At 64.0% G+C, this 55,192-nt stretch carries 56 protein-coding genes and 1 tRNA gene (1 of these 57 cut by a window edge); 19 read left to right on the top strand and 38 right to left on the bottom strand.

All coding sequences use genetic code 11. The features are described from left to right. Both AB0305_RS09500 and AB0305_RS09495 read left to right on the top strand, forming a co-directional pair. Positions 1 to 756: the 3' portion of an alpha/beta hydrolase gene (locus AB0305_RS09500; RefSeq protein WP_366172562.1), read on the top strand. The gene continues 207 nt to the left of window position 1, outside the view; the window shows 756 of its 963 coding nt (coding positions 208-963); its start codon lies beyond the left edge, outside the window; its stop codon occupies positions 754 to 756. Between the two features lie 122 nt (positions 757 to 878). After that, a complete protein-coding gene (locus AB0305_RS09495) occupies positions 879 to 1,880 on the top strand; it encodes an NADP-dependent oxidoreductase (RefSeq protein ID WP_366172560.1) in 1,002 nt (333 codons plus the stop codon). A gap of 32 nt (positions 1,881 to 1,912) precedes the next feature. On the opposite strand, the gene AB0305_RS09490 is transcribed toward AB0305_RS09495, so the two are convergent. Beyond that, on the bottom strand, positions 1,913 to 2,434 hold the full coding sequence (locus AB0305_RS09490) for an Lrp/AsnC family transcriptional regulator (RefSeq protein ID WP_366172558.1): 522 nt from the start codon (positions 2,432 to 2,434) through the stop codon (positions 1,913 to 1,915). A 145-nt stretch (positions 2,435 to 2,579) separates the two neighbouring features. Between AB0305_RS09490 and AB0305_RS09485 the strand changes: the two genes are divergently transcribed. Next, positions 2,580 to 3,596 carry a 1-aminocyclopropane-1-carboxylate deaminase gene (locus AB0305_RS09485; RefSeq protein WP_366172556.1) on the top strand — a complete coding sequence of 339 codons (1,017 nt, stop codon included), beginning with the start codon at positions 2,580 to 2,582 and terminating at the stop codon, positions 3,594 to 3,596. 57 nt (positions 3,597 to 3,653) lie between these two features. Here the strand turns inward: AB0305_RS09485 and AB0305_RS09480 are convergent, their stop codons facing one another. From AB0305_RS09480 to AB0305_RS09460, 5 genes are all read right to left on the bottom strand, one after another. Further along, positions 3,654 to 4,256: a DUF2894 domain-containing protein gene (locus AB0305_RS09480; RefSeq protein WP_366172554.1), complete on the bottom strand. Its 603-nt coding sequence runs from the start codon at positions 4,254 to 4,256 to the stop codon at positions 3,654 to 3,656. Next, complete coding sequence (locus tag AB0305_RS09475) at positions 4,243 to 4,896, bottom strand: OmpA family protein (protein ID WP_366172552.1); 654 nt, start codon at positions 4,894 to 4,896, stop codon at positions 4,243 to 4,245. Before AB0305_RS09475 ends, AB0305_RS09480 begins: the two co-directional genes overlap by 14 nt. Beyond that, the gene (locus tag AB0305_RS09470) at positions 4,893 to 7,010 is read right to left on the bottom strand and encodes a DUF802 domain-containing protein (protein WP_366172550.1); all 2,118 of its coding nucleotides are present in this window, start codon (positions 7,008 to 7,010) and stop codon (positions 4,893 to 4,895) included. Before AB0305_RS09470 ends, AB0305_RS09475 begins: the two co-directional genes overlap by 4 nt. Positions 7,011 to 7,020: 10 nt before the next feature. Further along, positions 7,021 to 7,779, bottom strand: a complete 759-nt coding sequence (locus tag AB0305_RS09465; protein ID WP_366172548.1) for a DUF3348 domain-containing protein — start codon at positions 7,777 to 7,779, stop codon at positions 7,021 to 7,023. Between the two features lie 74 nt (positions 7,780 to 7,853). After that, complete coding sequence (locus tag AB0305_RS09460) at positions 7,854 to 8,972, bottom strand: 3-deoxy-7-phosphoheptulonate synthase (RefSeq protein WP_366172546.1); 1,119 nt, start codon at positions 8,970 to 8,972, stop codon at positions 7,854 to 7,856. Positions 8,973 to 9,372: 400 nt separating this feature from the next. Here AB0305_RS09460 and AB0305_RS09455 point away from each other — a divergent pair, with 400 nt between their 5' ends. Together AB0305_RS09455 and AB0305_RS09450 are read left to right on the top strand one after the other, a co-directional pair. Then, positions 9,373 to 9,507, top strand: coding sequence for a hypothetical protein (locus AB0305_RS09455; protein ID WP_366172544.1), 135 nt, complete (start codon positions 9,373 to 9,375; stop codon positions 9,505 to 9,507). Positions 9,508 to 9,576: 69 nt separating this feature from the next. Beyond that, positions 9,577 to 11,892 carry an EAL domain-containing protein gene (locus tag AB0305_RS09450; RefSeq protein ID WP_366172542.1) on the top strand — a complete coding sequence of 772 codons (2,316 nt, stop codon included), beginning with the start codon at positions 9,577 to 9,579 and terminating at the stop codon, positions 11,890 to 11,892. On the opposite strand, the gene AB0305_RS09445 is transcribed toward AB0305_RS09450, so the two are convergent. The 5 genes from AB0305_RS09445 to AB0305_RS09425 are packed head-to-tail and all read right to left on the bottom strand — an operon-like array spanning position 11,808 to position 16,557. Next, positions 11,808 to 13,406 (bottom strand): thymidine phosphorylase family protein, encoded by a 1,599-nt coding sequence (locus AB0305_RS09445; RefSeq protein ID WP_366172540.1) that lies wholly within the window; start codon positions 13,404 to 13,406, stop codon positions 11,808 to 11,810. The two genes, AB0305_RS09450 and AB0305_RS09445, sit on opposite strands and share 85 nt — an antisense overlap. A 40-nt stretch (positions 13,407 to 13,446) precedes the next feature. Beyond that, the gene (locus AB0305_RS09440) at positions 13,447 to 13,725 is read right to left on the bottom strand and encodes a DUF1488 domain-containing protein (protein ID WP_366172538.1); all 279 of its coding nucleotides are present in this window, start codon (positions 13,723 to 13,725) and stop codon (positions 13,447 to 13,449) included. Between the two features lie 53 nt (positions 13,726 to 13,778). Then, entirely contained in the window at positions 13,779 to 14,741 is a 963-nt protein-coding gene (locus AB0305_RS09435) for a ribose-phosphate diphosphokinase (RefSeq protein WP_366172536.1), read from the bottom strand. Between the two features lie 2 nt (positions 14,742 to 14,743). Then, complete coding sequence (locus tag AB0305_RS09430; protein ID WP_366172534.1) at positions 14,744 to 16,102, bottom strand: MBL fold metallo-hydrolase; 1,359 nt, start codon at positions 16,100 to 16,102, stop codon at positions 14,744 to 14,746. Positions 16,103 to 16,134: 32 nt separating this feature from the next. Next, positions 16,135 to 16,557: an Hsp20/alpha crystallin family protein gene (locus tag AB0305_RS09425; protein ID WP_366172532.1), complete on the bottom strand. Its 423-nt coding sequence runs from the start codon at positions 16,555 to 16,557 to the stop codon at positions 16,135 to 16,137. 302 nt (positions 16,558 to 16,859) lie between these two features. Between AB0305_RS09425 and AB0305_RS09420 the strand changes: the two genes are divergently transcribed. Next, a complete protein-coding gene (locus AB0305_RS09420) occupies positions 16,860 to 17,207 on the top strand; it encodes an HPF/RaiA family ribosome-associated protein (protein WP_366172530.1) in 348 nt (115 codons plus the stop codon). Between the two features lie 222 nt (positions 17,208 to 17,429). Here AB0305_RS09420 and AB0305_RS09415 read toward each other — a convergent pair whose 3' ends face one another. Next, positions 17,430 to 18,077: a response regulator transcription factor gene (locus tag AB0305_RS09415; protein WP_366172528.1), complete on the bottom strand. Its 648-nt coding sequence runs from the start codon at positions 18,075 to 18,077 to the stop codon at positions 17,430 to 17,432. Beyond that, the gene (locus AB0305_RS09410) at positions 18,074 to 19,441 is read right to left on the bottom strand and encodes a PAS domain-containing sensor histidine kinase (RefSeq protein WP_366172526.1); all 1,368 of its coding nucleotides are present in this window, start codon (positions 19,439 to 19,441) and stop codon (positions 18,074 to 18,076) included. Before AB0305_RS09410 ends, AB0305_RS09415 begins: the two co-directional genes overlap by 4 nt. Before the next feature lie 274 nt (positions 19,442 to 19,715). Here AB0305_RS09410 and AB0305_RS09405 point away from each other — a divergent pair, with 274 nt between their 5' ends. Further along, positions 19,716 to 20,513: a helix-turn-helix domain-containing protein gene (locus AB0305_RS09405; RefSeq protein ID WP_366172524.1), complete on the top strand. Its 798-nt coding sequence runs from the start codon at positions 19,716 to 19,718 to the stop codon at positions 20,511 to 20,513. Positions 20,514 to 20,554: 41 nt separating this feature from the next. On the opposite strand, the gene AB0305_RS09400 is transcribed toward AB0305_RS09405, so the two are convergent. From AB0305_RS09400 to AB0305_RS09375, 6 genes are read right to left on the bottom strand one after another with little or no spacing between them, the layout of a single operon-like run. Next, on the bottom strand, positions 20,555 to 21,202 hold the full coding sequence (locus tag AB0305_RS09400) for a BON domain-containing protein (RefSeq protein ID WP_366172522.1): 648 nt from the start codon (positions 21,200 to 21,202) through the stop codon (positions 20,555 to 20,557). 46 nt (positions 21,203 to 21,248) lie between these two features. Next, positions 21,249 to 21,611: a TraR/DksA family transcriptional regulator gene (locus tag AB0305_RS09395; RefSeq protein WP_366172520.1), complete on the bottom strand. Its 363-nt coding sequence runs from the start codon at positions 21,609 to 21,611 to the stop codon at positions 21,249 to 21,251. Positions 21,612 to 21,652: 41 nt separating this feature from the next. Further along, positions 21,653 to 22,183, bottom strand: a complete 531-nt coding sequence (locus tag AB0305_RS09390) for a flavodoxin family protein (RefSeq protein ID WP_366172518.1) — start codon at positions 22,181 to 22,183, stop codon at positions 21,653 to 21,655. Positions 22,184 to 22,240: 57 nt separating this feature from the next. After that, positions 22,241 to 22,894 (bottom strand): BON domain-containing protein, encoded by a 654-nt coding sequence (locus AB0305_RS09385; protein ID WP_366172516.1) that lies wholly within the window; start codon positions 22,892 to 22,894, stop codon positions 22,241 to 22,243. Between the two features lie 49 nt (positions 22,895 to 22,943). Then, positions 22,944 to 23,783, bottom strand: coding sequence for a universal stress protein (locus AB0305_RS09380; RefSeq protein WP_366172514.1), 840 nt, complete (start codon positions 23,781 to 23,783; stop codon positions 22,944 to 22,946). A 10-nt stretch (positions 23,784 to 23,793) separates the two neighbouring features. Further along, entirely contained in the window at positions 23,794 to 24,294 is a 501-nt protein-coding gene (locus AB0305_RS09375; RefSeq protein WP_366172512.1) for a universal stress protein, read from the bottom strand. Positions 24,295 to 24,604: 310 nt separating this feature from the next. Here AB0305_RS09375 and AB0305_RS09370 point away from each other — a divergent pair, with 310 nt between their 5' ends. Beyond that, a complete protein-coding gene (locus AB0305_RS09370; protein ID WP_366172510.1) occupies positions 24,605 to 25,072 on the top strand; it encodes a CBS domain-containing protein in 468 nt (155 codons plus the stop codon). A 32-nt stretch (positions 25,073 to 25,104) separates the two neighbouring features. After that, positions 25,105 to 25,287: a DUF2892 domain-containing protein gene (locus AB0305_RS09365; RefSeq protein ID WP_366172508.1), complete on the top strand. Its 183-nt coding sequence runs from the start codon at positions 25,105 to 25,107 to the stop codon at positions 25,285 to 25,287. Here AB0305_RS09365 and AB0305_RS09360 read toward each other — a convergent pair whose 3' ends face one another. Continuing rightward, the gene (locus AB0305_RS09360; protein WP_366172506.1) at positions 25,288 to 26,535 is read right to left on the bottom strand and encodes an MgtC/SapB family protein; all 1,248 of its coding nucleotides are present in this window, start codon (positions 26,533 to 26,535) and stop codon (positions 25,288 to 25,290) included. Positions 26,536 to 26,661: 126 nt separating this feature from the next. Between AB0305_RS09360 and AB0305_RS09355 the strand changes: the two genes are divergently transcribed. Together AB0305_RS09355 and AB0305_RS09350 are read left to right on the top strand one after the other, a co-directional pair. Continuing rightward, positions 26,662 to 27,672, top strand: coding sequence for a zinc-dependent alcohol dehydrogenase family protein (locus AB0305_RS09355; protein ID WP_366172504.1), 1,011 nt, complete (start codon positions 26,662 to 26,664; stop codon positions 27,670 to 27,672). A 79-nt stretch (positions 27,673 to 27,751) separates the two neighbouring features. Continuing rightward, positions 27,752 to 28,207, top strand: coding sequence for a universal stress protein (locus AB0305_RS09350; RefSeq protein ID WP_366172502.1), 456 nt, complete (start codon positions 27,752 to 27,754; stop codon positions 28,205 to 28,207). Positions 28,208 to 28,235: 28 nt separating this feature from the next. Here AB0305_RS09350 and AB0305_RS09345 read toward each other — a convergent pair whose 3' ends face one another. Further along, positions 28,236 to 28,553, bottom strand: coding sequence for a hypothetical protein (locus AB0305_RS09345; RefSeq protein ID WP_366172500.1), 318 nt, complete (start codon positions 28,551 to 28,553; stop codon positions 28,236 to 28,238). Positions 28,554 to 28,610: 57 nt separating this feature from the next. Then, entirely contained in the window at positions 28,611 to 29,261 is a 651-nt protein-coding gene (locus AB0305_RS09340) for a LysE/ArgO family amino acid transporter (protein ID WP_366172498.1), read from the bottom strand. A 73-nt stretch (positions 29,262 to 29,334) separates the two neighbouring features. On the opposite strand from AB0305_RS09340, the gene AB0305_RS09335 reads away from it, so the two are divergent. Beyond that, positions 29,335 to 30,231 (top strand): LysR family transcriptional regulator ArgP, encoded by an 897-nt coding sequence (locus tag AB0305_RS09335; RefSeq protein WP_366172496.1) that lies wholly within the window; start codon positions 29,335 to 29,337, stop codon positions 30,229 to 30,231. Positions 30,232 to 30,246: 15 nt separating this feature from the next. On the opposite strand, the gene AB0305_RS09330 is transcribed toward AB0305_RS09335, so the two are convergent. Beyond that, on the bottom strand, positions 30,247 to 31,107 hold the full coding sequence (locus AB0305_RS09330; protein WP_366172494.1) for an MBL fold metallo-hydrolase: 861 nt from the start codon (positions 31,105 to 31,107) through the stop codon (positions 30,247 to 30,249). A gap of 88 nt (positions 31,108 to 31,195) precedes the next feature. On the opposite strand from AB0305_RS09330, the gene AB0305_RS09325 reads away from it, so the two are divergent. The 5 genes from AB0305_RS09325 (at position 31,196) to AB0305_RS09305 (ending at position 34,101) form a co-directional block, all read left to right on the top strand. Next, positions 31,196 to 31,558: a metalloregulator ArsR/SmtB family transcription factor gene (locus AB0305_RS09325; RefSeq protein WP_366172492.1), complete on the top strand. Its 363-nt coding sequence runs from the start codon at positions 31,196 to 31,198 to the stop codon at positions 31,556 to 31,558. Between the two features lie 14 nt (positions 31,559 to 31,572). Beyond that, positions 31,573 to 32,394 (top strand): sulfite exporter TauE/SafE family protein, encoded by an 822-nt coding sequence (locus AB0305_RS09320; protein WP_366172490.1) that lies wholly within the window; start codon positions 31,573 to 31,575, stop codon positions 32,392 to 32,394. Positions 32,395 to 32,429: 35 nt separating this feature from the next. After that, positions 32,430 to 32,506 (top strand) — tRNA-Pro (locus AB0305_RS09315). A gap of 141 nt (positions 32,507 to 32,647) precedes the next feature. Then, positions 32,648 to 33,121, top strand: coding sequence for a phosphohistidine phosphatase SixA (gene sixA / locus AB0305_RS09310; RefSeq protein ID WP_366172489.1), 474 nt, complete (start codon positions 32,648 to 32,650; stop codon positions 33,119 to 33,121). 140 nt (positions 33,122 to 33,261) lie between these two features. Next, a complete protein-coding gene (locus tag AB0305_RS09305) occupies positions 33,262 to 34,101 on the top strand; it encodes a GNAT family N-acetyltransferase (protein ID WP_366172488.1) in 840 nt (279 codons plus the stop codon). A gap of 91 nt (positions 34,102 to 34,192) precedes the next feature. On the opposite strand, the gene ppx is transcribed toward AB0305_RS09305, so the two are convergent. Next, positions 34,193 to 35,734: an exopolyphosphatase gene (gene ppx, locus AB0305_RS09300; protein ID WP_366172486.1), complete on the bottom strand. Its 1,542-nt coding sequence runs from the start codon at positions 35,732 to 35,734 to the stop codon at positions 34,193 to 34,195. Between the two features lie 173 nt (positions 35,735 to 35,907). Here ppx and ppk1 point away from each other — a divergent pair, with 173 nt between their 5' ends. Beyond that, entirely contained in the window at positions 35,908 to 38,079 is a 2,172-nt protein-coding gene (gene ppk1, locus AB0305_RS09295; protein ID WP_366172484.1) for a polyphosphate kinase 1, read from the top strand. A gap of 68 nt (positions 38,080 to 38,147) precedes the next feature. Here the strand turns inward: ppk1 and phoR are convergent, their stop codons facing one another. The 11 genes from phoR to AB0305_RS09240 all read right to left on the bottom strand — a co-directional run bounded on the left by phoR (position 38,148) and on the right by AB0305_RS09240 (position 50,234). Beyond that, positions 38,148 to 39,476: a phosphate regulon sensor histidine kinase PhoR gene (phoR, locus tag AB0305_RS09290; RefSeq protein WP_366172482.1), complete on the bottom strand. Its 1,329-nt coding sequence runs from the start codon at positions 39,474 to 39,476 to the stop codon at positions 38,148 to 38,150. A 107-nt stretch (positions 39,477 to 39,583) separates the two neighbouring features. Beyond that, positions 39,584 to 40,297 (bottom strand): phosphate regulon transcriptional regulator PhoB, encoded by a 714-nt coding sequence (gene phoB / locus AB0305_RS09285; protein ID WP_252684284.1) that lies wholly within the window; start codon positions 40,295 to 40,297, stop codon positions 39,584 to 39,586. 24 nt (positions 40,298 to 40,321) lie between these two features. Then, complete coding sequence (gene phoU / locus AB0305_RS09280; protein ID WP_366172479.1) at positions 40,322 to 41,029, bottom strand: phosphate signaling complex protein PhoU; 708 nt, start codon at positions 41,027 to 41,029, stop codon at positions 40,322 to 40,324. Between the two features lie 42 nt (positions 41,030 to 41,071). Beyond that, the gene (gene pstB, locus AB0305_RS09275) at positions 41,072 to 41,857 is read right to left on the bottom strand and encodes a phosphate ABC transporter ATP-binding protein PstB (protein WP_366172477.1); all 786 of its coding nucleotides are present in this window, start codon (positions 41,855 to 41,857) and stop codon (positions 41,072 to 41,074) included. A 2-nt stretch (positions 41,858 to 41,859) separates the two neighbouring features. Beyond that, positions 41,860 to 42,738, bottom strand: coding sequence for a phosphate ABC transporter permease PstA (pstA, locus tag AB0305_RS09270; protein ID WP_366172475.1), 879 nt, complete (start codon positions 42,736 to 42,738; stop codon positions 41,860 to 41,862). A gap of 44 nt (positions 42,739 to 42,782) precedes the next feature. Then, a complete protein-coding gene (gene pstC, locus AB0305_RS09265) occupies positions 42,783 to 43,757 on the bottom strand; it encodes a phosphate ABC transporter permease PstC (protein WP_366172473.1) in 975 nt (324 codons plus the stop codon). Between the two features lie 115 nt (positions 43,758 to 43,872). Further along, entirely contained in the window at positions 43,873 to 44,907 is a 1,035-nt protein-coding gene (gene pstS, locus AB0305_RS09260; RefSeq protein WP_366172470.1) for a phosphate ABC transporter substrate-binding protein PstS, read from the bottom strand. Between the two features lie 188 nt (positions 44,908 to 45,095). After that, entirely contained in the window at positions 45,096 to 46,439 is a 1,344-nt protein-coding gene (gene glmM, locus AB0305_RS09255; protein ID WP_366172468.1) for a phosphoglucosamine mutase, read from the bottom strand. A 105-nt stretch (positions 46,440 to 46,544) separates the two neighbouring features. Further along, positions 46,545 to 47,420, bottom strand: a complete 876-nt coding sequence (gene folP / locus AB0305_RS09250) for a dihydropteroate synthase (RefSeq protein ID WP_366172466.1) — start codon at positions 47,418 to 47,420, stop codon at positions 46,545 to 46,547. A gap of 132 nt (positions 47,421 to 47,552) precedes the next feature. Next, on the bottom strand, positions 47,553 to 49,436 hold the full coding sequence (gene ftsH / locus AB0305_RS09245; protein ID WP_366172464.1) for an ATP-dependent zinc metalloprotease FtsH: 1,884 nt from the start codon (positions 49,434 to 49,436) through the stop codon (positions 47,553 to 47,555). A 132-nt stretch (positions 49,437 to 49,568) separates the two neighbouring features. Continuing rightward, entirely contained in the window at positions 49,569 to 50,234 is a 666-nt protein-coding gene (locus AB0305_RS09240; RefSeq protein ID WP_366172462.1) for an RlmE family RNA methyltransferase, read from the bottom strand. A gap of 96 nt (positions 50,235 to 50,330) precedes the next feature. On the opposite strand from AB0305_RS09240, the gene AB0305_RS09235 reads away from it, so the two are divergent. Then, positions 50,331 to 50,831 carry a YhbY family RNA-binding protein gene (locus AB0305_RS09235; protein ID WP_366172460.1) on the top strand — a complete coding sequence of 167 codons (501 nt, stop codon included), beginning with the start codon at positions 50,331 to 50,333 and terminating at the stop codon, positions 50,829 to 50,831. A gap of 50 nt (positions 50,832 to 50,881) precedes the next feature. Here AB0305_RS09235 and AB0305_RS09230 read toward each other — a convergent pair whose 3' ends face one another. The 3 genes from AB0305_RS09230 to carB all read right to left on the bottom strand — a co-directional run. Further along, positions 50,882 to 51,349 carry a DUF4149 domain-containing protein gene (locus tag AB0305_RS09230; protein WP_366172458.1) on the bottom strand — a complete coding sequence of 156 codons (468 nt, stop codon included), beginning with the start codon at positions 51,347 to 51,349 and terminating at the stop codon, positions 50,882 to 50,884. 22 nt (positions 51,350 to 51,371) lie between these two features. Beyond that, on the bottom strand, positions 51,372 to 51,848 hold the full coding sequence (gene greA / locus AB0305_RS09225; RefSeq protein WP_366172456.1) for a transcription elongation factor GreA: 477 nt from the start codon (positions 51,846 to 51,848) through the stop codon (positions 51,372 to 51,374). A gap of 196 nt (positions 51,849 to 52,044) precedes the next feature. Further along, positions 52,045 to 55,192 (bottom strand): carbamoyl-phosphate synthase large subunit (carB, locus tag AB0305_RS09220; RefSeq protein WP_366172454.1); only part of this gene is annotated, 3,148 nt, incomplete at its 5' end.

Raw genomic sequence — 55,192 nt, 5'->3', positions numbered from 1 at the left:
AACGGCGGCACGCCAGTGGTCTTTCTCGTTCACCTGGCTGGCGTCATGGACAACTGGGACCCACGCGTCGTCGATGGGCTTGCCGCAAAGCACCATGTGGTTGCGTTCGACAACCGCGGCATTGGTGCCTCCACGGGCAAGCCCGCAGATACGATCGAACAGATGGCCGACGATGCCATCACGTTCATCAAGGCCAAGGGGTTCAAGCAAGTGGATCTCTTCGGCTTCTCGATGGGCGGCATGATTGCGCAGGAGATTGTGCTGAAAGAACCCAGCCTGGTGCGCAAGCTGATCCTGGCGGGCACGGGGCCCGCAGGCGGGCCGGGAATCAGCTCGGTCGCGGGCGTGGCCAACTATGACCTGCTGCGCGCGACCTTCACCGGCCAGGATCCCAAGCAATATCTCTTCTTCACCCGCACACCCGGCGGCATCGAAGCCGGCAAGGCCTACTTGAAGCGCTTGCAAGAGCGCACCGACAACCGCGACAAAGCCATCACCCTCCGCGCCTACGTGGCGCAACTGCAGGCGCTCCGTGCGTGGGGGCGCAAGCCCGCGGCCGATCTCTCGGTGATCAAGCAACCGGTGCTCGTGGCCAATGGCGACGACGACCGCATGGTCCCGACCAGCAATTCGTATGACCTGGCCAAGCGCCTACCGAACAGCAACCTCATCATCTACCCCGATGCGGGCCACGGGGGCGTGTTCCAGTACTACGAAGACTTCGTACCCAAAGCGCTGGCGTTCCTGGCGCAGTGACGTTCCGCACCCGCTCCTTGACAGGTCACACCATGACCGACACCCACATCGCCACGCCCACGCCCACGCACTTCGTGGCAGTCGACGGTACGCAGGCCACTCAACATTCCAAGTAGAACAACATGAAAGCACTCACGTTCAAACGCTACGGCAAATCGCCCGAGATCGGCCTGACCGATGTGCCTCGCCCCACCCTCAAACCTGATGAGCTGCTGGTGCAGGTCTACGCGGCTGCGGTGAACCCGATCGACAACATGATCCCGGCCGGAACGTTCAAACCCGTGCTGAAGTTCGAACTGCCGGCCACACTGGGCAGCGACGTTGCCGGCGTGGTGGTTGAGGTCGGCAGCAGCGTGACGCGCTTCAAGCCAGGCGATGCCGTCTTCGCGAGCCTGTTCGATCTCGGCCGAGGCTCGATCGCCGAATTCGCAGCCGTGCCGGAGAGCGTGGCCGCGCTCAAGCCAGATAACCTCGATTTTGTGCAGGCGGCCTCCGTCCCGATGGTAGGGCTGACCTCGTGGCAAGCATTGAGGGAGCGGGCCAATGTGCGGGCGGGCCAGAAAGTGTTCGTCCCGGCTGGGTCCGGCGGGATTGGCACATTTGCGATTCAGTTGGCCAAGTACTTTGGCGCCAAGGTGGGAACGACCACCAGCACGGCGAATGTCCAACTGGTCAGCAGCCTGGGCGCAGACGAGGTCGTCGACTACAAAAAGCAGGCATTCGAAAACGTGCTGCGCGGCTATGACGTGGTGCTGGGCACGCTCAGGGGCGACGCGCTCGAAAAGTCCGTTGGCATCCTCAAACCGGGCAGCAAGATCGTCTCGCTCATCGGCCCGCTGGACGCCGCATTTGCCCGCGCACGACGACTGAACTTCCTGCTGGCATTCGTGTTCGGCTTGATGAGCCGCAAGATCACGCGCCTTGCGGGCAAGAAGAACGTCTCTTATGCGTTCCTCTTCATGCGCCCCGACGGCGAGCAGCTCGCCAACATTGCAGAACTCCTCAAGTCGGAACGCATTCGTCCGGTGATCGACAAGGTCTTTCCGTTCGAGCGGGCGAAGGAGGCGCTTGAATACCTGGCCCAGGGCCGCGCCAAGGGCAAGGTGGTCGTCCAGATCAAGTGAGTGTCGTATCACAGGCGCTGGGCGCTTGCGCCCTACACCACCGGCAACTCCGTCGTCGACAACACCTCCTTGAGCACCATGAACGTCCGAATCTGCCGCACGCCGGGCAGGTACAGCAGCTGTTCCGCATGCAGCCGGTTATAGCTCTCGCTGTCCTTGGTGCGAACGAGCATGAAGTAATCAAACTCGCCGGTGACGACGTGGCACTCCAGGCAGCCTGAGACCTTCTGCACGGCCTTCTCGAATGCCGCGAAGGATTCTGGCGTGGAGCGGTCCAGCACGACGCCGATCATCACGAGCGAGCCCAAGTCCATCGCACGCGGATTGAGCAACGCCACAATCCCCTTGATCAAGCCCAGCTCCTTGAGCCGTTCCACGCGCCGCAGGCAGGCTGGCGGGCTGAGGTTCACCTTGGCGGCGAGCGCGACATTGGAAATCGAAGCGTCACGCTGGAGCGCCTTCAGGATGGCCCGATCGGTGCGATCCAAGGCGTGGCGTGCGGAAGCCGCCGCACCGGTGGGTTCAGCCTGCAACTTCGTTTCGTTCTTTTTCATTTTCAAGAAATAAATGCGTCGCCTGTTGATGTACTGAACGGCCATATTGCGTGTACCAGCCTATCTTTGCAACCGCATTTCGTCGCGTTCTGCGTACCATTGGCTTCCGACATCCCGCTATTTGCGGCACCGAAGGAGCCATCTCATGAACCTGCAGAAATTCCCTCGCTATCCCCTCACGTTCGGCCCGTCGCCGATCCAGCCGTTGAAACGGCTGAGCGCGCACCTGGGCGGCAAAGTCGAGCTGTATGCCAAGCGGGAGGACTGCAATAGCGGTCTGGCCTTCGGCGGCAACAAGACGCGCAAGCTGGAATACCTGATTCCGGAAGCGCTCGAAGGCGGGTATGACACGTTGGTGTCGATTGGCGGCATCCAGTCAAACCAGACGCGCCAGGTGGCTGCCGTGGCAGCCCACCTGGGGCTCAAGTGCGTGCTGGTGCAGGAGAACTGGGTGAACTACTCCGATGCCGTGTACGACCGCGTCGGCAACATCGAGATGTCGCGCATCCTAGGCGCCGATGTACGGCTCGATGCGGCGGGCTTTGACATCGGCATCCGCCCGAGCTGGGAACAGGCCATGGAGGATGTGCGCAAGCGCGGCGGCAAGCCGTTCCCGATTCCAGCCGGTTGCTCGGAACACCCGCTTGGCGGGCTGGGCTTTGTGGGCTTTGCCGAAGAGGTGCGTCAGCAGGAAGCGGCGCTCGGCTTCAAGTTCGACTACATCGTGGTGTGCTCGGTCACGGGCAGCACGCAGGCAGGCATGGTCGTGGGCTTCGCGGCCGATGGCCGGGCCGACAGGGTGATCGGCATTGATGCCTCGGCCAAGCCCGAGCAGACACGCGCGCAGATCCTGCGCATTGCGCGACACACCGCCGAGCTAGTCGACCTCGGCCGCAACATCACCGAACAGGACGTGGTGCTCGACACGCGCTACGGTGGCCCCGAATACGGCTTGCCCAACGAGGGCACACTGGAAGCCATCCGCCTATGCGCACGTCAGGAAGGCATGCTGACCGACCCCGTGTACGAGGGGAAATCCATGCACGGCATGATCGACATGGTGCGCAACGGTGAATTTCCCGAAGGCTCGCGCGTGCTGTACGCGCACTTGGGCGGCGTGCCGGCCTTGAACGCCTACAGCTTCATCTTCCGCAATGGGTGAAGCGTCAAGCCGATCTGCACTGCGCGCTGCAGTCTCTGAGCGCGCCGGCTGAGCCCGCTAGCGTGCCTTGCCCCGCCCGCTCTTGCGGGCACTGGCGCCACGCGTCGTCTCTCGGCTTGCCGGCGCGCTGTTCGCGTTCATCTGCTCGAGCCACGATAGCGCGTCGACATACGACAGGAACTGCCGCAGATACGCCGGCGACAGCTCACGCATCGACAACAACGCTCGATGCACGAGGCTGCTTGAATTGAGTGGCCCGGCATTCGACGGCACCTCGTGGTCCAGCGACTGACGCAACTGCGTTTCAGCGCTGAGCTTCGCCCAGATGTTCCGGAAGTCATCGAGCACGCTCACTTCCGGATACGTGCTAGCCGCACGGGTCTGCTTGATGTCGCTCAGCAACACAGCCAACGGGCTGGGAGCGGGCTGGCATGCAGGCGCGGTGCGCTCACCCGAACTGGCGGTGGAAGTACGGCTAGCGTAGTCGGCGAGCAGTTGGTTCACCCGCGCATTCAGAATGTCTTGCGCTTCGCCGGTTTGGGCGGCCGCCCGCTGGTGCAATGCCTCGATCACGCGAAAGCGGATCGGGTCTGCGCGATCGGCACCGCTGGCGCGCAGGGCGCCAATCGCGGTGGCGAGCGTCGCCTCAGTGGGCTTCACGGCGCCCGCCATTGGAAGCCGACGAGCGCGGCACGGGCGCGATTTCCACCCGCCGGTTCTTGGCGCGGCCCGCGTCGTCCGCGTTGGAACTCACCGGCTGCTCCGAGCCAAACGCCGCGGCAAACACGCTCGATGCGGGGATGCCCTCGTCGATGAACGCGCGCGTCACCGTCAAAGCACGCTTGGCCGACAGCTCCCAGTTATCCGCAAACTGGCGGTTGCCGGATTGCACTTGCTGGTCATCGGTAAAGCCGCTCACCATCAGGATCTCATCGCGCGACTTCAGGTATGCAGACAGCGGGCCGGCCAGGCTCTTCAGCAGCGCACGCCCTTCCGGTTGCAACTGGTCTGAATTGAGTGCAAACAGCACGCTGCCGTTGATACCGATGCGTCCGTTGACGAGCGTCACCCGCCCCGCCGCCAGCGGGCCCGCCAGCGCCTGCTCCAACGTCTTGCGGCGCTGCGCTTCCGCCTCGCGCTGCTTGACCTCGTTCTCCAGCTTGGACGACAGCTCCAGCTGCACGCCGATCACGCCCACCAGAATCAGCACAAAGGCGCCGAGCAGCACCGACATCAGATCGCCAAAAGCCGCCCAGACAGGCGCCGTGGCTTCGACGCCGGCGTCAATGTCGTCGTTCATGCCGCCTCGGCTCCGGCAAAGGTCTGCGTGCTATGCGTACCCTGCGTGCCACCAAGGCGCTGCAGGTCTTCGATGATCTGCTTTTGCGACAGCATGCTCAGGTCGATCACCTCGCGCGCCTGTGCCACGTAGTAGGCAAGCTGCTCGTCACTGCGTGTGAGGGACTTGTCCAGCGCGGATTCGATGCGCTCCAGCTGCGCCATCAGCTTGGCGTTCGATTCGCCAAACAGTTGCACGGCCGCGCCGAACGCCTCGCCCAAGCTCGCGACTTCGGCAGCGCTGCCCGTCACCTGGGCGGCCACGGCGCCGAGCTTGCCGGTTTCGGCTTCGACATGGTCCGTGAATCGCGTGCCGACGCGCTCGAGCAAGCCGGCCGAGGTGGTCACCAGTGCATCCACTGCGGTGCGCTGCTCGGTGGAAGCATGATTGACGGCGTCGAGCAGCGTCTCCAGCGTGCCCAACAAGCGCGTGCGCTCTTCCAGCATGGCCGTGTCGCGCACCATGCTGTCCGACAGTTTCTGGCGCAGCTCGGCCACGACCTCCGCCGCCGCTTTGGGGGCCTCCGACGCGGCCTGCACGAGCTGCGAAATCTCAGCAATCGTGTCCTTGGCATGCGCCTGTGTTTGCGCGGAGATGTCGCGCGCGGTCTGCGCCAGCGCGTTGCAGATGTCCTGCTGCCGGCTGGCGGTGTCGGCGCCGGCTTGCTCCCATGCCTGGCTCAGGCGGGTGCCCACTGCACCAAGCGTCTCCGCCCAGGCGGCCAGCCGCTGGTGATCACGGGCCTCCAGCGCGGCCTGCAGTTCGACGTGCGATTGGTTCAACGCTTGCAGCAGCGCAGCACCATGCTGCTCGAACGTGGCGGCGGCGCCCTCCAACGCGCGTTGATGCTGGCTGGCAACCTCGGTCTGCGCATGCGTTTGGCGCGCCAGTGCCTCATCCCAAGCACCAGACAGGCGGCCTGCCGTGGTGTCGAGGCGTTCGGATACGCCATCGAGCAAGCGGGTCGAACGTTGCTCAAACGTGTCGGCAAAACGGTCCAGCGACGTGCTGACCTGGCCGACCAGCGCCTCGCTCGCACGTTGGTGCGCGGTCAACGCGTTGCTCCAGATGCCAGCCACCGTCTCGGCCGTGGTCTCGAAACGGGTCGACAACCCGTCAAGCTGGCGTTGCACCGCGTGGGTGACCATGTCATGCAGCGTGGCGGATTCGCGGGCGAGCCCGGCCAGGGTCGTTTCCACCACAGGCTGGATGGCGGCGCTGGCGGCCCGTGCGCTGTCAGCGGCGCTCTCCTTCAACGACTGCCCGACCGAGACGGCGAGGTTGCTGTATGCCACCTCCGCCTTGTCGAGAAACGCTTGCTGGCTGGCAAGCTGGCGCTCGCTGCTGGCGGCGCTCTGCTGCTCCAGCGCGGCCATCATGGCTTGCAAGCGATCGACCAGGGTGGGCAGCACATCGGACTGCCGCTGCAGGAGCTGGAACGTGGCTTCGCGCTGATGCGCATGCGAATAGATGCGCAGCGTGGTGGCAATGTGGGCATCCAGCGCCTGCACGGCCTGCAGCCGCTCACGCCGGCACAGCGCGGAGAGCAGCCCCAGCATGGCGGACGTCGCCACGCCGGCAATCGAGGTGCCGAACGAAAACCCCAGCCCCTTGATGGGCGCAGCCAGCGATGCGCGAATCGCCTGCAAGTCCGTGGCGCTTTCCAGCGCGGCACCGGTGCCCTTGAGCGTGACCACCATGCCGAGCAACGTGCCCAGCATGCCCAGCAGCACAAGCAGCCCCACCAGATACGGCGTCAATGCCGGCCCGGGCAGCGCGGCACGCTCACCCTCCACGCGCAGGCGCACTGCGTTGCGCAGGCTCGGGTGCAAGGGTTCAAGCCACGTGGACAATTGCGCAGGCGGCTCGGACAGCCCCGCCACGGCACGTGCAAGCGTGCCGGTCGCCTGCTGATAACGGCGCAGTTCCAGCGCGCCCGTCAAATAGATGGCACCGATCAGGACCGTTACGGCAAGCGCCAGCCCATTCCAGCCGACCAGATAGCCGCCGGCAATCCAGCCCACAGCCGCCACGCCGGCAAAGAAAACGATGAGATTCAGGTGATGTCTGGACATGGTGTCCCGCTTAGCGGGTACGAAGGGCGGCGAGCAGCCCTTCGACCGGTTGAAAACGAACCTCCAATTCCGCCAGAAGCACACTCCGCATGTCGTTGCGGAATGCGTTCAGCCACGCATTGGAGGGGGCGGCGAGGGTACCCAACTCGGCCGACGCAGTCGCATGATCGGCCTGCCGTTGTTGTTCAGCCGCACGCAGGCGCTCGAAATACTGCCCGAGCAAGGTTGGAATGCCTCCCAGCAGCGTGCGTTCGCGCACGGCAAGGGCTTGTTCCATGCTGGCATCCAGGATCGCAAGCTTGGCCAGCGCGGGCGTGTTTGCCGCCAGCACACGACGCAGGCCGCTGCGCAGGTTGCCGACATCCATCTCCATGGCTTGCTGCAGGGAGAGATAGCGCTGCCGGAAATCCGCGTAGTCCACGTCAGCCGCTGCCGGCGCGCTCTGCAGCGGCGCGCGCACCATGCCGGTGGATCGGGTATCAGGCAGGCAGCCTGCGTTGATGGCCTTCGCCAATGCCGTGCGAACGCGGCTGCACATGGCTTCTGCATTGGCCGCTTGCGCGCCGATGGCCCGGGCGCTGGGCGCGACTGCCGGCGGGCTGGCAGCCAGCGCGCTCGATAGCGTGATGGCATCAGTCCAGCTCAGCCATTGGCTCAGCCGGTCGGCCAGCGACTGCCCGGGTTGAGGCACATCGGCGTCAGCCAGACGGGCAAGTAAACGGATCAGCGCAGGGCCGCTCAGGGCTCCGCGCGGCTGGGCGTGCGCCATGCTGCGAATGCAAAAAAGGCAGAATTTTACACACGCCCGCCTAGGCGCCCGCCCCGCCCGGGGGAAACGTGCCGTCAGCCCTGCCGACGGGCGCGCACCGCGCCGGCCAGCGCATCGAGCAACGGCTCGGTCTGGGCCCAGCCCAGGCACGCGTCGGTAATTGACACGCCGCGCTGCAGCGGTACGCCGGGTTTCAGGTCCTGGCGCCCTTCTTCCAGATGGCTTTCGATCATGACGCCGACAATGCGGCGCTCGCCGGCGGCCAGCTGCTGTGCCACGTCTTGCCCCACATCGATCTGGCGCAGGTGCGATTTGCCGGAATTTGCGTGCGAGCAATCGACCATCACCTGCTCGCGCAAGCCCGCCTTTCGCAGAATCGCGCAGCTGTCTTCAATGGCCGCCGCGTCGTAGTTGGGCCCCTTCTTGCCGCCGCGCAGGATGACATGCGCATCGCTGTTGCCGCGCGTCTCGAAAATCGCGGCCATGCCCATCTTCGTCATGCCCATGAACGAGTGCGAGGAGCGCGCCGCCAGAATCGCGTCGGCGGCGATCTGCACCCCACCATCGGTGCCGTTCTTGAAGCCGATCGGGCAGCTCAGGCCCGAGGCCAGTTGCCGGTGGCTCTGGCTCTCGGTCGTGCGCGCGCCAATGGCGCCCCAGGCGACGAGGTCGGCAATGTACTGCGGGCTCAGCAAATCCAGAAACTCGGTGGCCACCGGCAAGCCCAGCGCCGTCACCTCCAGCAACAGCTCGCGCGCGCGGCGCAGGCCTTCGTTGATGCGGAAGCTGCCATCCAGCCGCGGGTCATTGATGTAGCCCTTCCAGCCGACGGTGGTGCGGGGTTTCTCAAAGTACACGCGCATCACGATCAGCAGGTCGTCACGCAGGCGCGCCGCTGCGGCCTTGAGGTGATGGGCGTACTCCATCGCCTGGTCGTGGTCGTGGATGGAGCACGGGCCCACCACCGCAATCAGCCGATCATCCCGGCCCTGCAGCACGTTGGTGATGGCGGCGCGGCTGGTTTCCACCTGGGCCTGCACTTCGGGCGATACGGGCAGCTCGTCCAGCAGCAGCGCCGGGGAAATCAGCGGGCGGACGGCGCCGATACGCACGTCGTCAATGCGGGTGGTGTCCTGCGTGGCGTCGGCCACGCCGACTTCTTTGTCGTGCTGAGGATCGTCAATACGGGTCATGGCAAGCGGTGTTCTGTGGCTCTAGTCCGCTAAATCATTGAAATGGGAGGGGCAGGACAGGCCATGCGGGATGCAGCGCTAGGCGCAAAGCGCAGCAATAGCGGGCTATTGCGCGCATTTGCAACGACGCGATGCGCCCGCATGGCGTGGCAGGCACTGACCAATTTCAGTGATTCAGTGGACTAGCAATGAAAAACAGCGCTCATTAGGCCTGTGCGGGGCCGGCTGCGCAAGCGCAATGGTGCGCCAGCCGCACGGAATCTGTTCTCCGACAAAAAACCGCCCGGGGCAGACCCTCTCAAGGGTGATCGCACATCGACCTAGTCTTTCTCTCCGAGCCGCCTCATACGAATGCGCTATTCAGAAAAGGGACGAATCGGCCGCTCCTAAGGAGGTGGCAATGCACGATGCCCATCACGCCGTCATGTTGAGAAAAAAGAGGAACCCCATGCTGCTGGCCTGCCAGCTTCCGTTGTCCAGCTTGCAGGTTCGCGCCGCACCTGCCGCCGATGCGCAGGCCCCTGCCCGGATTTAATCACCCGCCCTTGCCGACTGTGTCGGGCGTCCGCTCGCGCCCCGACCGTTCCGAACTCTGGAGTGCTCCATGACCGTCAGAACGTTTGCGAGCACCGTGGCGGGCTTCATGGGTGTGTCGTCAGACAACCCGGAGCTGCTCAAGGCGCAGTACCGCGCCTTTTCGCGCCAGCTGCCGATGATGTATTTCATCCTCATCAGCAGCACCTGGGCGGTCGCCCTCGCCTTCCGCAGCCATGCCCCCCACTGGCTCGCCATCGGGGTGCCGCTGCTGCTCACGGCAGCCTGCGCGGTGCGCGTGCTGCACTGGTGGCGGTCTCGGCGGATTGACCCCACGCCCGAACTCGCCCTGCGCGCGCTCAAACGCACCAACCGGCTGGCGAGCATCATCGCCGCGGCTTTCACGGCGTGGTCGCTGGCACTGTTTCCCTATGGGGACCCGTACACGCGCTCTTACCTGGCCTTCTACATGGCCATTACCGTGATCGCCTGCATCTTCTGCCTGATGCACCTGCGCTCGGCCGCCATCATGGTCACGGTCATCGTCAATGGCGTGTTCATCGCGTTTTTTTCGGCGACGGGGCAGCCGACCTTTGTGGCCATCGCCATCAACATGGCGCTGGTGTCGTTGGGCCTGCTGGTCATCCTGATGATCAACTACCGCGATTTCACTCTCATGGTGAACGCGCAAACCGAGGCCCGCCGCCGCGAAGCCGAACAAGGCCGCCTGCTGCAGATGATCGACGACATGCCCATCGCCGTCATGACGGTCAAGCCAGACTCGCTGGTCATCAACTACGCCAACAACACCTCCAAGCGCCTGGTCGACCGGATCGCGCACCTGCTGCCGGTCAAGAGCGACGGGTTGCTCGGTACCTCCATCGACATCTTCCACGCACGACCGGAGACGCAACGCCGGCTGCTGGCCGACCCGGCCAACCTGCCATACAACACCCGGGTACAGCTCGGCCCGGAAGTGCTGGACCTGAAAATTTCGGCCGTGCGCGCCAACGATGGCAGCTACATCGGCCCCATGCTGACCTGGGCGCTGGTGACCAAAGAGGTGGAAGCCGAAAACCGTATCCGCCAGTTGGCCCACTTCGACATGCTCACGGGGCTCGCCAATCGCACCAACTTTCGCGAGCAGTTGGATGCACGGCTTGCGGTGCCGGGTGCCTGCCTCGGGCTGCTGTATATCGATCTGGACGGCTTCAAGGTGGTCAACGACACCAAGGGCCACCGCGCGGGCGATGCCTTGCTGGAACAGGTGGCAGCACGGCTGCAGTCGGTGTGCAGCCACGCCGGCACCATCGCGCGGTTGGGCGGAGACGAATTCGCCGTGCTCGTGCCGCATGACGATGCCAACCAGGCAACCGCGCTGGCCTGCGCCATCATCGCGGCGCTCAGCACGCCGTATCCCCTGGGCACAGATCAGAGCGTGCGGATCGGGGCATCGGTCGGCATGGCGCTGGCGCCAGCGCATGGCCATGATGCCGAAAGCCTGCTCGCACGTGCGGACATCGCGCTCTATGCCGCCAAGGCGGCCGGCAAAGGCATGGCGCGCCTGTTCAGCGCAGACATGGAAACCCGTATTCAAGAGCGCGCCCGTCTGGAAGCGCAGTTGCGCGTGGCGCTGGAGCGTGAAGAACGCCTGTTCGTCTTCTACCAGCCGATCATCCACGTGGAGACCGGCAAGGTCACCGCGCGCGAGGCGCTGGTGCGCTGGCACCACGCCGAGCGCGGCTGGGTGCCGCCGGCGGAGTTCGTGCCCATTGCCGAGCAAAGCGGGCTGATCGACCAGCTCGGCCGCTTCGTGCTGCAACAGGCCTGCCGGGAAGCCGCCCGCTGGGAAGACGGTGCACGCGTGGCGGTGAACGTATCGCCCATGCAATTGGGCAAGGCCACGCTGGCGCAGACGGTGCGGGCGGCCCTGCTCGATGCGGGTCTCGCCGCCGACCGGCTGGAGATCGAAGTCACGGAAACCGCACTCGTCCAGAACGAGGCCGAGAGCATTGAAGACCTGCGCGAGCTCTATCGGATGGGTGTGCGCGTTGCGCTCGACGACTTCGGCACGGGCTACTCATCGCTTGCGCATCTACGCGCATTTCCGTTCGACAAGATCAAGATTGACCGCTCGTTCGTCTGCGACTTGCAGGAGCGGCCCGACAGTGCCGTGCTCGTCAAAGCGATTGCCGACCTGGGCCGGCAGCTTGGCGTGATTACTGTGGCGGAAGGCGTGGAAACACCGGCCCACGCGCGGCTGATCCGAGAAGCGGGCTGCACGGAGGCGCAAGGGTATTTTTACGGCCGCCCTGCCCCCTCCGAAGGGGATCGGGACGCCGTGGAAGCCTGCTCTGCGCTGGAACCGGTGGCCGCTGCCGGTTGACTCAGCGCCACCGCGGGATGCATCCGTGCGTAGGCAAACGCATAGTCCAGCTCGCCGGATGCCTGCGCGTGCAGTGTGAACAGCGGCTGCCCCACCTGCACCTGATCATGCAACCGCACGTGCATTTCCACGCCGGCCACCTGGCGCATCGGCGCGCCGGCGAGCTTGGCGATCCGCGCGAGATGGCGGTTGTCGATACTGCTGATGATGCCGTCCTGCTCGGCCACCACATCGCGGCGGAAGATGGCTTCACCGGGTACCCGCAGGCCGCCCTGCGCTTCGCAGATCTCTTCGAACTTGCGCCACGCGGCGCCGCTGTCGAGCACGCCTTCAGCAACCGCACCGCCTGAACCAGGCGCGGCCGCCCCGCAGAACTCCAGCAGCGCGCCGGCCAGCAGCAAGGAGCGCTCTCGCAAGTCGAACGGTGCGGCCGGCAAGCGCTGCAGTACGGCCAGCACGTCGCGCGCCTCCAGGGCCGGGCCGATTCCCCGGCCCACCGGCTGCGCGCCATCCGTGGGCACAGTCAGCACGTGCACGCCAAACGCCCGCGCCACGCGTTCGAGCAACATGCGCAGGCGCACCAGATCGGGCTCACTACGCACCTTGGCGGTGGGCCCAACCGGCACATCGATCACGACATGGGTGGACCCAGCGGCGATCTTTTTCGACAGAATCGACGCCACCAATTGCGCATCGCTGTCCACATCCAGCGCGCGCTCCACGCGGATCAACACATCATCGGCCGGGCTCAGGCTCAGCGCCCCACCCCACGCCAGCGACGCGCCCACGCGGTCAACCACGCGCCGCAACTCCGTCGCACTCAGGTTCACCCGCGTGAGCGTTTCCATGGTGTCGGCCGTGCCAGCGGGCGAGGTGATGGCACGTGACGATGTCTTAGGCAACAGCAGCCCAGCCGCAGCGGCAATGGCCACGACGATCGGGCTGGTGCGGTTACCCGGCAGACCGCCCACGCAATGCTTGTCGGCAACAACGGGGCGATCCCATGTGAGGCGCTCGCCTGAGTCGACCATCGCCTGCGTCAGGTCGATGGTCTCCTTCACACTCATGCGCTCGCCCGCGCACGCGCTCAGGAAGGCGGCGATGTGCACGTCGGCGTAGCGCTCGTTGGCGATGTCTCGGATGACGCTGCCGAGCTGGTGCGCGTCCAGGTGGGCACCGTAGATCTTGGCGCGCACCGCCCGCAGTGATTCCAGCGCCGGCGCGTGGCTCACGCTCACCACGTCACCAGGCCGTGCCATCAGCGACTCTGCGGCGCTGACAGACAGGCTCACCTCGCACTTCTCCAGCAACGTGGACGCGACGAGATTGAGCGTGGCGATCAGCGCGCGCTCGCCAATACGCACCTCCACCCGGGCCTGCGCGGCAAACCCTTCGGCGCGGCAGATCGCGCAATCCGGGTGCATGTAGATGACATGCTCCTGCCAGGTGTCGATACCGAGCGGTTTGAAGGTCAGCCGGTCGGGCAGCGCCGTCACTTCGGGTGGCTCGCGCATGGCAATGGCTCCGGATGCCGCCGAGGTTCCTGGCCGGCCATCACAGGGGAAAGCGAAAGTGCCCGCTATGCAGGGTGATCTGCTGGGAACCGGTCAGCTCGAACATGGCCCGGGCAACCGCTTCGATATCACTGCGATGGCCGGCGAACGCCTGCACCAGGTCTTCGGAGCGGCACGAGCGCGCGCCGAAGTGGTCTTCCAGTGCCTCCGCCGTGATGGCGTAGGTGGCGTTTTTGCCGTCCACCGAGGCGCGGCATTGCAGCACCGGGCCAGCCGCGCAGTAAGTGGGCTCGCTGATTGAGAACTCGATCTGTTTCATGATGCATGCCCCAGGGTGATGATGTTGCTATCGCCAGCGTAGGAGCGCTGCCCTTAGCGGACAAGCCGGCTTGTGGCCTCGGGCAGAGGTAGATCAAACAGCGGTGCGATTGCCTCCACCAGCGGTGCCGTCAACGCAATGCGGTTGGACGGATGCGCGATGGTGTCGCAGGTGACGACGTCCGCTGCCACGTTGCACAACGCGCTGTACGCATGCTCCGCAAAGACGGCGTGAACGGCCACGCAATATGGGCGTGGCAATCCTGCACGCTGGAGCTGCTCGGCGGCGGCCACCAGCGTGCGTCCGGTGGAAATAATGTCGTCAACCAGCACCGGCACACATCCTGGGTGCATGCCCGGCGCGACGGCGGACACTTCCACTTGCCACGCGCTATGGCGTGTCTTGTTGAGCACTGTCCACGGCGCGTCACACAGCTTGGCGACGTGTTCGACCCACTGGCGGCTTTCCTCATCGGGGCCGATCAGCACCGGGTTTTGCACGTGCGCGCGCACCCAGGCCGCCAACGCAGGCGCCGCCTGCACCGCAACAGTGGGAATCCCATAGACCTCCGACAGCGTGGAGATGCGATGCAGATGCGGGTCTACCGTGATGAGCCAATCGAAGTACTGCGTCAGCAACGCGGCAAAGTGCTGCGCGGCGCAGATCTCGCCGAACTGGAAGACGGCGTCTTGCCGCATGTAGGCCAGATATGGCGCCACCAGCCCCACGCGGCGGGCGCCGCCTTCGCGGGCCGCAAGGGCCAGCCACAGCAGGGGCAGCAGCTTGTCGTCGGGGCGATCCAGCGTACAGACGATGGCGACATCGGCGCCGCGCACGGGCGTTCGCAGCCGCACGTAGGAATCGCCATCGGGAAAGCGCTTGATGTCCGCGTGGCCGATTTCCGCGCCCAACGGGAGCGCCAATCGGGCCGCGGCGGCTTGATTGCCCGGCATGGCCAGCACGATACGCCTGCCCGCCGTGCGCGCAGATGACTGAACCGGTGCCCGGGTTTCCATGATCAGATCAGCGGATAGGTTTGCCGATACTCCGGCATGCGCACCGGCCATTGCAGTTCGCGCTCGATGCGCTGGCGCAGGGCATCGCTGGCGGCCGGTTCGCCATGGACGACAAAGGTCTGCCGTGGCGCGCGCGTGAAGCCGTGCAGCCACGTCATCAACTCGTTGACATCGGCATGGGCGGAGAGATTGGCAATCTGCTCAACCGTCGCGCGGATCGGGACTTCCCGGCCGTGCACACGCAACGCACGCTGCCCCGCCAGCAGGGCCGCACCGCGTGTGCCCGCCGCCTGGAACCCCGACATCAGGATGGCGTTGTGCTTACCCCCGCCAAAGCTCTTGAGGTGATGCAGCACCCGGCCGCCTGTGGCCATGCCGCTGGCGGCAAGAATGATCTTGGGCGTGCGGTCGCTGCTCAGATGCATCGACTGCTGCGGACTCTGGATCGGCACGGCAAGCGCACACGCCGCCTGGCAATCCGCCGCCTCGATATGCAGGTCGTCAACGTGATGCGCAAACACCTCGGTCGCGCGCTCGGCCATCGGGCTGTCGAGGTAGATCGGCACATGCGGAATCCGGTGCGCACGAATCAATTGATACAGGCAGAACAGCAGCGCCTGTGTGCGTCCGACCGCGAACGCGGGGATCAGCAGCGTACCGCCCTCGCCGATCGTCCGCCGCACGATCTGCTCAAGCACATCAAGCGGATCGCCAGCCGGGTGCACGCGGTCACCATAGGTGGATTCCACTAGCAGCGTATCGGCCTCGGCCACAGGCTCCGGCGGCCGCATCACTGGGTCGACTTGCCGGCCCAGATCGCCGGAAAAGACGATGCGCTGGCCGCCTGCAAACAGCGTCACCGTGGCCGCGCCGATGATGTGGCCGGCACGATGGAACTCGGCCTCCACACCTTCCACCACCGGAAAGCGCTCGCCATACGCCACCGGGTGCAACTTGCGCAGCGCCTTGGCGGCGTCCTTTTCGTCATAGAGCGGCAAGGCCGGATGGTGGCGAGAGAAGCCCTGCGCGTTAGCGTACTGCGCATCTTCCACCGCCAGCCGTGCGCTGTCGGGCAGCATGATGTTGCACAGATCGGCCGTACCTTTCGTGCAATACACGGGGCCGCGAAACCCGTTGCGCACCAGCAGCGGCAGGTAGCCGCTGTGGTCGATATGCGCGTGGGTCAGCACCACAGCATCCACGTGATGCGGGTTGATTGCGAGCGGGTCCCAGTTGCGCAGCCGCAAGGATTTGTAGCCCTGGAACAGCCCGCAATCGACCATCACGCGGTGCGCGCCGGTGTCCAGCACGTACTTGGAGCCGGTCACCGTATCGGTGGCGCCGAGAAACTGCAGCCGCATGTCTCCCCCTTTTTTCCTTCCTGCTGCGCTGCTCAGCGAATGGGGACGCGTTGCTGCGTCGAAGCCTCCTTCTTGGGCAGCATCACGCGCAAGAGCCCATCGGCGTAGGTCGCCTCGACCTTGCCTTCGTCAACGGCAGCATCCAGCGTGAACATGCGCTGCATCGCGCCGCTGTACCGCTCGCTGCGGATGACGCGCTCGCCTTCCTTCTTCTCGGTCTGGCGCTCCACCTTGGCCGAGATCATGACCGTGCCGCGATCGACCGTGACGTCGATGTCCTCCTTTTTTGCGCCCGGGATTTCCGCCACCACGCTGTATGCGGAATCGGATTCCGTCACGTCCACCTTGAACGGCAGTACGCCGTCCATGTTGCCCCGGAACGAACGCAACAACCCCTGGAAGATGTCGCCCACCGGTTCGATCGCGAATGGGTCGTAACGCCTGAGTTGGCTCATGGCTACCTCCTGATACATGACTGGATTGCCGGTACTCGCCGACACATTCATCGTGGCACGGCGTGCCGGCCGTGCCTTGCGGCAGATCAATGTCCGGATACTGCAACCAAAGACCCGATTCGGAGGGTATCGCCCTGGCGCACGCGCGACCTCGTTGCCAGCGCCACGGAAACCCGATGCGTTGACACGCATCAACCCATTCGCGCAAGAGAGGGGAAGAATACAAAGGCTGGCGTTGCACTCAAGCATGCGCCAGGCCGACGCAGCGCTCGCTGCGCATCTTGCTCAAATGGAGTGACACCGTGACGATTCCCGTCGATCTTTCGTTTCAAGGCCTGCCCTACTCCAACGCGATTGAAGAAGCCGTCGCCCACCAGCTCAGCCGCCTGGAACGGCTGCGCAGCCACATCACGCGCTGCCGGGTCAGTCTGAGCCAGGAGGCCAAACATCAGCAGCAGGGCCGGCCTTTCAGCGTACGCGTCGACCTGGTGACGCCGCTGAGCGATCGCATCTTCAGCGACACCGCTGAACAAGACCCCTACGTTGCCCTGCGCGAGGCGTTTGCGCGCGTGGAGCGCATGCTGATCGACGCCACGCAGAAGCAACGCAGTCACAGCGGGCAGCAGGGCCATCCAACCGAAGACGCATAACCGTCTCCAAGCCGATCGCGCGTGGGGCACAGGAGGTACACGCACGGCCGTTCCACCTAGCCCCGTCCTTGCCGCCCACGCGGTACCGCCGGCACGCGATACCGAAGCCTTGGTCACCAGCCTGCTGACGGCCATTGCCCACGTGATTCCCGCGGAAGTGTCTGCCGTGTTGCCGTGGGTACTTCGCACGCTTGCGCACCGATGAGCGCGAGCACGGGCCGGCTACAGCGTGTCTTCGTCCGAAAATAGATGATGACGAATGGCGTAGCGTACGAGGGCCGCTTCGCTGGAGAGCTGCAGTTTGTCCATCAGGCGCATCTTGTACGTGCTGATGGTCTTGGGGCTGACGCACAGGCTAGTGGCAATGTCCGTCAACAGCTCGCCCTGTACGAGGCGGCGGTAGACCTCCATCTCGCGGTCGGACAAGCGCGTGTGGGGCGCTTCTTCATTGGCCTCGCCCAGGCTGTGTGCGAGTTTTTCCGCAATGGCCGGGCTGACGTAAGTACCGCCACTGGCGACCTTCTGCAGCGCCGTCACCAGTTCGGTCGCGGCGCTTTCCTTGGTCAGATACGCCGCCGCGCCGGCACGGAATGCCCGCGCGACGTACTGCTCTTCCGCGTGCATGGTCAGCACCAGCGCCCGCACACCGGGATGGTCCGCATGCAGCTGGCGCAGCAGTTCCAGCCCGTTGCGGCCTGGCATGGACAAATCCAGCACGATCACCCGGGGCTGATGCTCGCGCACGAGTTGCAGCACCTGCGTGCCGTCGGACGCTTCGCACACCACTTCGAAATCTCCGGCGCGCTCCAGGATATGGCGCACGCCGTCGCGCATCACGGCGTGATCGTCGGCGATCATCACGCGGATCATGAACGGCTCTCCTCAGTCAAAACTTGGTTAACAGGAAAACACACGGTCAGCCGGAACCCAGTGTCGAGCGCATGCGATGTCGTGACCTGGCCGCCCAGTTGGCGCGCCCGCTCGCGGATCCCCAGCAGGCCCAGCGGCCGGCGCGCACCTTCCGCGGGCGGTGCGCCGCTCCAGCCTCGGCCGTTGTCTTGAATGCTCAGTTCGAACATGTCGTCCTGGCGGCCGAAGTGAATGTCCACGCGGGTGGCATCGGCATGGCGCACCACATTGTTCAACGCTTCCTGCACGATGCGGAACACTGAGATGGCCGAGTGTTCGTCCATCGTCACCTCTTCGGCCCGCACCTGAATGATCAGGCCGAAGCGCTGGCGCACGTTCTTGGCGATCCACTCAATGGCCGGCACGAGGCCCAGTTCGTCCAGCAACGGCGGGCGCAAGTCGGCGGAAATCTGCCGCACGGCGGCGATGGTCTCGTCGATCACGCGCTGCATGGCCGCCGTCTGCGCTGTCAGCGTGCCGGGCGTGCCGGCTGCCTGAAGATCGGCCGCCAGCAGCGAGATATCCATCTTCAGCGCGCTCAGGCGCTGGCCAAGATCGTCGTGCAATTCCCTGGCGATGCGGCGGCGCTCTTCTTCACGCGCGGCGAGGATGCTGTCGGACAAGTGCTGCAACTCTTCCTGCGAGCGCCGCAGTGCGGCATCGGCGCGCATGCGCTCGGTGGTGTCGCGCAGCATCACCGTATAGAGCTTGGCGCCGCTGTCCTCGATCTGCGAGATGGACGCCTCGATGGGGAATTCACGCCCGTCTGCATGCAGGGCAAACAAGGCACGCTGGCGGCCCATCTGGCGCTCCGACACACCTGTCACGCCAAACCGGCGCACATGCGCCTCGTGCGCACTGCGAAACCGCTCAGGGATGAAATCAGCCAGCGGGCGGCCAATGGCGTGGCTGGCGGGGCACCCAAACAGCGTCTCGGCCATCGGGTTGAACAGGACGATGCGTTGCGCATCGTCCACCGAGATGATGGCCTCCATGGACGAGCGGATGATGCCCGCCAGCCGGGCCTCGCTCTTTTCCAGGTAGGCGAGATAGTCGGTGACGGTGGCGCGCAGCATGCGCAGCCGGAACCAGTAGAACGTGAGCGCCAGCACGGCAGCCAGGCTGGCGATGGCCAGCAGTAGGATGGCCGCCCCGCGCACGCGCGGAATGGCCACCGAAGCCAGCCATGCCGCCGAGACAAACAGCAGCACGACTGCCAGCCCGCCGGCCAGCAGTTCGGCAGGCGTGGAATGCAACTGCAGCAGGCGCCCCCGCCCGGCGGCTGCCGAATGCCCGGAATGCCCGGGTTGTCCCTCTTGCTTCATGGCTGAATGCCGGCCCCGGCCAGACGAAGATGCCGTCACATTAATCCATCTAACCCGCAATGGGAATTGACCATGTGATGGATACGTCGCCAAATCAGCGCATCGTTGTCAGGGTTTCCTGACAGCCTTGCGGCGCACACCGACAGCACTCTCAGCGCTCCCTGATTTCGCCGGATACCGCACTTTCAGATACTTCCCATATACGGACACCGGAACAGCCAGATAAGCGGCGATCGGGGCCCGCAACCTGTTCGCCCCCTCAGGAGAGGCCGCCATGATGCCCAACACAGTCGAAGCCCGCACCCCAGCCAAAGTGGGCCGCCCCGCCCCCATCGCCCAGCTCAAGCTGGTGCGTGACATCCACGCTCCCGCCCCGATGGACCCGGCGCTGCAAAGCCAATGCGCCAATTGCGTGATGCACTGGGCGTGCCTGACCAACGCCGTACCGACGGCACAGCGCATGCAACTGGACCGCATGGTCCACACCTGGCGCAAGGTCGGCAAGGGCGAGACGCTGTTCCGCGCCGGAGACACCTTCCACGCCCTTTACGCCGTGCGCTCCGGCTCGTTCAAGACGGTGGTATCGCACCCCAACGGTTCGAGCCATGTCACGGGCTTTCAGTTGTCGGGGGAAACCCTTGGCCTGGATGGCATTGCCGCTGACAAGCACACCTGCGACGCCATCGCCCTGGAAGACAGCACCGTCTGCTCCATGCCGTTCCATTGCGTGGAAGACCTCTGCCAGGACATCCGCCCGCTGCAACACCGCCTGCACCAGTTGATGGCCGAAGAGATCGTGCGTGAGTCCGGCCTGATGCTGTTGCTGGCCGGACTGACCGCCGAGGCGCGCGTAGCGACCTTCCTGCTGAACCTGTCGTCGCGCATGCAAGCACGTGGCTACTCGCCATCGAGCTTCACGCTGCGCATGACGCGCGACGAGATCGGCAGCTACCTCGGCATGCAGCTGGAAACCGTCAGCCGCGCGCTGTCACGCTTCCAGCGCGAAGGCTGGATCACCGTGGAAGGCAAGCGGATCGCCCTGCTGGATGCTGCTGCGCTCAGCGCGCTGTAACTGTGTAACCAATCGGCCGATCGCGCCTGCGCAACTCGCGTTCAACCGCCGAGCTGCAGATGGTCGATGACCTCCGTCACGCCGGGCGCGGACCATGCCGCGCCCATGGCGGCGCGCCGCTCCGAAGCAGAATCCACGCGCCCGCTCAGCGTGACGGTACCGCCTTGCACCGACACCTGGATGTGGCTGGCTTCGCGCTCGGCATGCCGCCGTAGCGCAGCGCCAATCTGCTCCGACACATCCGCCGGCACCAGCCGCGCTTTGATCTTCAGCCGGTTGATGAGCCCGCCGACGCCCCGCAGCGTCCCCACTGCGCGCGCGGCCATTTCACTCTGGTAGGGCCAGTCGACCTCGCCTGACAGGGTCACCCAGCCGTGTTCCACCAGCACTTCGATGCGGTCGGATGGCACACTCGCATGCCACTCCAGGGCGGATCGGGCAGCCTGCGCGACATCCTCGTCTGCGTGCGTGCCCGGCAGCCGCACTTCGATCTTCTGCACCACGCCGCGCACGCCGGCCACACGTTCTGCGGCATGCTCAGCAGCCAGCTTCTCGGTGTAGCTGTGCACGTGGCCAGTCAGGGTGACGACCCCGTGGTCGACCTCCACGCCAATGGAGGCTGCATCCACCGCTGGCTCCCAGACCAGTTCGTCGCTGACATCCTGTTTGATGCCCAGGTCGCTTTTCATGGTGGTCTCCTTGGCCTGATGATTCGCTTGGTTGCGTTCACGCGTCTCAGGCCCAGTGACGCTCGCGCGCCGATTGGCAAGCGAGACAGCGCAACGCGGTGGGCTGCGCTTGCAGCCGGGCAAACGGGATGCGCTCGCCGCAATCTGTACACACGCCGTACTGGTGCATGCGCATCCGCTCGCGGGCCGCATCGATTTCGACCAGCTCGTGCCGGTAGTGTGTCTGCATGATGTCGCCCGCCAGTTCGCTGGTTTCGCGCGCGGCCAGGTCAACGTTCTGGAATGGCTCCTCCGCCATCGGTGGCGGTGCACTGGACATGGCGCCGGCCAGCTGGCGCCGCACGCGCGCTTCGTGTTCATCCAGCAACGCGTTGAGCCGCTGCCGTTGCGCGTCGGTCAAGTGGGTCATGCCCCTCTCCTTGTCATGCGGGTCCGCTGTCATATGCCGCTTCATGCCTCGGAGGGCGACAGCCACACTGGACGCCGCTTCACCTGCCCCCACTGGCCGGCCACCCTGACCTGTTCGACAAAGCCGGCCACCTCTTCATGTGATAGTCCGGTCAGCACATCGCGCTGGCACAGCGCAAGCACCGGCGAGGGAATCATCGCGGTGATCTGCGCGATCTCTTCCACGGCTCGGAACGCGCCACGCGCCGCCATTACGCAAACCACCGACAGGTGCCCCGGCAGCGGTGTCTGGTCTTTCAGGAAATCGCGCATGGGTGCAGCAAGATGGCCCATCCAGATCGGCGCCAGCACCACAATCTGGTCGAACGACCCCAGGTCAGGCCCTTCATAGCGGTAAGGCGCGCGCTTGCCCAACAGGGTTTCGATCACGCATCGCACGTCGCCCAGAAAGCCGGCGCGTGGGCGCGCGTCCGTCACTTCGGTCAGTTGCCAGCCGCTTTGCGCGGCCATCAGTTCGGCCACCAGGCGAGCCGTGCCGGTGCGCGAGTAATAGACGATCAGTGTTCTGCTCATGACGAACTCCCAGGCAAGCGATTCGAGCACGCAATTCGGGACACGCGATAGACGCGGTCAGGCCTTCACCCACAGATGGTCGATGACGGCTCGCACGCCGGGCGCATCCCACGCAGCCTCGCGCGCGGCGCGGCACTCGTTGAGGTTGCGCAGCGCTCCGGTGAGCGTGACCGTGCCGCCCGCCACCGACACATGCACCCGCGCTGCATCCAGTACGGCCTGACGCTCCAGCGCCTTCGTGATGCGGGCGGTCAGATCGGTGGGGCCCACCGTGCCACGCAAGGTGAGCGCGTTGGCGACGGACCGAACGCCACGCACTCGGCGCACGGTGTCCAGTGCGGCACGACGCTGAAAATCGTGGTCGACCTCACCGCGCAAGGTCACCGCGCCGTCGTCCACCGTCACGGCCACGGCGCCTTCGGGCACGGAGGCGTTCCAGTGCAGCGCAGTACAGATGGCCTGGGCAATCTCTTCGTCAGGGCGACGCATGTCGGGCGGCACGCGTACGTCCACGTGCACGACCAACGCCGTCACGCCTGCCACGCGTCGAGCGGCGTCCTCAGCAGCGGCCTTATCGGCAAACGTATCGACATTGCCGGTCAGCGTGACCACACCGTCCTTGACGCGCACGGCAAAGCGATCGTCCTGTACAGCCGGATCCCATTCCAGTTCTTCTTCTACATCGTGCTTGAGTGCGATGTCGCCTTTCATGGTGCGCTCCTTCGATTCAAACACGCGCTCCGTACCACCTCGGTGCAACCTAGTGCGACAGCAGCACCGGCACCGTCATCGTGGCCAGCAAGGTACGCGTGACCCCGCCCAGCACCAGCTCGCGCAGGCGGCTGTGTCCATAGGCGCCCATGACGATCAGATCGGCATTGCAGTCGGCCGCGCGCGAGAGCAGCATCTCGCCGATCGCTACATCCGACTCCACACAGCGCACTTCTTCGACGGTCGCATCAATGCCGTGCACCTTGAGCGCGCGGGCCACTTGGCCCACCGTGGTGTCTTCGGCCCAGTGTTGCGGGCGCTCACCCAGCATCTGCAACACGCGCACGCTGGCACCCTGCATCAACGGCAGCGCATCGTGCAGCGCGCGCGCCGATTCGCGCCCGCCGCTCCAAGCCACCAGCAGCCGCTGAGCCACTTGCGTAAACCGACCGGCATAGGGCACCACCAGCACAGGCCGGCCAGATTCGAGAATCAAGGTTTCGACAAAATCGGCAGCGACAAAGCCGGCCGGGTCGTCCGGGTTTCGCTGCCCGACGATCAGCAGATCGGCCTCGCGCGCCTCGCGCAGCACCAATGCAAGCGGGTCCCCCTCGACAGCGCGCCATTCCGCGTATTCACCCAACGCTGCCGTGGCGTCACGAAAGTTCGCGTGCACGACGTCCCGCACACGGTCACGGCGGTGGCGGTCTTCCTCCAGGTATCGCGCTGCGCCTTCCATCATGTAGAACCAACTGGGGCTCGGCGTAAAGCTGGCGTACACGCCGATCAGCCGGGCGCGGTGCGCGCGGGCGTATTGCATGGCAAGGTGCAAGCGGTGCACTGCGGCTTCGCTGGCATCCAGATGCACCATCACGCTGGCATAGGTCATGTCCACTCCTTCAGGCAATCACGACGTTGGAGAGCGGCTGGGTTGCCTCGTGCTCGCTTTGCGCCTCAACGGCACGCACCAGCAGCACCGGCAACCGGCTCTGCCGCACCACGGCCTCGGCCACGCTGCCCAGCAGCATCCGCCGAAACCCGCGCCGGCCGTGGGTGCCGAGCACGATGGCCTTGGCATCCACATCGTGCGCGGCCTGTTCAATGGCGTAACCCATGTCGAAGGTGCCGATGGGGTCGTCCACCACCATCGTCTTGACGCGCACCCCAGCCTTTTCGGCTTTGGCGCGGCCGGTGGCAACAATCTGCTTGCCTTGGTCGAGCAGCGCTTCCGTAAAACCGCGCACGTCGATATAGCCGACGTCGTATTTGAGGTAGCTGTTGTCAATGACGTGAGCGATGACCAGTTCTGCATCCAGCTTGTGCGCAAGCTCGATGGCTTGGTCGAGGGCGCGATCGGCGGTTTCGCTGCCGTCCAGCGCCACCAGGATCCTGTCGTACATGGTGAGCCTCCCTATCAAACGGGCCGCATGCAGGGTTCGGCATGCAGGCCTCGGTTTGTCTGCTTCCATGTTGGATCAACTGCGCGGTGGCCCCTTGATTTACATCAGCGTTTGCCCCGGCGCCGGGGCGTGATGCTCGCTTGATCTGCCTCAAGGGGCAGGATGCGACGCCCGCTAGACTCGTCCGCCTGATTGCCGCGACGCCCGCCCCAGGAGAAGCCGCGTCGCAGGGGCCTCACACCTTGTGCGGGATCAACACCCGATAGCGCCCCGTCCTTATAGTGAAAACGAATGTGCAACGGAGTCCAGCATGAGGGTTGACGAAATTTGCTCGCGTCGCATCGTCCACGTTTCGGCGTCGACGACGCTGCAGACGGCCGCCCGGATGATGCGGGACCAGAGTCTGCGTGCGCTGTTCGTGACCGAGCAAGGGGCCACCGGCACGCGCGTGGCGGGCATCGTCACCGACCGCGACATGGTGGTGCACGGTATCGCCGACCACGACGACTGTTCGCGCGCCACGGTGGCCCAGGCCATGACGCGCGGCGTGCTGACCATCCAGGGCCATGCTGTGATCAGCGAGGCGCTGCGCACGATGATGGGCCACGGCCTGCATCGGCTGGCGGTGATCGACGCGCAGCAACGGCTGATCGGCATGCTCACGCTGGATGACGCCATCCGGGCGATGGGCAGCGAATGGACGCTGCTCGCTGGCGTCCTGGGCCGCGACCGCTGCGCGGAACCCGCTTCAAGCACACCGTCGCATCTGACGGTCTAGCGCGTCTTCTTTCTCACAACGAGGAGCACATCATGCTGCCCAATGTTGGAACCCCCGATCGCGTGGTCCGCATCCTGATCGGCATCGCCATGATTCTGCTGGCTGCGTTCGGCAAGGTGCCGGCGTGGGTTGGCTGGCTCGGCCTAGTGCCGCTGGTGACGGGCGTGATACGCATCTGCCCGCTCTATTGGGTGCTAGGCATCGGCCGGGATTGATCACGCCGAAACCAGAAAGCCGGCCCAACCCAGGGCCACCATGGTCAGCAGGCCGATGGCAACACGGCCCGCAAAGACCTTGCCGCCGCTGAGTGCCACCACCAGCTTGGTCAGCGTATTGACCATCAGGGCCAGCATGATCAGCAGGCTTGCCTGCGGGTGCGCGAGGATGCCATTGGTCGTCTGCGCGGCAATAGAGGCCGTGGCGGCATGCACGTCCGCCAGGGCACCCAACAGGGTTACGGCAGCCACCGCCGCCGATCCGAACCACATCCTTGCCAAGGCCGTCACCAGCAAGAGTGCGGCGGTCCATCCGCCAAAGCCGATGGCGATGCGCCAGTCAATCGACGAGGTTGAGCTGTCTTCCGCTGCCTGAGGCGCGGTGCGATCGCGCAACACCCAGAAGGCAACCCACGCGCCAACGCCCACCCCTGCGGCCATCAATGGCAGCGCCAGCAGCTTGAGCAACGCAACATTGACCGCTGCGACAAGCAAGGCCATCTGGACCAGCGTGGCAACGTTGGACATCAAGGCAGCGGCAACCGCACCTTCTACAGAAGCCTGCTGCGCCCGCGCTCGCCCGCCCATGGTCGCGATGGTCGCCACACTGGAAGCAAACCCGCTGAACAGCCCGGCCAACGGCAACCCGATGCGGCTGCCAAGCCACCGCGCCGCCAAGTGGCCCGCGTTGCCCGTCACCATGACGAGCAGCACCACCAGCCACAGCGTGTGCGGGTTCCACACCTGCAACGGCCCCATGGGGCGATCGGGAATGGCGGGCCACACCAGCAGCGCGGCCACGGCCAGCGTCAGCAGGTCAGCCAGTTCACGCTGGGTGATGACGGTGCGGGCAAACCGATGCAAGGCAGCCTTGGCATACAACAGCACCAGCAATACGGTGCCCAGTCCTGCCGCCATATCTGGGGCGACCACCGCATAGGCCCCCAGCAAGGTGGTGGCCACCAGCGCCACTTCGGTGGTCACACCTGGGTCTTGCTGCGCGGAATGGTGATAGCTCAGCGCAGCCAACACCGTCACCGCCAGTAGCACCATCGGCAAGGCAAGCGGAATCGGCAGGCTGGCGGCAATCGCACCCGCCAGGCCAGCAATGGCAAACGTCCGCATGCCGGCGGTCAGTTCCGCCGTACCGGGGTGACTGCGCTCGCGCTCCAGGCCGATCGCCAACCCCAACCCCAGCGCAACAGAGAACGACAGTAACGAAGACATCGCATACGTGCCCGCGACCATTCGAATATTCAGTATGCGCGCCGGCCGCCCCTGCCGTTTGACGCAGCGCAGTTGCCTGCCGGCCCCAAGCCACGGCCGGGCGCCACTCGACCATACTCAACACATGAGCCTCTGCCGGAGACATCCATGCCTGAATCCATGCAAGCCATGGTCCTGCAGCATGCGGGCGCGCCGTTGGCACAGCGCACCGTTCCCAAGCCGGTGCCGGGGCCGGGTGAAGTCCGGATCGCCGTGTCGGTTTGCGGTGTCTGCCGGACAGATCTGCACATCGTCGATGGCGAACTCGCACACCCCAAAGCCGCGCTGATCCCCGGCCATGAAGTCGTCGGCACGGTGGAGTCCTGCGGCCCAGGCGTAACCGCTCCCGCGCCGGGAGAACGCGTGGGTGTACCGTGGCTCGGCTGGACATGCGGCACCTGCCCCTTCTGCCTGCATGGGCAGGAAAACCTGTGCGACCGCCCTGGCTTTACCGGCTACACGCGCGATGGCGGCTATGCCGAATACGTGGTCTGCGATGCGCGCTACTGCCTGCCGATCCCTGAGCGTTATGACGACGCCCATGCGGCCCCACTACTGTGCGCAGGGTTGATCGGATTCCGCACCTTGCGCATGGCCGGGGATGCACGCCGCATCGGCATCTACGGCTTTGGCGCCGCCGCACACTTGATCACGCAGATCGCTGTTGCCGAGCAACGCCAAGTCTTCGCGTTCACACGTGCCAACGACACCGTGGCCCAACGGCTTGCCATGGAGACCGGCGCGTGCTGGGCCGGCGCCAGCGACGAGACCCCGCCTGAACCCCTGGATGCCGCGTTGATCTTCGCTCCCGTTGGCGCGCTGGTACCGCAGGCGCTGGGGGCCGTTACCAAGGGCGGTGTAGTGGTCTGCGGCGGCATCCACATGAGCGACATCCCGGCGTTCCCATACCGGTTGTTGTGGGAAGAACGCAAGCTCATGTCTGTGGCCAACCTGACCCGCGCGGATGGTCTCGCGCTGATGCGCGTAGCGGCCGATGTGCCTTTGCAGGTGCACGTCACACCGTATCCGCTGCACGAAGCCAATGCCGCGCTCGACGACCTGCGCGCAGGCCGCGTAGCGGGCGCCGCCGTGCTGCACGTGGCATGCCAAGACGGTTGATGTGCATCAATGGGCGCGCCACCGCCGCGCCTACGCTGGAGACATGCGGCATGTGTCCGCACACCCTCTGGAGGCCGCCATGTACCAACGTATCCTGCTCGCCATTGACGGCAGCCATGCCTCGCGACTGGCGCTGCATCAGGCGATTGTCGTGGGCAAGGCCACCGGCGCGGAAGTCGAGGCGCTGTTCGTGGCCGACACCTCGGATGCAGCCATCGACATGGTCGGCTTCGACGCGATTACCTATGCAGAACGCGTCACGGCCTATGGGCGCGACACCTTGTCCGACGCCGCTGCAAAACTCGAGGCCGCCGGCATCAAGCACTCCACCAAGCTGCTCGAACACGCCGTTGCCGCAGGACAGATTTCCGCCACCATCGTGAGCGAGGCCAACGAAACCGGCGCCGACCTCATCGTGCTCGGCACGCATGGCCGACGCGGGCTCAAACACCTCTTGATGGGAAGCGTGGCTGAAGGCGTTGTCCGCAAAACCAACAAGCCGGTGCTGATGGTGCGCAGCGAGGTGGAGGAGTAAGCGGCGGTCAGCGGCAAACTGCGGCTTCTCAGCCTGGCTCGCCCTGGGGATGGCGCGACGCGTATCGCGCAATCTCGTCCGTCACCGCTTGTCGCAAGTCTTGCAAAGAGATCGGCGCGCGCATCAGCACGCTATTGTTGTTGTCCGACGATACGCACAGCCGGATATGGCGCACCGCGTCATCGCCACCGTATTGGACATGCAGGATGCGCGTCGTGGTCGACGGATGCCACATGACGTGCCCGAGAAAGTAGGTGCGGGTTTGGCCTCGCTCAACCGGGTCGATGACCAGATCAAAATGCGTCACCAGGAACTGGTGCAGTGTGTCTTTCGCAATGTCCTGCATGGAATGGCCAGATGCGCCAGCGGCGGAAAGGGCGAAATATAGCGCAGGCTCGCGCGCTCACAAACCCGCGAGTGCATGACACAGCAGTAGCGCCGCCAACACCAGCATCGTCACGCCAATCAACCCGTCCAGCACCTGCCACGCTCTTGGCCGCGCAAACCAGGGCGCAAGCCAACGCGCACCAAAGCCCAGCGAAGCAAACCAGAACAGGCTGGCCGAACTCGCCCCCGCCACAAACCACCCGCGCAGTGCTGCCGCCTGCTGGGCGCCGATGCTGCCCACCAGCAGCACGGTATCCAGATAGACGTGCGGGTTGAACAGCGTGAAGGCCGCCGCCTGCGCCAGCGCAGCCACCCGGCTCAGGCCGTCGCCACCTTGAGAAGCACGCAACTGGCTGGATTGCCGCGCGCGCTGCAGCGCCCGCCATCCATACATCAACAGGAATGCCGCGCCAGCCAGCGCCAACGCACGCGCAAGCCCAGGCCGGTCACCCAGCGCCTGTGCCATGCCGAGGACGCCTGCGCCGATCAGCAGCGCATCGGCCAAGGCACAAAACAACACCACGCTGCCAACGTGCTCGCGGCGCAAACCCTGGCGTAGCACGAACGCATTCTGCGCACCGATGGCCACGATCAGCCCGAGGCTCAGCGTCAGGCCCTGAAGAAAGACGGGAAACATGTGTGGAAGCGAGTAGATGGAGGTCGTCATGCGCACAGCTTGCCCGCCCCACAAGATGAAGACAAACTATCCTTTCTTTACTTGATTAAGAAAAACTTACGCCATGCTGGACTACGCCGCCCTTTCTGCACTGGCTGCCGTCGTGCGCGAAGGCAGCTTTGAGCGTGCAGCGCGCGCTCTGCATGTCACGCCATCCGCCATTTCGCAACGCATCCGCCTGCTGGAAGAGCGCGTCGGCTGCGCCCTGGTGGTGCGTGACCAGCCCTGCCGCGCCACCGAGACCGGGCGCCGCCTGTGCCAGCACGTCGACCACGTACGGCTGCTCGAACAGGAATTGCAGACCACCCTTCCGACGCTCGCGCCGGAAGGTGTTGCGCGCGTCTCGCTGCCGATTGCCGTCAACGCCGACAGCCTGGCCACGTGGCTCGCGCCGGCCATTGCGCGTTTCGCCGCGGAACAACCGGTGCTGATGGAAGTGGCGGTGGATGACCAGGACCACACCACGGAGTGGCTGCGCAGTGGCGCGGTGCTGGCTGCCGTAACGGCCACGGCGCGGCCCGCCGCAGGCTGCAACAGCCGTCCGCTGGGGGCAATGCGCTATGTGGCAGCGGCCAGCCCGGCCTTCATGTCACGCCATTTCGCTGATGGCGTGGGTGCCGGCACGCTGGCACAGGCGCCCAGTCTGCTGTTCAACACCAAGGACGAACTGCAGGCCCGCTGGGCGCGGCGGCTGTGTCATCGGCATGTTTCACTGCCGCACCACACATTGCCGTCTCCACAGGGGTTCGTGACCGCTGCCCTCGCTGGCATGGGTTGGGGCCTGCATCCGCAAGCGCTGATCGCACCGTATCTCGAGGAGGGCTCGCTAGTGGAACTGGTGCCCGACACGCCACTGGATGTGCCTCTGCACTGGCAGCATGCACGTGCAGCCTCTGCGCTGTTGGATGGCCTGAGCCGCGAGGTGATGGCGGCCGCGCGCGTTGCCCTGCGCGCGCCTTGATGGCGTGGCGCGGGCTTAGAGCGCGTTCAGCGGAATCTTCAGGTACTGCACGCCGTTGGCCTCCGCCGGCGGCAGCGCACCCGCGCGGATGTTGACCTGAATGGACGGCAGCATCAGCGTAGGCATGCCCAGGGTGGCATCGCGCTGGGTGCGCATCTGCACGAACTCTGCCTCGGTCACGCCATCGCGCACATGGATGTTGGCGCGGCGCTGTTCGGCCACCGTTGTGTGGCTCATGGCCTCGCGGCCGTTGGGCGGATAGTCGTGGCACATGTAGAGCCGCATATCGGGCGGCAAGTCCAGCAGGCGGCGAATGGACTGGTACAGCGTGCCGGCATCGCCGCCGGGGAAGTCGCACCGCGCGGTGCCGACATCCGGCATGAACAGCGTATCGCCCACGAACACCGCATCGCCCACGCGATACGCCATGTCGGCCGGCGTATGGCCCGGCACGGCCAGCGCCTGCGCCTCGATCTCGCCAATGCGGAACACCTCATCCGGCGCGAACAGGTGATCAAACTGCGAGCCATCGAGCTGGAACGATGGCTCCAGGTTGAAGATCGGTTTGAACACCCCCTGCACCACGCGAATGCGCTCGCCAATGGCAATGCGCCCGCCAAAGCGCCCGCGCAGGTACGGCGCGGCAGACAGGTGATCGGCGTGCGCGTGCGTCTCCAGCAGCCACTCGACCTTCAAACCCTGCGCATCAATGAACGCCGCCACGCGATCCGCCGATTCGGTGCGCGTGCGGCCGGACTTCGGGTCGTAATCGAGCACCGAATCGATGACAGCACAAGGCGTACCGGGCCCAGCGTGGACCACGTACGTCATCGTGCAGGTGTCGGGGTCGAAAAAGGGTTCGATCTGAGTGTGCATGGAGGATTTCCGCAAACAATCTATATTTTTATAGAATATCGCCAGACATTGTGTTCTGCCAAGCGTGCAAATTGCGCCTCCCGCCCTGATGACTGATCCGACCCCCGCCCCCACCGAAGTGACCCCACTGCCCGAAGCGGCCATCTCCATGCTGCGCGCCTCTGCCTCGCAGGCGTGCGCCGTGCTCAAGGCCATGGCCCACGAAGACCGCCTGCTGCTGCTTTGCCAGCTCACCCAGGGCGAACGTAACGTGGGCGAGCTGGAAGCCCTGGTCGGCCTGCACCAGCCGAGCCTGTCGCAACACCTTGGCGTGCTGCGCGACGAGGGCCTCGTCGCTACCCGCCGCGAAGGCAAGTACATCTACTACCGCCTCGCCAGTTTCGAGGTCATCCAGATCATGCAAACGCTCTCTGACCTGTACTGCGGCAAGGTCATGAAGAGCGTCCAGTAACCGGAGCACCCAACGTGTCTCCACTGGAAGCAGGCTGGATCATCAGCGCGGGGCTGGGCTCGGTGGTGGGGCTCATCCTGGCGCTGACGGGCGCAGGCGGTGCCATCGTGGCGGTACCGCTGCTAATTTTTGGGTTGCATCTGACGGTGTCGCAAGCCGCGCCGATTGCGCTGTTGGCGGTAGGCCTCTCGGCCGGGCTGGGCGCCGTGCTCGGCCTGCGCGAGGGCCGCGTCCGCTACAAGGCGGCAGGACTGATGGCGCTGTGCGGCGTAGCGGTTTCGCCGCTCGGCATCTGGGTGGCGCATCGCGTGCCGAACACGCCGCTGACGGTGCTGTTTGCCGTGGTGCTCGGCTATGTGGCGGTGCGGATGTTCCGTCAGGCGCGCGGCGTGTCTGCCGATGCGGAATCGTCGCAACGCGCATCGGCGCCCTGTCATCTCGACACCACCACCGCCAAACTCATCTGGACGCTGCCATGCGCACGCGCCCTGGCCGCATCGGGCGTGGGCGCGGGTTTTCTGTCGGGGCTATTGGGCGTGGGCGGCGGCTTTGTGATCGTGCCGGCGTTGCGCCGCGCAACCGATCTGCCCATGCAAACCATCGTGGCCACGTCGCTGGCGGTGATTGCGCTGGTGTCGACCGGTGGCGTGGCCGCCTCGGCCATCAGCGGGCATGTCGACTGGCAGATTGCACTGCCATTTGCAGCGGGTGCGCTCGCCGGCATGCTGCTCGGCCGCAGCTTTGCGCGACATCTGGCGGGCCCGGCACTTCAGCAAGGCTTCGCTGCATTTGCGGGCGTGGTGGCGCTCGGATTGATCGCCAGAACGTTCATTTGACCGCCGTGTGGCAGAAGCGGTACAATCGCCGGCTTCGGAGCGTAGCGCAGCCTGGTAGCGCAACTGGTTTGGGACCAGTGGGTCGGGAGTTCGAATCTCTCCGCTCCGACCACATTCAGCAGCAAACAAAACGGCTTACGTGAGAACGTAGGCCGTTTTGCTTTGTGCGGCCCTGGGCGGGGCCTGCGCGACAGGTAGTGTCATCTATCAGTGCTATAACGGCAGCATTGACGCACCGCTCGACACATCCTCCATGAACCTCATCCTCTGGCGCCACGCCGAAGCCGAAGACATTGCCGCGCCGCTGCGCATTCAGCGCAACACCGACCTCCAACGGGAACTAACCAAGCGCGGCGAGAAGCAAGCCGAAAAGATGGCCGCGTGGCTGCGTCCTCGCCTGCCCGAGGGCACACGTGTCATCGCCAGCCCTGCCGTACGCACACAACAGACCGCACGCGCCCTCACCGAGCATTTCCACACGCTGCCGGAAATCGCTCCTGGTGCGGATGTCAGCGAGATCCTCGCCGCCATCGATTGGCCGTCGAACACGAACCTGCTGCTCGTTGGGCACCAGCCGTGGATCGGCCGCCTCGCCAGCCTGCTGATTGCGGGCACCGAAATGGACTGGAGTGTGAAGAAAGCGGGCGTCTGGTGGCTGTGCCGCCGAGTGCGCGAGGGCGAAGCCCAAACTGTACTGCGCGCGGTGGTCAACCCAGACCTTGTGTGACACATCCGCGTTGTCACGCTAACGACACGCAAAATTCATGCAACAGTCACGTTTGACACGCTTTTGTCGCTGATCTGTCATGTGGCGTCTCTAGAATCGCCCCCGAAAGCCAACCATGGCCACCCTTGGGGGATACACGAATGCGAGACCTGCCGACGCCCACCCAGCCGTTGATCGACGCACTGCCGAGCCTGAATCTTGGCCAGGCCAACGCACGGAGGGGTCTTCCTCGCCAATCCGACGCTGTTCCAACGCGTGACAAACCTGTTCTGGCCGTTTCGTGGGCGCGCCACCAGGATGAAGTGACCGAAGCGCAGCGCCTGCGCTACAAGGTCTTTGCCGAAGAAATGGGCGCCCGCCTGGCTTCGGCCCATGCCGAGCTGGACGTCGACATGTTCGACGCCGTGTGCGATCACCTGATCGTGCGCGACCAGAAGACGCTGCGTGTGGTCGGTACCTATCGCGTGCTGCGCCCGGACGCCGCCAAGCAGATCGGCTGCCTGTACTCCGAATCCGAATTCGACCTCGTGCGCCTGGCGCACCTGCGCCCGAAAATGGTCGAGCTGGGCCGCTCGTGCGTGCACCGCGACTACCGCTCGGGCAGCGTCATCATGGCGCTGTGGGCTGGTCTGGGCGAATACATGCAACGCTATGGCTTTGAATCGATGCTGGGCTGCGCCAGCGTGTCGATGGGCGATGGCGGCCACTTTGCCGCGAGCCTGTATCGCAGCTTCGTCGATGACGGCTCGCTGGCGCCGATCGAATACCACGCCTTCCCGCGTGTGCCGTTGCCGGTGGATGAGCTGAACCAGAGTCTCGAAGTCGAGCCACCCGCGCTGGTCAAGGGCTACCTGCGTCTTGGCGCACAGATCTGTGGCGCGCCGGCCTGGGACCCGGACTTCAACGTCGCCGACTTCCTCACGCTGCTGCGCCTGTCGGACATCAACCCGCGCTACGCCCGTCACTTCTTGCGCGCCTGATGTAACGGCGCACGCAACGCGATAGCACCAAAGCAAACGGCCCGGATCACACCGGGCCGTTTTGTTTTGGAGCGCCGTAACGACAATCCGCTTACACGTACACCACCTTGTAGCGGCGGCCAATGCGTTGCCACTCGTCGGCCTCTTTCGTGAGACTGTACTCCACCAGCGGGTTCTGCTCGATCCAGCTCTTGGGCAGCTCCACTTCGAAGCCACCTTCGTTGAGCTCGCCCTCGCTATGGCGTACACGCAGCTCGGGCAACTGGATCGCACCACGCCGACGGCACAGCACAAACGCCAGGCGCAGGCTGAACAGCATCCGCCAATCCAGGAACTTACCGCCGCCCGAAAGCTTGCCCAGCTTGCCGGCATGCCCCAGGAGCAGCGTGGCCAAGCGCGCCTGATCCGTCTTGGAAAAGCCAGGCATATCCGCATGGCTGGCGATATAAGCGGAATGCTTGTGGTACCCGCCGTGCGAGATGCTCATGCCGATCTCATGCAGATTCGCCGCCCAGCCCAGCAACGCGAGGTTGTCCTCACGGCGCTCATCGGGCGGATCAGGAAACTGCGACAGCAGCGACGTTGCCGCATCGCGCACGCGGTGCGCCTGCGCGCGATCCACGTTGTAGCGACGCATGAACTGCTCGATCGTCACCGTGCGCATGTCTTCGTGGTGCGTACGGCCGAGCAGGTCATAGAGCACGCCCAGGCGCAGCGCGCCGTCGGTCACGTCCATGCGGTCGATGTCGAGTTCGGCAAACACGCCCAGCATGATCGACAGCCCGCCCGGCAGCACCGGTATGCGATCCGCCTTCAGGCCAGCCAGCTTCAGCCGATTGGTGTTCTCCACCTTGACGAGTGCGCGCTTGAGGCGCTCCAGCCCCTCCCGCGTGATGACGCCGTGGCCGCTTCCCTTGTCGTTGAAACCGTTGAGCTCGATCAGCTCCGCCAGCGCGCGCGCCGTGCCCGACGAGCCCACCGCCTGGTTCCAGCCCGCCGTACGGTACTGCTGCACCAGCACCTGGATCTCGCGACGCGCGGCAAGCTCTGCCTGCTTCATCGCGTAATCGTCCACGTTGCCATTCGGGAAGAAATGGCGACTGTGCGACACGCAGCCGATGTAGAGCGATTCCATCAGCTTGGGCTTGTACCCGTTGCCGATGATGAATTCGGTCGAGCCGCCACCGATGTCGACCACCAACCGGTTGCCCTGGCATGCAGGCGCATCGTGCGAGGCGCCGAGGTAGATCAGACGCGCTTCTTCGCGGCCGGCAATGACTTCAATGGGAAAGCCAAGCGCGGCTTCCGCCTCGATCAAGAATTCCTGCGCGTTCTTGGCCACGCGCAGCGTGTTGGTGGCCACCGCGCGCACATGCTCGGGGGCAAAGTCGCGCAGGCGGTCACCGAAGCGGCGTAGCGCGTCCACGCCGCGGCGGCGCGCGGGTTGGTCCAGGTATTTGTCTTGCGTCAACCCTGCGGCCAGGCGCACAGGCTCACGCAACGCATCGACCTGGAAGATCTGGCTGCTGCTGGCGCCATTGGCGGTGATGGTTTCGTCGACGCGGCCGACCATCAGGCGAAAGCTGTTGGAACCCATGTCGACAGCGGCCAGCAGACGGGGGGTGGGACTCATGAATGGAAACGAGAACGGGTAAAAGCGGAATGGGGGCGCGGGCTATTGTCGTTCGAAACAATGCGCAACAAAATATGTCTCTATTGTGTCCCGAACATGACAATTTCAATGTGTCACAAATTTGACACCTAACTATGAAAAAGTGGCCGGATCGTCATCCGTCTGAACGCAACATGTCCACCTTGGCCGCCGGCGACCTGCTCAACCGCGAACTGGGCATCCTGGAATTCAATGCCCGCGTGCTCGCCCAAGCTGCCGATCCTGGTGTGCCACTGATGGAGCGGCTGAAGTTCATCTGCATCGTGTCGAGCAATCTGGATGAGTTCTTTGAAATCCGCATCGCCGGGTTGAAGGAACAGATGCGCGACAACCCTTCGTCGATGACACCGGATGGGTTATCGGTACAGCAGGCGTTTGGGGTGGTAACGGAACAGGTGCGGCGGCTTGTGGCGCAACAGTATGCCATGCTGCAAGACGAGATCCTGCCCCTGCTGGAGAAGGAAGGCGTCTTCTTCCACATGACCACCAACTGGAACGACGCCCAGCGCGCGTGGTGCCGCAACTTCTTCCAGCACGAGCTGGTGCCGATTCTCACGCCCATGGCGCTGGACCCGGCACACCCTTTCCCACGCGTGCTCAACAAAAGCCTGAACTTCATCATTGAGCTGTCGGGCAAAGACGCCTTTGGGCGTGAAGCAGAACTCGCCATCGTGCAGGCACCGCGCGCCCTGCCTCGCTTAGTGCAGATGCCGTCGGAGCTATCGGGTTACCCGTATGGGTTCGTGCTGCTGTCGTCGTTCATGCAGGGCTTTGTGCACGAGCTGTTCCCGCAGATCGACGTGCACGGCTGCTATCAATTCCGCGTCACGCGCAACTCCGATCTGTTCGTGACGGAAGACGAAATCACCGACTTGCGCGAGGCGTTGCAGGGCGAGCTCTCCACGCGCCACTTCGGTGATGCGGTGCGCCTGGAAATCGCGCACGACACGTCGCCCGCGCTGGTGCGCCGACTGCTGCAGGAGTTTGGCCTGAGCGAGGCCGACTGCTACCGCGTGAAAGGCCCCGTGAATCTGGTGCGCCTGCTGCAGGTGCCCGACCTGGTGGACAAGCCGATCCTGAAATACCCGCCGCACCTGCCGGCCACGGTCAAACAGGTGACGAACAGCTCAAGCGTATTCGACGCCATCCGTCAGGGCGACATCCTCCTGCACCATCCGTACGAGAGCTTCACGCCCGTGCTAGAGCTGCTGCAGCAAGCCGCGCGCGACCCAGACGTGGTGGCCATCAAGCAGACGGTGTACCGCACCGGCAATGAATCGCCGGTGATGGAAGCGCTCATCAAGGCGGCGCTCAACGGCAAGGAAGTCACGGTGGTGGTCGAACTGCTGGCGCGCTTTGACGAAGAGACCAACATCAACTGGGCAGACCAGTTGGAATCGGCCGGTGCGCACGTGGTGTACGGCGTGGTCGGCCACAAGTGCCACGCAAAGATGCTGCTGGTCGTGCGCCGTGAAGTCTCGGGCAAGGGCAAGGCCGTCAAGCTGCGCCGCTATGCGCATCTTGGCACCGGCAACTACCACCCTAAGACCGCCCGCCTCTATACCGACTTCGGCCTGATGACGGCCGACGAGCAAATCTGCGAAGACGTGCACCACGTGTTCCAGTTGCTCACGGGCACGGGCGCGCAGGTCAAGCTGCATCATCTGTGGCACTCGCCGTTCACGATGCACGAGAACCTCGTCGAGCATATCCGCGCAGAAGCCCGCGCCGCGCGCGCGGGAAAACGTGCGCGCATCATCGGCAAGATGAACGCACTGCTCGAGCCGACCATCATCGATGAGCTGTACAAGGCCTCGCGCGCCGGCGTGAAGATCGACCTGATCGTGCGTGGTGTGTGCGCGCTCAAGCCGGGCGTGCCGGGGTTATCGGAGAACATCAGCGTGCGCTCGATCGTGGGGCGTTTTCTGGAACACCACCGTGTCTATGCGTTCCATGCCGGCGGCGAGGAAGTGGTCTACCTTTCCAGTGCCGACTGGATGGACCGCAACCTGTTCCGCCGCGTGGAGGTGGCCTTTCCGGTGCTCGATCGCAAGCTCAAGGCCCGCGTCATCAAGGAAAGCCTGCAGGTGCATCTGCGCGACAACGCATCGGCGTGGGTCATGCAATCGGACGGTACGTACGTGCAGCGTCAAACGCGTGGCAAGCACGTGCGCATCAGCCAGTTGGAGTTGCTGAACCACTTCTCACCGCAGGCGGCAGCGGCGGCTGAGACGGCAGCTGCCGTGGCGGCTGCTACCGCTGCGGAACCGACCGTGCGCGCGCCAGTGGAAATCTCTGCCGGCTAACGGCTCCCGCAGCACAAAGAAAAACGCACGCTGTTGAGCGTGCGTTTTTCTTTGGGCGAACTGCGCAATCAGGCCGCGCGTTCGTCGCTCACGCTGGCGCTACGCACCACCGTCCGTTCGGGCGGAAACACAGCGCGGAACGTACTGCCCTTGCCATGCTCGCTGGTCACCTGCAATTCACCGCCGTGGCGCGAGAGCACATGCTTGACGATCGCCAGGCCCAAGCCCGTGCCACCCGTATCGCGTGAACGGCTGCGGTCTACACGATAGAAACGCTCCGTCAAGCGCGGGATGTGCTCAGCTGCAATGCCGATGCCCGTATCCGTGACGGAGTAGACGGCGTGGCCATCCTTCACGCTCCAATCGAGATGGATCTTGCCGCCATCCGGCGTGTAGCGCACGGCGTTGGACGCCAGGTTGCTGAAGGCCGACAGCAATTCCAACTCTGCCCCACACACGCTGACTGCCGGATCGCACGACATGCTGACGGTGTGCCGTCCGGCGGAAAGCGCTTCGATATCGTGCTGAAGCTGCATCATCATGCGCTGCATCGGCACCGGCGCGAGCGATGGCGGTTCCGAGTTGCCTTCCAGCGTGGCCAGAGCCAGCAAATCTTCCACCAGGTGCTGCATGCGCATGGCTTGCACGTGCATCATGTCCAGGTAGCGCTTCTTGTCTTCCTCGGGCAGCGGGATGTCCCGCACGGTTTCCAGAAACCCGGAGAGCACCGTCAGCGGCGTCTTCAGTTCATGCGAGACGTTGGCGACGAAATCACGCCGCATCGCTTCAGTGTTCTCCAGCTTGGTGATGTCTTGCGACACCAGCAGCTTGCGGTCCTCGCCGTACGGGAGGATCTGAGCAGAAACGATGCTTTGCTTGTGCGGGCCCACGTCGTGCATGGTGAGCGGCTCCTCGAACTCGCCGCGCGCCAGATAGCGCACGAACTCGGGTCGGCGGATCAGGTGGGTAATGCGCTGACGCAGATCACGCTTGGCAGAAAGGCCGAAGTGCTCTTCAGCCACGGCGTTGCACCATTCGATCTGGTCTTCGGCATCCAGCATCAGCACGCCGTTGGGCGACGCCTGGATGGCCTGGATGAAGCGGCTATGCTGCTGCTCCACCTGCAGCACCTGGGTGCGCCAGCCCTTCACCAGCCGGTGCAGGCGGTAATAGACTTCGCCCCATAGACCGATCGCGCTGGGGATCTCGCCATACGCGGGGGAATCCAGCACGCGCCACAGGCGCTGAATCTGATAGACGTAATAGAGCAGCATCGCCAACAGCATCGCGCTGAGCACAGCCAGCGCGATGACCTGATTGGCGAACACATACAGACATGCCGTGATGATGCCCATCAGGGCGCCAAAAACGGCGAAACGGGTCCAGAAGACGTTCATGAAGGCATTCTAAGCGCTGGACCACAAGAATCGTAGACTGCGTCGCGTGACCGCGCGACCCATGGCGGCAGAGTCGCAGCAGAATCGCGTGGCAGAGCAGCGAAGGGTTACTGCCCCGGATTGCGCGCCAGCCTGTAGCCGCTGCCGCGCACGGTTTCGATCATGTTGCTGTAGCCGCCCGGGGCGAGGGCCGCGCGCAGGCGCTTGATGTGCACGTCCACTGTGCGCTCTTCCACGAACACATGGTCGCCCCACACCTGATCCAGCAGTTGCGAGCGGCTGTGCACGCGCTCCGGGTGCGTCATCAGAAAATGCAGCAGGCGGAACTCGGTCGGGCCCAGGTCGAGCTTGATCGGGTTTTCTGCCTCGGTGTTCGTGGCTGTCACACGGTGCGTGGCTGGGTCCAGCTTCAGGCCGTTGATGGCGACCACATCGTCGGTCAGCTGCGGTGCGCGGCGGCGCAGCACGGCCTTGATACGGGCCAGCAGTTCCTTGGGCGAGAACGGCTTGGTGACGTAATCATCGGCGCCGCTGTCCAGGCCCATGATCTTGTCCTGCTCTTCGCTGCGGGCGGTCAGCATGATGATCGGGATCTGGCGCGTGCGCTCGTTGGCACGTAGCTCCTTGGCGAACATCACGCCGGATTTTCCCGGCAACATCCAGTCCAGCAGGACGAGGTCAGGCAGCACGTCGCTCATCAGCGAGAGTGCCTGTTCTGCGTTGTAGGCGCGGATCGGGTAGTGCCCTGCGTGCTGCAGGTTGACGGCGATCAGTTCGGCGATCGCCGGTTCGTCTTCCACGACCAGAATACTGCTCGGCATGCTCACGTCTCCAGTCCTGCCTTTTTATTCGCCGAGGATCTCACGTTCGAGCGCTTCGCGCGAGGCGTGGCGAACGTCGGTTCCCTTGACGATGTAGATAATAAACTCGGCGATGTTCTTAGCGTGGTCGCCGATACGCTCGATGGCCTTGGCAATGAACAGCAAATCCAGCGCCACCGAAATCGTGCGCGGGTTCTCCATCATGTAGGTGATGAGCTCGCGCATGAAACCGCGGAATTCCTCATCGATGGCCTTGTCTTCCTGCAGGATCGACACGGCCGCGGCGGTGTCCAGGCGCGCAAAGGCATCCAGCGCGTGGCGCAGAATCGTCGCGGCCATTTCGCCCGAGCGTTCCACACCGGCGTAGTTCAGCGCGTGGGCCTGCGCGTCTTGCATGATGCGCTTGGTGCGCTTGGCAATCTTCTCGGCTTCGTCGCCGGCGCGCTCGAGGTTGGTGATGGTCTTCGAGATAGCCATTACCAGGCGCAAGTCACGCGCCGTCGGTTGGCGGCGCGCGATGATGTTGTTGCAGTCGCCGTCGATCTCGATCTCGAGCGCGTTGATTTCCAGCTCCACCGCGAGCACCTGGTCGCACATGGCGGTGTCGAAGTTGGACAGGGCGCGCATTGCACGGGCGATCTGCGCTTCCACCAGGCCGCCCATCTGCAGCACCTTGGTACTGATGGAGGTCAGGTCGGCGTCGAACTGGGTCGACAGGTGTTTGTCGGACATCGGTTTCTCCTTGCCTTGTTGCTTCGGCTTCAGCGTTGCAGATCAGCCGAAGCGGCCGGTGATGTAGTCTTCCGTTTCTTTACGCTGCGGCTTGATGAAGATCTTTTCGGTATCGCCGAATTCGATCAGCTCGCCCAGGTACATGTATGCGGTGTAGTCGGAGCAGCGCGCGGCCTGCTGCATGTTATGCGTAACGATGACGACGGTGTAGTCATCCTTGAGCTCGGCGATCAGCTCTTCGATCTTGCCGGTAGAAATCGGGTCCAGCGCCGAGCACGGCTCATCCAGCAGCAGCACTTCAGGGCGGATGGCGATGCCGCGCGCGATACACAGACGCTGCTGCTGGCCACCCGACAAGCCATAGCCCGACTGGTTGAGCTTGTCCTTCACTTCGCTCCACAACGCGGCCTTGGTCAGCGCCCATTCCACGCGGTCGTCCATCTCGGAGCGCGACAGCCGCTCGAACAGCTTCACGCCAAAAGCGATGTTGTCGTAGATCGACATCGGGAACGGCGTCGGCTTCTGGAACACCATGCCCACCTTGGCACGCAGCAGAGCGATGTCCATGCGCGAGGTCAGCAGGTTCTCGCCGTCCATGTTGATCTGGCCTTCGGCACGCTGTTCCGGATACAGCGCGTACATCTTGTTGAAGGTACGCAGCAGCGTGGATTTTCCGCAGCCCGACGGGCCGATGAAAGCCGTCACCTGCTTCTCGGGAATCTGCAACGAGATGTTCTTCAGCGCATGGAACTTGCCGTAGTAGAAGTTCAGGTCGCGAACATCGATCTTGGGTTGTTGCGTGCGCACTTCGAGGGACGTAGCAGTCATGATCATTTCTTCGTGAACAAGGCACGCGCAAGGACGTTCAGCCCCAGCACACCCAGCGTAATCAGGAACACCCCGGCCCAGGCCAATTGCTGCCACTCGGGGAACGGGCTCATCGCAAACTTGTAGATCACCACCGGCATGGTCGCCATCGGCTGATTCAGATCCAGACTCCAGAACTGATTGTTCAGCGCGGTGAAGAGCAGCGGCGCGGTTTCGCCCGCAATACGTGCCACGGCCAGCAGCACACCCGTGATCACGCCAGCATACGAAGCCTTGAGCGTGATCGACAGAATCATCTTCCACTTGGGCGTACCAAGGGCCATGGCAGCCTCGCGCATGGCGTTGGGCACCAGGTTCAGCATGTTCTCGGTGGTGCGCACCACAATCGGAATCTGCAGCAATGCGAGCGCAATCACGCCAGCAAGACCCGAGAAGTGCTGTACGCGTGCCACGACGATGGCGTACACAAACAGGCCAATCACGATGGACGGTGCCGACAGCAGGATATCGTTGATAAAGCGGGTGGCGCTGGCCAGTGCCGACGTCTTGCCATACTCGGCCAAATAGATGCCCGCCAAGATGCCCAGCGGCGTGCCGATCAGCGTGGCCATACCGACCAGCATGAACGAGCCTGCGATGGCGTTGGCCAGACCGCCCCCCGCCGTATTGGGCGGTGGCGTCATCTCTGTGAAGAGCGCAATCGACAGGCCGCCCACGCCCAGCGAGAGCGTGGTCCACAGAATCCACGCCAGCCAGATCAGGCCGAATGCCATGGCGGCCAGCGAAAGTGCCAGCGCAATCCCGTTGACGTTGCGGCGTCGGGCCTGCAGGCGTGCCTTGATCTTGTCAGAGTCGGCACGCACAGCAGGGATGGAAGACATACGCATGGTATTGGGTCTCATAGCGTCAGGCAGGTCGCGTTGGTTCACTTCTGACCCTCGCTCTTCCGCAGGCGTAGCAGCAGCAGCTTGGAGGCCGCCAGCACGATGAACGTGATGACGAACAGGATCAAGCCCAGCTCCATGAGCGCCGCGGTATGCAGGCCCTGGCCCGCTTCCGCAAATTCATTGGCCAGCGCCGAGGTAATGCTGTTACCCGGCGAGAACAACGACGCATCGGACAACAGGTTGGTGTTGCCGATCACGAACGTCACCGCCATGGTCTCGCCCAGGGCACGGCCCAAGCCCAGCATCACACCGCCGATCACACCAGCCTTGGTGTATGGCAGCACCACGTTCCACATGACTTCCCACGTCGTGCAGCCCACGCCGTAAGCCGATTCCTTAAGCAGCGTCGGCGTGATCTCGAATACGTCGCGCATCACAGCCGAGATGTACGGGATGATCATGATCGCCAGGATCACACCGGCACACAGCAGACCGATGCCGATCGGCGCGCCCTGGAACAGCGCGCCAATGAACGGAATTTTGCCGACAGTCGCGGCCAGCGGCTTCTGGAAGTATTCGCCAAAGATCGGCGCAAACACGAGCAGGCCCCACATGCCGTAGACGATGGACGGCACTGCAGCGAGCAGCTCGATGGCGGTACCTAGCGGTCGGCGCAGCCACGCCGGCGACAGCTCGGTCAAGAACAGGGCAATGCCGAAGCTCACGGGCACGGCAATGATGAGCGCGATCAGCGACGTGACCAGGGTGCCGTAGACGGGCACCAGCGCGCCATAAATGTCGGAAGGCGGATCCCACTCCGCATTCCACAGAAACGACAGGCCGAATTTCTGGATCGTGGGCCAGGAGCTGATGATGAGGGAGATGATGATGCCGCCCAGCAGCAACAGCGTAACGATTGCGGCAAGGCGGGTCAGACCGCCGAACACCAGGTCGCCAAGGCGGCTGGGTGCTCGCATACGGGAAGCGCCGGAGGAATCAGAGAGCGTTGCCATGAGGGAAACCGGTCAGCCGAAAGAAGCTTTTGAAATGGTGCGGGCGGCCGATTCGTACCGCCCTCCCGCACCTTGTGCTGCACCTACTTACGAGCCCTTATGCAGCGGGCATCGATCACTGGTTGTAGACAACCTTGCCCGATGCATCCTTCACGCTCGACTTCCACGTTGCGCGGATCTGGTTCTTCACAGCGTCCGGCAGCGGCACGTAGTCCAGGCTCTTGGCTGCGTCATCGCCACCCTTGTAGGCCCAGTCGAAGAACTTCATGACTTCAGCGCCCTGCTCCGGCTTGGCTTGCGTCTTGTGCAGCAGGATGAACGTCGCACCGGCGATCGGCCATGCGTCTTTGCCCGGCTCGTCCGTCAGGATCTGGTAGTACGACTTGCTCCACTCGGCGCCCGCAGCGGCAGCCTTGAAGGCTTCAGCAGTCGGTTGCACGGTGGCGCCGGACTTGTTCTGCAGGTTCACGTACGTCATCTTGTTCTGCTTGGCGTAGGCGTACTCGACGTAGCCAACTGCGCCGCCCAGACGCTGCACAAACGCGGCCACGCCTTCGTTGCCCTTGCCGCCCGTACCGGTCGGCCAGTTCACGGTCGTGCCTTCGCCAACCTTGCTCTTCCACTCGGTGTTCACCTTCGACAGGTAGTTCGTGAAGATGAACGAAGTGCCCGAACCGTCAGCACGGCGCACCACCAGGATGTCCTGATCCGGCAACTTGGCCTTCGGGTTCAGCTTGGCGATGGCCGGATCATTCCACTTCTTGATCTTGCCCAGATAGATGTCGCCCAGCAGTTGGCCGTTCAGGGTCAGCTCGCCCGGCTTCACGCCCGGCAGGTTGATCACAGGCACCACGCCGCCGATCACGGTCGGGAACTGAATCAGGCCATCCTTGGCCAGCTCTTCGTCCTTCAGCGGCATATCCGATGCGCCGAAGTCGACAGTCTTCGCCTGGATCTGCTTGATACCACCCGACGAACCGATACCTTGGTAGTTCACCTTGGTGTGGGTCGCCTTGTTGTAGTCAGCCGCCCACTTGTTGTAGACGGGTGCCGGGAACGTTGCGCCTGCGCCAGTAATGTCAACAGCAAATGCGGCACCAGCGAAAGCCAGGGCAGCCACGCCAGCGATTGCGGTTTTGACCAGTTTCATGAGTTCTCCAGAGGAGCGGTTGAGCGATGACAAATTTTTGACACCCGAACTTTAGGCCGCCTAAATGACAGTTCCGTGACAACACAGAAACTTCTTATAACTGCTCTGTAAGACACGAAAGTCGCCTCGCGCGCATAAAAAAAGCGACCCGTAGGTCGCTTTAAATGCATTCGATTGACGCGGCAATGTCACTGAAATGTCGCTGCCAGACGCTCCGCATGTTGGTTCGCCAGTTCGGCATCTTGGGCTTCCACCATTACGCGCACCACGGGTTCCGTGCCCGAAGGGCGGATCAGCACGCGGCCCCTACCTTCCAGTTCCGCTTCGCTGGTCTTGAGGGCGGCTTGCAGGCCCGTGTGCGATTTCCAGTCGAAGCCCTTTTCGACGCGCACATTGATGAGCTTTTGCGGGAACAAGCGCACGCCGTCGAGCATTTGCTCCAGCGTCTGACCACTGCGGCGCAATGCCGCGAGCACCTGCAGTGCCGAGATGATGCCGTCGCCCGTGCTGTGCTTGTCCAGGCAAAGCAAGTGACCCGAGCCCTCGCCGCCGAGCAGCCAGCCGTTCTTTTTCAGCTCTTCCAGCACATAGCGGTCGCCCACCTTCGCGCGCACAAATTCAATACCCTGCGCCTTGAGTGCCAGCTCCACTGCCAGGTTCGTCATCAGCGTGCCCACGGCGCCCTGCACCGGCAAACCGGCGGCGCGGCGCGCCTGCACCATGACGTAGAGCAATTCGTCTCCGTTGTAGAGGCGGCCGTTGCGGTCGACCACCTGCAGGCGGTCGGCATCGCCATCAAAAGCCAGACCGATGTCGGCGGCGTGTTGGCGCGTGGCCTCAACCAGCTTGGCGGGGGCCGTTGCGCCATAGCCATCATTGATGTTGCGGCCATTCGGCTGATTGCCGATGGAGACCACGTCCGCCCCCAGTTCATGGAAGACGTGCGGCGCGATGTGATACGCAGCGCCATGCGCACTGTCCAACACGACCTTCATGCCAAACAGGTTCAGGTCACTCGGGAACGTGCTCTTGCAGAACTCGATGTAGCGGCCAGCAGCATCGTCAATGCGGCGGGCCCGGCCCAGCGCGTCGGAGGCCGCATATTCCATCGGCTTTTCCAGTTGGGCTTCGATCTGCAATTCGGTCTCATCGGGCAGCTTGTCGCCCGTGGCCGAGAAGAACTTGATGCCGTTGTCGTAATACGGGTTGTGCGATGCCGAAATCACCACACCCGCCGACAGTCGCAGCGCGCGCGTCAGGTACGCCACACCGGGCGTGGGCAACGGACCACTCATCAGCACATCGACGCCGGCAGCCGTAAAGCCGGCCTCCAGTGCCGCTTCCAGCATATAGCCCGACAAGCGCGTGTCCTTGCCGATCAACACCGTGGGGCGTCCATGGCCGTGCGCCTCGTCGCCATGCGCCAGCACCCGCCCGGCGGCATAACCCAGGCGCAGCACAAAATCCGGCGTGATCGGGCTCTCGCCAACACGCCCGCGAATGCCGTCGGTGCCGAAATACTTCCTGGACATGGGGAATTTCTCCTGAAGAATGTTTGCTTTATTTGGTTGTAAGGCGCCGGACACAGCCGGGCAATCGTCTGTTCGCTCGACACCCGACCGCGCGAGGTCGCGGCGTCATTCCAGCGGCGGATCGACGCGTTCGTGACGCATGGCCCACCAGACCTGAAGCGCTTCCACGGTCGGCCGCACATCGTGCACGCGCACGATGAACGCGCCTCGTTCAGCGGCCAGCAGCGCTGCGGCCACGCTGGCCGTCACCCGTTCTGTCGGCGGCTTGCCGCCCAGCACCGCGCCCAGGGTCGATTTGCGTGACAAGCCGGCAAGCAATGGCAAGCCGATCTGTTCGAATTCCGCCAATCGATTGAGCATCGTGAGATTGTGATTCGGCGTCTTGCCGAAGCCAAATCCCGGGTCGAGCGAGATGCGCTCCGCCGCCACGCCGGCCGCCATGAGCGCCTCGACTTGCGTGCGCAAGAACACCGCAACCTCACCCATTAAATCCGTATAGCTCGGCGATTCCTGCATGGTTTCCGGATCGCGCTGCATGTGCATGACGCACAGCCCAGCATTGCTCGTTGCCGCCGCCTCAATCGCACCCGGGCGCCGGAAGCCCCAGATGTCATTGATGAGATCGGCGCCAGCATTCAGCGTGGCGTGCATCACCTCGGGCTTGTAGGTATCGATCGACAGCGGCTTGCCGCAATCGCGCAGCGCCTCAACGATCGGCATGACGCGGTCGAGTTCTTCCTGCAAGCCGAGCGGCGCGGCACCTGGGCGGCTCGACTCACCACCGATGTCGATCATGTCGACACCTTCGGCAATCAGCTGCTCAGCGTGGCGCAATGCGGCGTCGCGCGTAGCGTGCTGGCCACCGTCGGAAAACGAATCCGGCGTGACGTTGAGAATACCCATGACCAGCGGGCGCCGATCACGCGGGTAACGAAAACGTCCGCACTGGAAATGCGTGGTGGTCGGAATGGAAGCAGACAAGATAGGCTGTTCAGAATGCAACGCAGGACCGGAATGCTACGCGAGGCATGCCAAAAATGGCACCCACAAAAAAGCCGGTGCGCGGGCACCGGCTCTTCTAGGTCGCCGCTGGGGCGATACATTACGGGATCATCATGCCGTGGCAGGCACATTGCCCGGATTCACTGCCGGGGTACCGCCACCCGGCGGCGTGCTGCCACCGCCGGTGGAACCGTAACGCGGTGGACGCGGCGGCTTGCCGTCCATGATGTCGTTGACTTGGTCCGCGTCGATGGTTTCCCATTCGAGCAGCGCGGCGGTCATCGCCTCCACCTTGTCGCGGTTCGATTCCAGCAGGCCCTTGGCCAGGGTGTACTGCTCATCCACGATACGACGGATTTCCGAGTCCACCTTCTGCTGCGTCGCTTCGGATACCGTCTTCGACGCCATCCGACCGAAGAAGCCGTCCTGCTCCGTATCAACGTAGACCATGGTGCCGAGCGTGTCGCTCATACCGTAGCGCGTCACCATGTCGCGAGCCATCTTGGTGGCGCGCTCGAAGTCGTTGGAGGCGCCGGTGCTCATCGCACCCAGGAATACCTCTTCCGCAGCGCGTCCGCCGAACAGGATGGCGATCTCTTCGAGCATCGTGTCCTTGTAGGCGTAATGCTTGTCATGCTCCGGCAACTGCCAAGTCAGACCGCCCGCCCAACCGCGCGGCATGATCGTGACCTTGTGCACCGGGTCGGCCTTCGGCAGCAGCTTAGCCACCACCGCGTGACCCGACTCGTGGTACGCCGTAGCCTTGCGCTCCTCTTCGCGGATCACGGCAGACTTGCGCTCCGGACCCATGTAGATCTTGTCCTTCGCGTCTTCGAAGTCCTGCATATCCACTACGCGCTTGTTGCGGCGGGCAGCAAACAGCGCAGCTTCGTTGACTAGGTTCGCCAGATCCGCACCCGAGAAGCCGGGCGTACCGCGTGCCAGCACGGAAGCATCCACATCGTTGCCGATGGGCACCTTGCGCATATGCACCTTAAGAATCTGCTCGCGGCCGCGGATGTCGGGCAGCCCAACGTAGACCTGGCGGTCGAAGCGACCCGGACGCAGCAGCGCCTTATCAAGCACGTCAGCGCGGTTGGTCGCGGCAATCACGATGACGCCCGAGTTGGCCTCGAAGCCATCCATTTCCACCAGCATCTGGTTCAGGGTCTGCTCGCGCTCGTCGTTGCCGCCGCCCATGCCAGCGCCACGATGGCGACCGACCGCGTCGATTTCGTCGATAAAGACGATGCAGGGCGCCTGCTTCTTGGCGTTTTCGAACATGTCGCGCACGCGAGCCGCGCCCACGCCAACGAACATTTCGACGAAGTCCGAACCGGAGATGCTGAAGAACGGCACCTTGGCTTCACCAGCGATGGCGCGCGCCAGCAGCGTCTTACCGGTACCCGGAGGGCCGACCAGCAGCACGCCGCGCGGAATACGACCGCCCAGCTTCTGGAACTTTTGAGGATCCTTGAGGAAGTCGACCAACTCGACAACTTCTTCCTTCGACTCGTCGCAGCCGGCGACATCGGCAAACGTGACGCTATTGTTGTTCTCGTCGATCAGCCTGGCGCGCGACTTGCCGAACGAGAAGGCGCCGCCTTTCCCGCCACCCTGCATCTGCCGCATCATGTAGAACCAGAACACGATGATCAGCAGCGTGGGGCCAAGGTAGGTAAGGATCGAATAGAGCATATTCGGCTCATCTTCGGCCTTACCAGTCACTTGCACGCCGTATTTCATCAGGTCGCCGACCATCCAGATGTCGCCCGGCGAGATGATCGAATACTTGTTGCCCTCGTTGGGGGTGACCATCAACGTACGCCCTTGCACTTCGACGCGCTTGACCTTACCGGCCTTCGCATCATCCATGAATTGCGAGTACGTCACGCCTTCTTGGGCGCGAGGCTTGTCGAACTGCTTGAAGACGGTGAACAGCACCAAGGCAATCACCAACCAGATGGCCGCCTTCTGAAACCAGTTGTTATTCAAGGCGAGACTCCTTTAGAAATGCCTTGACGGGATGCTTGGCATTGTAATGCACGGATACCGCCGTAGGTTGATTGCCCGCAAGACCATCGGCAACGCAACCTCGTACCGAGCGCCTTTCCTGACTAACGTCCGTCAGCCCGGATGCTTGAGCTGTCGGCCCAGCAGAAACGTCTCGGACGATTTGTCGCGGGAGGCCTTGGGCTTGCGCGGCGCCACGATCTTGAAATGGCGCTTGAACATCTCGACGATCTGACTATAGCCGCTGCCGTGAAAACATTTGATCAGCAGCGCGCCCTCGGGTTTCAGGTGCGCCATGGCAAATTCCACGGCCAGCTCGGCGATGTGCTCCATGCGCGCGGCGTCCGCCGACGCCACTCCAGACAGATTGGGGGCCATATCCGACAATACAAGGTCGACTTTGCCTCCGCCGGTCGTCTCCAGCACGATTTGCTCGAGTTGCTGGAAGACCGCTTCCTCACGGAAGTCGCCCTGGATGAACTCGACGTCGGCAATCGCTTCCATCGGCAGGATGTCGATGGCGACGATGGCGCCGTCAATGCGGCCATCCTTGGCGCGCGAAGAGGCGGCCAGCTTGTTGCGCACGTACTGGCTCCAGCTACCCGGCGCGGCCCCCAGGTCAACAATGACCTGGCCCGGCTTGATCAGCTTGTCCTGCTCGTCAATCTCCTTGAGCTTGTAGGCGGCGCGCGCGCGGTAGCCCTCGCGCTGCGCCAGCTTGACGTACGGATCGTTGATATGGTCGTGCAGCCACGACTGGTTGAATTTGTTCTTTGCCATCGAATGGATTGCCAAACTGCCTAAACATGGCGGCTTGGACTAATTTTGGCGGATAATACGCGCCGTTTGTCTTTTTCCGCGATCCCGCCCTTATTTATGCCCGCCCTCACCCTCACCCCTGCCCAGCGATCGGAATTGCGCTCGGAAGCGCATGCATTGAATCCGGTCGTCATCATCGGTGCGGAGGGCCTGACCAAGGCCGTTCTGGCCGAAATCGACCGCTCGCTGGCGGCTCACGCGCTGATCAAAGTTCGCGTGGCCGGCGATGACCGCGAAGCGCGTATCGAAATCTACGACACAATCTGCGCCCGCCTGCAGGCCGCCCCGGTACAGCATATCGGCAAGTTGCTGGTGATCTGGCGCGAAGGCCCGGCCTACCTGAAGGAAAACCAGCCGAAGGACCTCAAGCCGCCTCGCAAGACCACGATCGGTGTCGGCCCGCGTTCGGTCACGGTCCGCAAGCCCAATCCGAACAGCGCCCGCCGCCCGAAGCCAGTCCGCTTGAGCGTGCTCGGCAACGAGCGTGTCACGGCGGGCGGCAACGTCAAGCGCGCCAAACCGCGTCAAGCCAGCCAGAAAAAGAAGGCGCTGTCCTGATTCAAGGCTTCACACAAAACGACCGGCGTTTCAGCCGGTCTTTTTTTGCCTTAGGAAGCCTGCCGAATGCCCGCCATCTTCCAGATCAACGCAAGACCGAGCAGGCTTTGCACGAGGTAGAACGCGCTGGATACGCCGTGCAGCATGCCAAACTGAGCGCGGTATGCCGACTCCCCCACCGCCAAGCCCTGCGCTGCAGCTTGCTCTCGCAGGGAAGCCATGAACGGCTGCAGGCCGAAATAGCCGACCAGCACACATACCAGCATCCCCAGCACCAGCCAGCGCAACGGCTTGTAACCATCCTGCCCGCGCCGAACCAACGCCGTCGCCGCCAACAACAGGAGGCAACCGCTCGCAAGGCCGATCCACGCCTCCGCATGGAACAACCGTCCGGCAATCGCGCCCGCCAACTGACGATCTTCCAGCATGGCAAACAGCGTGGGCGCGGCGACGTAGCCGATGGTCCAGAGCGAACCGCACCACACCGTGGCAAGCAACTGGAAGAAGCGCTGCGGCATGGTGGCTGGCTCCGAATGCGGATTAGAGGTATTTGACCGCGACGACTTCGTATTCGCGCTCGCCACCCGGGGCAACCACAGTCGCGACATCGCCTTCAAACTTGCCGATTAGCGCGCGTGCGATGGGGGAGCTGATCGAGATCTTGCCGGTTTCCAGATCGGCCTCGTCATCGCCGACGATCTGGTACGTGACGGGCTTGCCCGAGTCCAGATCTTCCAGATCGATGGTGGCGCCGAACACGACGCGGCCTTCCGCGTCCAGCGCGGCCGGATCGATGATCTGCGCGGCGGCCAGCTTGGACTCGATCTCCATGATGCGGCCCTCGATGAAGCCCTGGCGCTCCTTGGCGGCATCGTAGTCGGCGTTTTCGGACAGATCGCCCTGGGCACGAGCCTCAGCGATGGCGTTGACGACGGCCGGACGCTCCTTGGTCTTCAAGCGCTGCAGCTCTTCCTTGAGCATCTCGGCACCGCGCTTGGTAATGGGAATGGTGCTCATAGCGAGTAATTCGAAATCACAAAAAAATCAGCCGCTGCGAAGCGGGAGGGCGCGTAGCGCACACCCGCCTGACGGCGGCTGTCGTTGTTTTGACACGGACGCTGTAGTGTAGGCGAACCGCCCCGAGGCGGCAACTGCCGCTACCCCGGGGGTTCTGCCGCGACGCTATGCCACGCCGCGAGGTCTGACGAAGGCCTTACAGGGTGGCGTGCAGACCTTGGAGGTCATACACATCCAGGTTCTGCATGTGCTTCAGGCCCTCCACCGCGGCGCGGGCGCCAGCGATGGTGGTGTAGTACGTCACGCGTTGCGCCAGAGCGGCTTGGCGGATCGAACGCGAGTCGGCAATCGCGGTACGCGTCTCGTCGACGGTCGTAAACACGAGGGCGATCTCGGCGTTCTTGATCATGTCGACGATGTGCGGACGGCCGTCCTTCACCTTGTTGACCACGCGCACCGGAATGCCGGCCGCTTCGATGGCCGAAGCCGTACCGCGCGTCGCGACGATCGGGTAGCCCAGCGTATGCAGCGCACGGGCCACTTCCACCGCGGCCGGCTTGTCGCTGTCCTTGACCGTCATCAGCACGGTGCCCTTCTCGGGCAAACGCGAACCGGCGGCGAGCTGGCTCTTGAACAGGGCCTCGCCAAAGGTCTTGCCGACGCCCATCACTTCGCCGGTGGAGCGCATTTCCGGTCCAAGCACCGGATCAACACCCGGGAACTTGTTGAACGGGAACACGGCTTCCTTGACGCTGTAATACGCCGGTACGACTTCCGTTTCGATGCCTTGCGAATCCAGCGACTGGCCGGCCATGCAGCGTGCCGCCACCTTGGCCAGCGAGATGCCGGTCGCCTTCGACACGTACGGCACGGTACGCGACGCACGCGGGTTCACTTCCAGCACGTAGACGATGTCTTCGCCGTCCTTCTGCTGGATGGCGAACTGCACGTTCATCAGGCCGACCACGTTCAGCGCCTTGGCCATGGCCGCGGTCTGACGCTTGAGTTCGTCGACGGTGGCTTGCGACAGCGAGTACGGCGGCAGCGAGCAAGCGGAGTCACCCGAGTGCACGCCGGCCTGCTCGATGTGTTCCATCACGCCGCCGATGAAGACGCGCTTGCCATCAGACAGGCAATCCACGTCGCATTCGATGGCGTCGTTCAGGAAGCGGTCGAGCAGCACGGGGCTGTCGTTCGACACCTTCACGGCTTCACGCATGTAGCGCTCGAGGTCGCGCGGCTCGTGCACGATTTCCATCGCGCGGCCACCCAGCACGTACGACGGGCGCACCACCAGCGGATAGCCAATTTCTTCGGCCAGCTTCAGTGCTTCGTCTTCAGCGCGGGCGGTACGGTTGGGCGGCTGGCGCAGGCCCAGCTCGTGCAGCAGCTTCTGGAAGCGCTCGCGGTCTTCGGCCGCATCGATCATGTCCGGCGACGTACCGATGATGGGCACGCCGTTGGCTTCCAGATCCAGCGCGAGCTTGAGCGGCGTCTGGCCACCGTACTGCACGATCACGCCAACCGGCTTTTCCTTGTCGACGATCTCGAGCACGTCTTCCAGCGTCACCGGCTCGAAGTACAGACGGTCGGAGGTGTCGTAGTCGGTCGAGACGGTTTCCGGGTTGCAGTTGACCATGATGGTCTCGTACCCGTCTTCGCGCAGCGCCAGGGCGGCATGCACGCAGCAGTAGTCGAACTCGATACCCTGGCCGATCCGGTTCGGGCCACCGCCCAGCACCATGATCTTCTTGTTATTGGTCGGCTCGGCTTCGCACTCGCCGTGCTCGGCTTCGTACGTCGAGTACAGGTACGCGGTGTTGGTGGCGAACTCGGCGGCGCAGGTGTCCACGCGCTTGTAGACCGGGCGGACCTTCTCGGCGATACGCTTCTCGCGCACGGCCTGGGCCGTCGTCTTCATCAGCTTGGCCAGGCGGCGGTCGGAGAAACCCTTCTGCTTAAGCACACGCAGTTCGGCAGCCGATAGGCTATCGAGCGTGCGCGCCTTGACCAACGCTTCGGTCTTGACGATGTCTTCGATCTGCGCGAGGAACCACGGGTCAACAGACGTTTCGGAGTAGACCTCGTCGATCGACAGGCCCAGGCGGAATGCGTCGCCCAGATACCAGATGCGGTCCGGACCGGCTTCGCCGATCTCTTCGATGATCTCGTCGCGGTCGGTGGACTTTTCGTCCAGGCCATCCACGCCCACTTCCAGGCCGCGCAATGCCTTCTGGAACGATTCCTGGAAGGTCCGGCCCATGGCCATCACTTCACCCACCGACTTCATCTGCGTGGTCAGGTGGCTATCGGCCTGCGGGAATTTTTCGAACGCGAAACGCGGCACCTTGGTGACCACGTAGTCGATCGACGGCTCGAACGACGCCGGGGTCGCGCCGCCGGTGATCTCGTTCTTCAGCTCGTCCAGCGTGTAGCCCACGGCCAGCTTGGCTGCGACCTTGGCGATCGGGAAACCGGTGGCCTTGGACGCCAGCGCCGACGAACGCGACACACGCGGGTTCATCTCGATGACGATCATGCGACCGTCCTTCGGGTTGATCGAGAACTGCACGTTCGAACCGCCCGTATCCACGCCGATCTCGCGCAGCACGGCCAGCGAGGCGTTACGCAGGATCTGGTATTCCTTGTCGGTCAGCGTCTGTGCCGGGGCCACGGTGATGGAGTCACCGGTGTGGATGCCCATCGGGTCCAGGTTTTCGATCGAGCAGACGATGATGCAGTTGTCGGCCTTGTCGCGCACGACCTCCATCTCGTATTCCTTCCAGCCGAGCAGCGATTCTTCGATCAGCAGCTCGTTGGTCGGCGAGAGGTCGAGACCGCGCTTGCAGATCTCTTCAAATTCTTCGCGGTTGTAGGCGATGCCGCCGCCCGTGCCGCCCAGCGTGAACGACGGACGGATCACGATCGGGTAACCGCTGGTGCCGGTTTCCTTGGCGATTTGCGACTGGACGGCCACGGCTTCGTCCATGGAATGCGCAATGCCCGACTTGGCCGAACCCAGGCCGATCTTGGTCATCGCGTCCTTGAACTTCTGGCGGTCTTCGGCCTTGTCGATGGCCTCGGGCGATGCGCCGATCAGCTCGACGTTGTACTTGGCCAGCACGCCATGGCGATGCAGGTCCAGCGCGCAGTTCAGTGCGGTCTGGCCGCCCATGGTCGGCAGGATCGCGTCCGGGCGCTCCTTGGCGATGATGCGCTCGACCACTTCCCAGGTGATCGGCTCGATGTAGGTCACATCGGCCGTGCTGGGGTCGGTCATGATCGTGGCCGGGTTGCTGTTGATCGCTACTTCAACGTGTACGGCCCGCGCGAGCAGCACAAGG

The sequence above is a fragment of the Arthrobacter sp. NPDC080086 genome (genome assembly GCF_040702285.1).
This window is presented reverse-complemented; position numbering and strand designations above follow the sequence as displayed.

What these genes read in the sequence shown, in the direction of transcription:
- AB0305_RS09395 (WP_366172520.1), bottom strand. Translation starts at nt 21,611, where the DNA reads ATGACCCACTTGACCGACGCGCAACGGCAGCGGCTCAACGCGTTGCTG.
- phoB (WP_252684284.1), bottom strand. Translation starts at nt 40,297, where the DNA reads ATGCCGAGCAGTATTCTGGTCGTGGAAGACGAACCGGCGATCGCCGAA.
- AB0305_RS09330 (WP_366172494.1), bottom strand. Translation starts at nt 31,107, where the DNA reads ATGCACACTCAGATCGAACCCTTTTTCGACCCCGACACCTGCACGATG.
- AB0305_RS09410 (WP_366172526.1), bottom strand. Translation starts at nt 19,441, where the DNA reads ATGAAGCAAGAGGGACAACCCGGGCATTCCGGGCATTCGGCAGCCGCC.
- ppk1 (WP_366172484.1), top strand. Translation starts at nt 35,908, where the DNA reads ATGTCCACCTTGGCCGCCGGCGACCTGCTCAACCGCGAACTGGGCATC.
- pstS (WP_366172470.1), bottom strand. Translation starts at nt 44,907, where the DNA reads ATGAAACTGGTCAAAACCGCAATCGCTGGCGTGGCTGCCCTGGCTTTC.
- AB0305_RS09325 (WP_366172492.1), top strand. Translation starts at nt 31,196, where the DNA reads ATGACTGATCCGACCCCCGCCCCCACCGAAGTGACCCCACTGCCCGAA.
- AB0305_RS09490 (WP_366172558.1), bottom strand. Translation starts at nt 2,434, where the DNA reads ATGAAAAAGAACGAAACGAAGTTGCAGGCTGAACCCACCGGTGCGGCG.
- AB0305_RS09240 (WP_366172462.1), bottom strand. Translation starts at nt 50,234, where the DNA reads ATGGCAAAGAACAAATTCAACCAGTCGTGGCTGCACGACCATATCAAC.
- AB0305_RS09430 (WP_366172534.1), bottom strand. Translation starts at nt 16,102, where the DNA reads ATGCGGCTGCAGTTTCTCGGCGCCACCGATACGGTGACCGGCTCCAAG.
- greA (WP_366172456.1), bottom strand. Translation starts at nt 51,848, where the DNA reads ATGAGCACCATTCCCATTACCAAGCGCGGTGCCGAGATGCTCAAGGAA.
- AB0305_RS09390 (WP_366172518.1), bottom strand. Translation starts at nt 22,183, where the DNA reads ATGAGCAGAACACTGATCGTCTATTACTCGCGCACCGGCACGGCTCGC.
- ppx (WP_366172486.1), bottom strand. Translation starts at nt 35,734, where the DNA reads ATGAGTCCCACCCCCCGTCTGCTGGCCGCTGTCGACATGGGTTCCAAC.
- AB0305_RS09385 (WP_366172516.1), bottom strand. Translation starts at nt 22,894, where the DNA reads ATGAAAGGCGACATCGCACTCAAGCACGATGTAGAAGAAGAACTGGAA.
- phoU (WP_366172479.1), bottom strand. Translation starts at nt 41,029, where the DNA reads ATGTCCGACAAACACCTGTCGACCCAGTTCGACGCCGACCTGACCTCC.
- AB0305_RS09435 (WP_366172536.1), bottom strand. Translation starts at nt 14,741, where the DNA reads ATGGAAACCCGGGCACCGGTTCAGTCATCTGCGCGCACGGCGGGCAGG.
- AB0305_RS09450 (WP_366172542.1), top strand. Translation starts at nt 9,577, where the DNA reads ATGACCGTCAGAACGTTTGCGAGCACCGTGGCGGGCTTCATGGGTGTG.
- AB0305_RS09455 (WP_366172544.1), top strand. Translation starts at nt 9,373, where the DNA reads ATGCACGATGCCCATCACGCCGTCATGTTGAGAAAAAAGAGGAACCCC.
- pstB (WP_366172477.1), bottom strand. Translation starts at nt 41,857, where the DNA reads ATGACTGCTACGTCCCTCGAAGTGCGCACGCAACAACCCAAGATCGAT.
- AB0305_RS09475 (WP_366172552.1), bottom strand. Translation starts at nt 4,896, where the DNA reads ATGAACGACGACATTGACGCCGGCGTCGAAGCCACGGCGCCTGTCTGG.
- glmM (WP_366172468.1), bottom strand. Translation starts at nt 46,439, where the DNA reads ATGTCCAGGAAGTATTTCGGCACCGACGGCATTCGCGGGCGTGTTGGC.
- AB0305_RS09495 (WP_366172560.1), top strand. Translation starts at nt 879, where the DNA reads ATGAAAGCACTCACGTTCAAACGCTACGGCAAATCGCCCGAGATCGGC.
- AB0305_RS09470 (WP_366172550.1), bottom strand. Translation starts at nt 7,010, where the DNA reads ATGTCCAGACATCACCTGAATCTCATCGTTTTCTTTGCCGGCGTGGCG.
- AB0305_RS09425 (WP_366172532.1), bottom strand. Translation starts at nt 16,557, where the DNA reads ATGAGCCAACTCAGGCGTTACGACCCATTCGCGATCGAACCGGTGGGC.
- AB0305_RS09235 (WP_366172460.1), top strand. Translation starts at nt 50,331, where the DNA reads ATGCCCGCCCTCACCCTCACCCCTGCCCAGCGATCGGAATTGCGCTCG.
- AB0305_RS09460 (WP_366172546.1), bottom strand. Translation starts at nt 8,972, where the DNA reads ATGACCCGTATTGACGATCCTCAGCACGACAAAGAAGTCGGCGTGGCC.
- AB0305_RS09355 (WP_366172504.1), top strand. Translation starts at nt 26,662, where the DNA reads ATGCCTGAATCCATGCAAGCCATGGTCCTGCAGCATGCGGGCGCGCCG.
- AB0305_RS09405 (WP_366172524.1), top strand. Translation starts at nt 19,716, where the DNA reads ATGATGCCCAACACAGTCGAAGCCCGCACCCCAGCCAAAGTGGGCCGC.
- AB0305_RS09345 (WP_366172500.1), bottom strand. Translation starts at nt 28,553, where the DNA reads ATGCAGGACATTGCGAAAGACACACTGCACCAGTTCCTGGTGACGCAT.
- AB0305_RS09445 (WP_366172540.1), bottom strand. Translation starts at nt 13,406, where the DNA reads ATGCGCGAGCCACCCGAAGTGACGGCGCTGCCCGACCGGCTGACCTTC.
- AB0305_RS09415 (WP_366172528.1), bottom strand. Translation starts at nt 18,077, where the DNA reads ATGATCCGCGTGATGATCGCCGACGATCACGCCGTGATGCGCGACGGC.
- AB0305_RS09335 (WP_366172496.1), top strand. Translation starts at nt 29,335, where the DNA reads ATGCTGGACTACGCCGCCCTTTCTGCACTGGCTGCCGTCGTGCGCGAA.
- AB0305_RS09350 (WP_366172502.1), top strand. Translation starts at nt 27,752, where the DNA reads ATGTACCAACGTATCCTGCTCGCCATTGACGGCAGCCATGCCTCGCGA.
- AB0305_RS09365 (WP_366172508.1), top strand. Translation starts at nt 25,105, where the DNA reads ATGCTGCCCAATGTTGGAACCCCCGATCGCGTGGTCCGCATCCTGATC.
- AB0305_RS09485 (WP_366172556.1), top strand. Translation starts at nt 2,580, where the DNA reads ATGAACCTGCAGAAATTCCCTCGCTATCCCCTCACGTTCGGCCCGTCG.
- AB0305_RS09340 (WP_366172498.1), bottom strand. Translation starts at nt 29,261, where the DNA reads ATGACGACCTCCATCTACTCGCTTCCACACATGTTTCCCGTCTTTCTT.
- AB0305_RS09305 (WP_366172488.1), top strand. Translation starts at nt 33,262, where the DNA reads ATGCGAGACCTGCCGACGCCCACCCAGCCGTTGATCGACGCACTGCCG.
- sixA (WP_366172489.1), top strand. Translation starts at nt 32,648, where the DNA reads ATGAACCTCATCCTCTGGCGCCACGCCGAAGCCGAAGACATTGCCGCG.
- AB0305_RS09465 (WP_366172548.1), bottom strand. Translation starts at nt 7,779, where the DNA reads ATGGCGCACGCCCAGCCGCGCGGAGCCCTGAGCGGCCCTGCGCTGATC.
- pstC (WP_366172473.1), bottom strand. Translation starts at nt 43,757, where the DNA reads ATGGCAACGCTCTCTGATTCCTCCGGCGCTTCCCGTATGCGAGCACCC.
- phoR (WP_366172482.1), bottom strand. Translation starts at nt 39,476, where the DNA reads ATGAACGTCTTCTGGACCCGTTTCGCCGTTTTTGGCGCCCTGATGGGC.
- AB0305_RS09230 (WP_366172458.1), bottom strand. Translation starts at nt 51,349, where the DNA reads ATGCCGCAGCGCTTCTTCCAGTTGCTTGCCACGGTGTGGTGCGGTTCG.
- AB0305_RS09440 (WP_366172538.1), bottom strand. Translation starts at nt 13,725, where the DNA reads ATGAAACAGATCGAGTTCTCAATCAGCGAGCCCACTTACTGCGCGGCT.
- AB0305_RS09400 (WP_366172522.1), bottom strand. Translation starts at nt 21,202, where the DNA reads ATGAAAAGCGACCTGGGCATCAAACAGGATGTCAGCGACGAACTGGTC.
- AB0305_RS09375 (WP_366172512.1), bottom strand. Translation starts at nt 24,294, where the DNA reads ATGTACGACAGGATCCTGGTGGCGCTGGACGGCAGCGAAACCGCCGAT.
- AB0305_RS09370 (WP_366172510.1), top strand. Translation starts at nt 24,605, where the DNA reads ATGAGGGTTGACGAAATTTGCTCGCGTCGCATCGTCCACGTTTCGGCG.
- AB0305_RS09380 (WP_366172514.1), bottom strand. Translation starts at nt 23,783, where the DNA reads ATGACCTATGCCAGCGTGATGGTGCATCTGGATGCCAGCGAAGCCGCA.
- AB0305_RS09360 (WP_366172506.1), bottom strand. Translation starts at nt 26,535, where the DNA reads ATGGTCGCGGGCACGTATGCGATGTCTTCGTTACTGTCGTTCTCTGTT.
- pstA (WP_366172475.1), bottom strand. Translation starts at nt 42,738, where the DNA reads ATGTCTTCCATCCCTGCTGTGCGTGCCGACTCTGACAAGATCAAGGCA.